This window comes from Asanoa sp. NPDC049573 (genome assembly GCF_040676615.1).
GTDB lineage: Bacteria > Actinomycetota > Actinomycetes > Mycobacteriales > Micromonosporaceae > Asanoa.
Map to the genome: position 1 here is coordinate 228,236 of NZ_JBFAPI010000004.1, position 55,815 is coordinate 284,050.

At 72.4% G+C, this 55,815-nt stretch carries 50 protein-coding genes and 1 riboswitch (2 of these 51 only partly in view); of the genes, 23 read left to right on the forward strand and 27 right to left on the reverse strand.

Features of this window, described 5'->3' with window-relative positions:
• Positions 1-1,099 carry the 3' portion of an EAL domain-containing protein gene (locus AB0J74_RS11140; protein WP_363447045.1) on the forward strand. Its footprint begins 152 nt before the window's first position, so only the last 1,099 of its 1,251 coding nucleotides appear in the window; the start codon falls outside the window, past its left edge; its stop codon occupies positions 1,097-1,099.
• Here the strand turns inward: AB0J74_RS11140 and AB0J74_RS11145 are convergent.
• Positions 1,096-2,073, reverse strand: coding sequence for a ribonucleotide-diphosphate reductase subunit beta (locus tag AB0J74_RS11145; RefSeq protein ID WP_363447775.1), 978 nt, complete (start codon positions 2,071-2,073; stop codon positions 1,096-1,098). The genes AB0J74_RS11140 and AB0J74_RS11145 overlap by 4 nt on opposite strands.
• A gap of 17 nt (positions 2,074-2,090) precedes the next feature.
• Positions 2,091-4,457: a ribonucleoside-diphosphate reductase subunit alpha gene (locus tag AB0J74_RS11150; protein WP_363447047.1), complete on the reverse strand. Its 2,367-nt coding sequence runs from the start codon at positions 4,455-4,457 to the stop codon at positions 2,091-2,093.
• Positions 4,458-4,572: 115 nt separating this feature from the next.
• Positions 4,573-4,785, reverse strand: a riboswitch (cobalamin riboswitch).
• A 169-nt stretch (positions 4,786-4,954) separates the two neighbouring features.
• On the opposite strand from AB0J74_RS11150, the gene AB0J74_RS11155 reads away from it, so the two are divergent.
• Positions 4,955-5,953, forward strand: coding sequence for an RNA polymerase subunit sigma-70 (locus AB0J74_RS11155; protein ID WP_363447049.1), 999 nt, complete (start codon positions 4,955-4,957; stop codon positions 5,951-5,953).
• A 39-nt stretch (positions 5,954-5,992) separates the two neighbouring features.
• Here AB0J74_RS11155 and AB0J74_RS11160 read toward each other — a convergent pair whose 3' ends face one another.
• The 5 genes from AB0J74_RS11160 to map all read right to left on the reverse strand — a co-directional run bounded on the left by AB0J74_RS11160 (position 5,993) and on the right by map (position 13,080).
• Positions 5,993-6,556 carry a dihydrofolate reductase family protein gene (locus AB0J74_RS11160; RefSeq protein ID WP_363447050.1) on the reverse strand — a complete coding sequence of 188 codons (564 nt, stop codon included), beginning with the start codon at positions 6,554-6,556 and terminating at the stop codon, positions 5,993-5,995.
• Positions 6,557-6,689: 133 nt separating this feature from the next.
• The gene (gene meaB / locus AB0J74_RS11165) at positions 6,690-7,694 is read right to left on the reverse strand and encodes a methylmalonyl Co-A mutase-associated GTPase MeaB (protein WP_363447052.1); all 1,005 of its coding nucleotides are present in this window, start codon (positions 7,692-7,694) and stop codon (positions 6,690-6,692) included.
• A 152-nt stretch (positions 7,695-7,846) separates the two neighbouring features.
• The gene (gene scpA / locus AB0J74_RS11170; RefSeq protein ID WP_363447054.1) at positions 7,847-10,057 is read right to left on the reverse strand and encodes a methylmalonyl-CoA mutase; all 2,211 of its coding nucleotides are present in this window, start codon (positions 10,055-10,057) and stop codon (positions 7,847-7,849) included.
• A complete protein-coding gene (locus tag AB0J74_RS11175) occupies positions 10,054-12,117 on the reverse strand; it encodes a methylmalonyl-CoA mutase family protein (RefSeq protein WP_363447056.1) in 2,064 nt (687 codons plus the stop codon). Before AB0J74_RS11175 ends, scpA begins: the two co-directional genes overlap by 4 nt.
• 147 nt (positions 12,118-12,264) lie before the next feature.
• Positions 12,265-13,080 carry a type I methionyl aminopeptidase gene (map, locus tag AB0J74_RS11180; RefSeq protein ID WP_363447058.1) on the reverse strand — a complete coding sequence of 272 codons (816 nt, stop codon included), beginning with the start codon at positions 13,078-13,080 and terminating at the stop codon, positions 12,265-12,267.
• A gap of 64 nt (positions 13,081-13,144) precedes the next feature.
• Here map and AB0J74_RS11185 point away from each other — a divergent pair, with 64 nt between their 5' ends.
• Positions 13,145-13,411, forward strand: a complete 267-nt coding sequence (locus AB0J74_RS11185) for a helix-turn-helix transcriptional regulator (RefSeq protein ID WP_363447060.1) — start codon at positions 13,145-13,147, stop codon at positions 13,409-13,411.
• Here the strand turns inward: AB0J74_RS11185 and AB0J74_RS11190 are convergent.
• The 8 genes from AB0J74_RS11190 to AB0J74_RS11225 are packed head-to-tail and all read right to left on the reverse strand — an operon-like array spanning position 13,408 to position 22,657.
• A complete protein-coding gene (locus tag AB0J74_RS11190; RefSeq protein WP_363447062.1) occupies positions 13,408-15,381 on the reverse strand; it encodes a beta-galactosidase in 1,974 nt (657 codons plus the stop codon). The genes AB0J74_RS11185 and AB0J74_RS11190 overlap by 4 nt on opposite strands.
• Entirely contained in the window at positions 15,378-16,193 is an 816-nt protein-coding gene (locus tag AB0J74_RS11195; protein ID WP_363447064.1) for a carbohydrate ABC transporter permease, read from the reverse strand. The genes AB0J74_RS11190 and AB0J74_RS11195 overlap by 4 nt, the downstream gene beginning before the upstream one ends.
• Positions 16,190-17,128 (reverse strand): sugar ABC transporter permease, encoded by a 939-nt coding sequence (locus AB0J74_RS11200; protein WP_363447066.1) that lies wholly within the window; start codon positions 17,126-17,128, stop codon positions 16,190-16,192. The genes AB0J74_RS11195 and AB0J74_RS11200 overlap by 4 nt, the downstream gene beginning before the upstream one ends.
• 7 nt (positions 17,129-17,135) lie before the next feature.
• Positions 17,136-18,488, reverse strand: coding sequence for a sugar ABC transporter substrate-binding protein (locus AB0J74_RS11205; RefSeq protein WP_363447068.1), 1,353 nt, complete (start codon positions 18,486-18,488; stop codon positions 17,136-17,138).
• 32 nt (positions 18,489-18,520) lie between these two features.
• Positions 18,521-19,609, reverse strand: coding sequence for a Gfo/Idh/MocA family oxidoreductase (locus AB0J74_RS11210; protein ID WP_363447070.1), 1,089 nt, complete (start codon positions 19,607-19,609; stop codon positions 18,521-18,523).
• Positions 19,606-20,613, reverse strand: coding sequence for a Gfo/Idh/MocA family oxidoreductase (locus AB0J74_RS11215; RefSeq protein ID WP_363447072.1), 1,008 nt, complete (start codon positions 20,611-20,613; stop codon positions 19,606-19,608). Before AB0J74_RS11215 ends, AB0J74_RS11210 begins: the two co-directional genes overlap by 4 nt.
• The gene (locus AB0J74_RS11220; protein ID WP_363447074.1) at positions 20,610-21,593 is read right to left on the reverse strand and encodes a Gfo/Idh/MocA family oxidoreductase; all 984 of its coding nucleotides are present in this window, start codon (positions 21,591-21,593) and stop codon (positions 20,610-20,612) included. The genes AB0J74_RS11215 and AB0J74_RS11220 overlap by 4 nt, the downstream gene beginning before the upstream one ends.
• Positions 21,590-22,657 (reverse strand): Gfo/Idh/MocA family oxidoreductase, encoded by a 1,068-nt coding sequence (locus AB0J74_RS11225; protein ID WP_363447076.1) that lies wholly within the window; start codon positions 22,655-22,657, stop codon positions 21,590-21,592. The genes AB0J74_RS11220 and AB0J74_RS11225 overlap by 4 nt, the downstream gene beginning before the upstream one ends.
• Positions 22,658-22,830: 173 nt before the next feature.
• On the opposite strand from AB0J74_RS11225, the gene AB0J74_RS11230 reads away from it, so the two are divergent.
• A complete protein-coding gene (locus tag AB0J74_RS11230; protein ID WP_363447078.1) occupies positions 22,831-23,859 on the forward strand; it encodes a LacI family DNA-binding transcriptional regulator in 1,029 nt (342 codons plus the stop codon).
• Between the two features lie 343 nt (positions 23,860-24,202).
• Entirely contained in the window at positions 24,203-25,228 is a 1,026-nt protein-coding gene (locus tag AB0J74_RS11235) for a HEAT repeat domain-containing protein (protein WP_363447080.1), read from the forward strand.
• Between the two features lie 304 nt (positions 25,229-25,532).
• Here the strand turns inward: AB0J74_RS11235 and AB0J74_RS11240 are convergent, their stop codons facing one another.
• On the reverse strand, positions 25,533-26,393 hold the full coding sequence (locus tag AB0J74_RS11240) for an arylamine N-acetyltransferase (protein ID WP_363447082.1): 861 nt from the start codon (positions 26,391-26,393) through the stop codon (positions 25,533-25,535).
• Positions 26,394-26,518: 125 nt separating this feature from the next.
• On the opposite strand from AB0J74_RS11240, the gene AB0J74_RS11245 reads away from it, so the two are divergent.
• On the forward strand, positions 26,519-28,003 hold the full coding sequence (locus tag AB0J74_RS11245) for an MFS transporter (protein ID WP_363447085.1): 1,485 nt from the start codon (positions 26,519-26,521) through the stop codon (positions 28,001-28,003).
• On the opposite strand, the gene AB0J74_RS11250 is transcribed toward AB0J74_RS11245, so the two are convergent.
• On the reverse strand, positions 27,898-29,004 hold the full coding sequence (locus AB0J74_RS11250) for a pyridoxal phosphate-dependent aminotransferase (protein ID WP_363447087.1): 1,107 nt from the start codon (positions 29,002-29,004) through the stop codon (positions 27,898-27,900). The genes AB0J74_RS11245 and AB0J74_RS11250 overlap by 106 nt on opposite strands.
• A gap of 224 nt (positions 29,005-29,228) precedes the next feature.
• Here AB0J74_RS11250 and AB0J74_RS11255 point away from each other — a divergent pair, with 224 nt between their 5' ends.
• A complete protein-coding gene (locus AB0J74_RS11255; RefSeq protein ID WP_363447778.1) occupies positions 29,229-30,659 on the forward strand; it encodes an OFA family MFS transporter in 1,431 nt (476 codons plus the stop codon).
• Between the two features lie 143 nt (positions 30,660-30,802).
• Here the strand turns inward: AB0J74_RS11255 and AB0J74_RS11260 are convergent, their stop codons facing one another.
• Together AB0J74_RS11260 and AB0J74_RS11265 are read right to left on the reverse strand one after the other, a co-directional pair.
• Complete coding sequence (locus tag AB0J74_RS11260) at positions 30,803-31,777, reverse strand: hypothetical protein (RefSeq protein ID WP_363447089.1); 975 nt, start codon at positions 31,775-31,777, stop codon at positions 30,803-30,805.
• Between the two features lie 66 nt (positions 31,778-31,843).
• Positions 31,844-32,494, reverse strand: a complete 651-nt coding sequence (locus AB0J74_RS11265) for an O-methyltransferase (protein ID WP_363447091.1) — start codon at positions 32,492-32,494, stop codon at positions 31,844-31,846.
• A 46-nt stretch (positions 32,495-32,540) separates the two neighbouring features.
• Here AB0J74_RS11265 and AB0J74_RS11270 point away from each other — a divergent pair, with 46 nt between their 5' ends.
• Complete coding sequence (locus tag AB0J74_RS11270; protein WP_363447093.1) at positions 32,541-33,383, forward strand: SMP-30/gluconolactonase/LRE family protein; 843 nt, start codon at positions 32,541-32,543, stop codon at positions 33,381-33,383.
• A complete protein-coding gene (locus AB0J74_RS11275) occupies positions 33,380-36,160 on the forward strand; it encodes a glycoside hydrolase family 2 TIM barrel-domain containing protein (RefSeq protein ID WP_363447095.1) in 2,781 nt (926 codons plus the stop codon). The genes AB0J74_RS11270 and AB0J74_RS11275 overlap by 4 nt, the downstream gene beginning before the upstream one ends.
• Here the strand turns inward: AB0J74_RS11275 and AB0J74_RS11280 are convergent.
• Positions 36,157-36,885, reverse strand: a complete 729-nt coding sequence (locus tag AB0J74_RS11280; RefSeq protein ID WP_363447097.1) for an SDR family oxidoreductase — start codon at positions 36,883-36,885, stop codon at positions 36,157-36,159. The two genes, AB0J74_RS11275 and AB0J74_RS11280, sit on opposite strands and share 4 nt — an antisense overlap.
• Positions 36,886-36,990: 105 nt before the next feature.
• Here AB0J74_RS11280 and AB0J74_RS11285 point away from each other — a divergent pair, with 105 nt between their 5' ends.
• Positions 36,991-37,173, forward strand: a complete 183-nt coding sequence (locus tag AB0J74_RS11285; RefSeq protein ID WP_363447099.1) for a hypothetical protein — start codon at positions 36,991-36,993, stop codon at positions 37,171-37,173.
• On the opposite strand, the gene AB0J74_RS11290 is transcribed toward AB0J74_RS11285, so the two are convergent.
• Entirely contained in the window at positions 37,170-38,297 is a 1,128-nt protein-coding gene (locus AB0J74_RS11290; RefSeq protein WP_363447102.1) for an alpha/beta hydrolase, read from the reverse strand. The two genes, AB0J74_RS11285 and AB0J74_RS11290, sit on opposite strands and share 4 nt — an antisense overlap.
• A 34-nt stretch (positions 38,298-38,331) precedes the next feature.
• Positions 38,332-39,228 (reverse strand): sigma-70 family RNA polymerase sigma factor, encoded by an 897-nt coding sequence (locus AB0J74_RS11295; protein WP_363447104.1) that lies wholly within the window; start codon positions 39,226-39,228, stop codon positions 38,332-38,334.
• A 27-nt stretch (positions 39,229-39,255) separates the two neighbouring features.
• Here AB0J74_RS11295 and AB0J74_RS11300 point away from each other — a divergent pair, with 27 nt between their 5' ends.
• The 8 genes from AB0J74_RS11300 to AB0J74_RS11335 are packed head-to-tail and all read left to right on the forward strand — an operon-like array spanning position 39,256 to position 48,104.
• Positions 39,256-39,678 carry an SRPBCC family protein gene (locus AB0J74_RS11300; RefSeq protein ID WP_363447107.1) on the forward strand — a complete coding sequence of 141 codons (423 nt, stop codon included), beginning with the start codon at positions 39,256-39,258 and terminating at the stop codon, positions 39,676-39,678.
• 58 nt (positions 39,679-39,736) lie between these two features.
• Positions 39,737-40,864 (forward strand): hypothetical protein, encoded by a 1,128-nt coding sequence (locus AB0J74_RS11305; protein WP_363447110.1) that lies wholly within the window; start codon positions 39,737-39,739, stop codon positions 40,862-40,864.
• Positions 40,864-41,964 carry a glycosyltransferase gene (locus AB0J74_RS11310; RefSeq protein ID WP_363447112.1) on the forward strand — a complete coding sequence of 367 codons (1,101 nt, stop codon included), beginning with the start codon at positions 40,864-40,866 and terminating at the stop codon, positions 41,962-41,964. Before AB0J74_RS11305 ends, AB0J74_RS11310 begins: the two co-directional genes overlap by 1 nt.
• A gap of 6 nt (positions 41,965-41,970) precedes the next feature.
• Positions 41,971-42,993 carry a glycosyltransferase gene (locus tag AB0J74_RS11315; RefSeq protein ID WP_363447114.1) on the forward strand — a complete coding sequence of 341 codons (1,023 nt, stop codon included), beginning with the start codon at positions 41,971-41,973 and terminating at the stop codon, positions 42,991-42,993.
• On the forward strand, positions 42,993-44,126 hold the full coding sequence (locus AB0J74_RS11320) for a glycosyltransferase family 4 protein (RefSeq protein WP_363447116.1): 1,134 nt from the start codon (positions 42,993-42,995) through the stop codon (positions 44,124-44,126). Before AB0J74_RS11315 ends, AB0J74_RS11320 begins: the two co-directional genes overlap by 1 nt.
• A complete protein-coding gene (locus AB0J74_RS11325) occupies positions 44,123-45,385 on the forward strand; it encodes a hypothetical protein (RefSeq protein ID WP_363447118.1) in 1,263 nt (420 codons plus the stop codon). Before AB0J74_RS11320 ends, AB0J74_RS11325 begins: the two co-directional genes overlap by 4 nt.
• Positions 45,382-46,587 (forward strand): hypothetical protein, encoded by a 1,206-nt coding sequence (locus AB0J74_RS11330; protein ID WP_363447120.1) that lies wholly within the window; start codon positions 45,382-45,384, stop codon positions 46,585-46,587. Before AB0J74_RS11325 ends, AB0J74_RS11330 begins: the two co-directional genes overlap by 4 nt.
• Positions 46,584-48,104 (forward strand): glycosyl hydrolase family 28-related protein, encoded by a 1,521-nt coding sequence (locus tag AB0J74_RS11335; RefSeq protein WP_363447122.1) that lies wholly within the window; start codon positions 46,584-46,586, stop codon positions 48,102-48,104. Before AB0J74_RS11330 ends, AB0J74_RS11335 begins: the two co-directional genes overlap by 4 nt.
• On the opposite strand, the gene AB0J74_RS11340 is transcribed toward AB0J74_RS11335, so the two are convergent.
• Positions 48,101-49,204 carry an LCP family protein gene (locus AB0J74_RS11340; RefSeq protein WP_363447780.1) on the reverse strand — a complete coding sequence of 368 codons (1,104 nt, stop codon included), beginning with the start codon at positions 49,202-49,204 and terminating at the stop codon, positions 48,101-48,103. The genes AB0J74_RS11335 and AB0J74_RS11340 overlap by 4 nt on opposite strands.
• A gap of 120 nt (positions 49,205-49,324) precedes the next feature.
• Between AB0J74_RS11340 and AB0J74_RS11345 the strand changes: the two genes are divergently transcribed.
• Positions 49,325-50,806 carry a sugar transferase gene (locus AB0J74_RS11345; protein WP_363447123.1) on the forward strand — a complete coding sequence of 494 codons (1,482 nt, stop codon included), beginning with the start codon at positions 49,325-49,327 and terminating at the stop codon, positions 50,804-50,806.
• Between the two features lie 23 nt (positions 50,807-50,829).
• Here the strand turns inward: AB0J74_RS11345 and AB0J74_RS11350 are convergent, their stop codons facing one another.
• The gene (locus AB0J74_RS11350; protein ID WP_363447126.1) at positions 50,830-51,063 is read right to left on the reverse strand and encodes a hypothetical protein; all 234 of its coding nucleotides are present in this window, start codon (positions 51,061-51,063) and stop codon (positions 50,830-50,832) included.
• 191 nt (positions 51,064-51,254) lie between these two features.
• On the opposite strand from AB0J74_RS11350, the gene AB0J74_RS11355 reads away from it, so the two are divergent.
• The gene (locus AB0J74_RS11355) at positions 51,255-52,091 is read left to right on the forward strand and encodes an alpha/beta hydrolase (RefSeq protein WP_363447128.1); all 837 of its coding nucleotides are present in this window, start codon (positions 51,255-51,257) and stop codon (positions 52,089-52,091) included.
• Here the strand turns inward: AB0J74_RS11355 and AB0J74_RS11360 are convergent.
• Positions 52,088-52,927 carry an aldo/keto reductase gene (locus AB0J74_RS11360; RefSeq protein WP_363447130.1) on the reverse strand — a complete coding sequence of 280 codons (840 nt, stop codon included), beginning with the start codon at positions 52,925-52,927 and terminating at the stop codon, positions 52,088-52,090. The genes AB0J74_RS11355 and AB0J74_RS11360 overlap by 4 nt on opposite strands.
• 59 nt (positions 52,928-52,986) lie before the next feature.
• On the opposite strand from AB0J74_RS11360, the gene AB0J74_RS11365 reads away from it, so the two are divergent.
• On the forward strand, positions 52,987-53,361 hold the full coding sequence (locus AB0J74_RS11365; protein WP_363447132.1) for a VOC family protein: 375 nt from the start codon (positions 52,987-52,989) through the stop codon (positions 53,359-53,361).
• On the opposite strand, the gene AB0J74_RS11370 is transcribed toward AB0J74_RS11365, so the two are convergent.
• The gene (locus AB0J74_RS11370) at positions 53,362-54,042 is read right to left on the reverse strand and encodes a TetR/AcrR family transcriptional regulator (protein WP_363447133.1); all 681 of its coding nucleotides are present in this window, start codon (positions 54,040-54,042) and stop codon (positions 53,362-53,364) included.
• Between the two features lie 55 nt (positions 54,043-54,097).
• On the opposite strand from AB0J74_RS11370, the gene AB0J74_RS11375 reads away from it, so the two are divergent.
• Together AB0J74_RS11375 and AB0J74_RS11380 are read left to right on the forward strand one after the other, a co-directional pair.
• Positions 54,098-55,108 (forward strand): aldo/keto reductase, encoded by a 1,011-nt coding sequence (locus AB0J74_RS11375; RefSeq protein ID WP_363447136.1) that lies wholly within the window; start codon positions 54,098-54,100, stop codon positions 55,106-55,108.
• Between the two features lie 15 nt (positions 55,109-55,123).
• Positions 55,124-55,594, forward strand: a complete 471-nt coding sequence (locus AB0J74_RS11380) for a PPOX class F420-dependent oxidoreductase (RefSeq protein ID WP_363447138.1) — start codon at positions 55,124-55,126, stop codon at positions 55,592-55,594.
• On the opposite strand, the gene AB0J74_RS11385 is transcribed toward AB0J74_RS11380, so the two are convergent.
• A protein-coding gene (locus tag AB0J74_RS11385; RefSeq protein WP_363447140.1) for an RNA polymerase subunit sigma-70 crosses the window boundary here: on the reverse strand, positions 55,591-55,815 show its 3' portion. 726 nt of this gene lie beyond the right edge of the window; 225 of the gene's 951 nt are visible here — the last part of the coding sequence; the start codon falls outside the window, past its right edge; the stop codon is at positions 55,591-55,593. The genes AB0J74_RS11380 and AB0J74_RS11385 overlap by 4 nt on opposite strands.

Here is a 55,815-nt window from a genome sequence, read left to right on the forward strand (position 1 = left end):
GCGCACCCCGGCCGCGCTGTTCGAGGCCGCCGCCGAGGCGGGTCGGTCGATCGAACTCGACCAGCTGTGCGCGACGCTGGCGACCCGGGCGTTCCGCGCGGCGTCGATGCCCGAGCTCGCGCTGTTCGTCAACTTCAACCCCGACACGCTCAGCACCGAAACAGACGGGGTCGCGCCGGCGTACGCGGATCTGATGGCCGACAGCAACGTGGTCGTGGAGATCACCGAGAAGGCCGTCACCCGCCGGCCCGCCGGGCTGCTCGACGCCGTGGGCGACGCGCGGCGCAAGACGGCCCGGATCGCGCTCGACGACATCGGCATCGACCCGGCCAGCCTGGCCGCGATGCCGCTGATCAACCCTGACGTGATCAAGCTGGACCGGACCATCACCCAGAGCGCCTCGACCGACTCGCACGTGGTCAACGCCGTCCTCGACGACGCCCGGCGGCGCGGTGCGCAGATCGTCGCGGAAGGGGTCGAGCGGCCCGAACACATCGACGTCGCGCGGTCGCTCGGGGCGACCTTCGCGCAGGGCTGGCTCTTCGGCCGGCCCGGGCCCTTGCCGACCGACATCCGCCCCTCCGACCAGCCGCTCGCGCGGGTGGGCCCGCGGCCGGTCGCCCGGGCCACGCCCTACGACGTGCTCGCCCGGGTCGAGCCGGTCGACCCGACAACGGCGAGCCAACTGCGCGCGATGTCGGCCAGCGTCGAAGAGGAGGCCGCCCGCGCCAACGGGCCCGCGATCCTCGTCGTCAACATCGGCGACCTGCGCCATCTGGCGCCGGACAGCCCGATCACCTACGCCTTCCTGACCAGCCGCGGCATCGAGGTGTTCCTGATCGGCCACGGCGTGCCGTTCACACCGGGTGGCCGGGTGCGCGGCATCCCGATCGCCGCCGACGACCCGCTGCGCGAGGAGCGGACCACCCTGCTGGTCGGCAGCCACTACGGCAGCGGCGTCTTCGCCCGGCAGCGCCGGCACACGGCCGGCACCGACATCACGTTCGACGCCGGCACCAGCCACGAGTGGGACCGCGTCGTCGAGGCCACGCTCCCACTCGTCAGCAGGGTCAAGAACGAACCGATCGACGACGACTAGAAGTCGTCGTCGAACGTGACGGTGCCGGTGACGCCGACCTGGTAGGCCGACACCCTGCGCTCGAAGAAGTTCGACAGCTCCTGCACGTCCTGCAACGCCATGAAGTCGAACGGGTTCTTCGCGCCGTAGAGCTCGGGCAGGCCGAGTTGGGCCAGCCTGCGGTCGGCGACGTGCTCCAGATAGGTGCGCATGTCGGCGACCGACAGGCCGGGCACTCCCCCGCCCAGCAGGTCTTCGGCGAACTGCGCCTCGCAGTCGACCGCCTCGGCCAGCATTCGCCGCACGGACGCGGCCATCTCGTCGTCGAAGAGGTCCGGCTCCTCGGCACGCACGACGTCGACCACGTCGAACGCGAACGCCATGTGCATCGACTCGTCGCGGAACACCCAGTTGGTTCCCGACGCCAGACCGTGCAGCAACCCGCGGGAGCGCAGGAAGTACACGTACGCGAAAGCGCCGTAGAAGAACAGCCCTTCGATGCAGGCCGCGAAGCAGATCAGGTTGAGCAGGAACGCCCGGCGGTCGTCGCGGGTCTTGAGCTCGCGTAGCGCGAAGACCGAGTCGATCCACTGGAAACAGAACTCCGCCTTGCGCCGGATCGACGGAATGTTCTCCACCGCGGCGAACGCCTCGAACCGCTCCTGCTCGTCGGGCACGTACGTGTCCAGCAGGTTGAGATAGAACTGCACGTGTACGGCCTCTTCGAAGAGCTGCCGCGACAGGTAGAGCCGCCCCTCCGGGGAGTTGACGTGCTGGTAGAGGTTGAGCACCAGGTTGTTGGCGACGATCGTGTCGCCGGTCGCGAAGAAGGCCACCAGGCGCGAGACCAGGTGCCGTTCGGCCGGCGACAGCTTGGCCAGGTCGGCCAGGTCGGTGTGCAGGTCGACCTCTTCGACCGTCCACGTGTTCTTGATGGCGTCCCGGAACCGGTCGAAGAACGCCGGATAGCGCATGGGTCGAAGGGTCAGGTCCATACCGGGGTCGAGCAGAGTCACTGGCACGCCTCGCAGCTCTCGGGGTTTTCGAGCGAGCAGGCCAGGGCCTCGGCGTCGGCGACGACAGCCACCGGGGCGATGGCGACCGTCGCCTGCTGGATCCGGGTCGCGGGGCGCGACCTCAGGTAATAGGTGGTCTTCAGCCCGGCTTTCCAGGCGTGGAGATACATCGAGGAGAGCTTGCCGATGGTCGGCGCGCTCAGGAACAGGTTGAGCGACTGCGACTGGTCGATGTAGGGCGCCCGGGCGGCGGCCACGTCGATCAGCGCCCGTTGCGGCAACTCCCACGCGGTGCGGAACAACTCCCGGACGTCGGCGGGCAGTTCCGCGATGTCCTGCACCGAACCCTCGGCCCGCTTGATCCGCTCGCGGATCGGTGCGGTCCACAGGCCCAGCGCCTTCAGCTCACGTACCAGATAGGTGTTGATCTGCATGAACTCGCCGGACATGGTCTCACGCTTGAACAGGTTGGAGACCTGCGGCTCGATGCACTCGTAGCAGCCGGCGATCGACGCGATGGTGGCCGTCGGCGCGATCGCGACCAGCAACGAGTTGCGCAGTCCGGACGCGGCGATGCGCGAGCGCAGCGCGGCCCACCGACCGGTCTGGGTGGGCGTCGCGCCCCACAGGTCCGGGTGCAGCACGCCCTGCGCGGCGCGGGTCTCGGCGAATGCGGGGTGCGCGCCGAACTCCTCGGCCAGCCCGGCGGAGGTCTCCAGCGCGGTCAGCAGGATCTCCTCCTGGATCCGGGTGGACAGCTCCTTGGCCGCCTCGGAGTCGAACGGCAGCCGCCGCGCGAAGAACACGTCCTGCAGGCCCATCAGCCCGAGCCCGACCGGCCGCCAGCGCGGGTTCGACGCCGCCGCCTGCGCCGACGGGTAGTAGTTGATGTCGATCACCCGGTCGAGGAAGACGACCGCGGTGCGGACCGTGTCGCGCAGCCGCTCCCAGTCGACCCCGTCGGGGCCGAGGTGCGCGCCGACGTTGATCGAGCCGAGGTTGCAGACCGCCGTCTCCTCGTCGGAGTTGACCTCGAGGATCTCGGTGCACAGGTTGGAGAGGTGGATGCTGTTGCCGGGCGCGCCGGTCTGGTTGGAGAGCTGGTTCGACCGGTCCTTGAAGGTGATCCAGCCGTTGCCGGTCTGGGCCAGCGTGCGCATCATCCGGCCGTACAGGTCGCGGGCCTTGACCGTCTTGACGGCCTTCTTCTCCGCGGCCCGGTAGGCGTCGTCGAACGCCTCGCCGAACAGGTCGGGCAGTTCCGGCGCGTCGGAGGGGTCGATCAGCGACCAGTCCTCGTCGGCCTCGACCCGGCGCATGAACTCGTCGGGGATCCAGTTGGCCAGGTTGAGGTTGTGCGTACGCCGGGAGTCTTCGCCCGTGTTGTCGCGCAGTTCGAGGAACTCCTCGACGTCGGGGTGCCACGGTTCGAGGTAGACGCAGGCGGCGCCCTTGCGCCGGCCGCCCTGGTTGACCGCGGCTACGCCGGCGTCGAGCGTCTTCAGGAACGGCACGATCCCGTTGGATGTGCCGTTGGTGCCCCGGATCAGCGCGCCCCGGCCGCGGACCCGTGACCAGGAGATGCCGATGCCGCCGGAAAACTTGGAGAGCTTCGCCACCTGGTGGTAGCGCTCGTAGATCGAGTCCAGCTCGTCGCGAGGCGAGTCGACCAGGAAGCACGACGACATCTGGGTGTGCCGGGTGCCGGAGTTGAACAGCGTCGGCGAGCTGGGCAGGTAGGCCAGGCTCGACATCAGGCGGTAGAAGCCGATCGCCTCGGCCGGCGTGGTCGACAGGCCACACGCGACGCGCAGCAGCCAGTATTGCGGCGTCTCGACCACGAGCCGGGTCCGGGGGTGGCGCAGCAGGTAACGGTCGGCGACCGTACGCAGGCCGAAGTATTCGAAGCGCTGGTCACCGGCCGGGTCGACGGCGTCGTCCAGCTTGCGCGCGTTACGCGCCACGAACTGCGCGGTCTCGTCGCCGATCAGACCCTGGTCGTACGCGTACCGGATCGATTGGCTGAAGCTCGCGACCCCCTGCCCGCGCACCTCTTTGTCCACATAGGCCGCCAGCAGCCGGGCCGCCAGTCGCGAATACTGCGGCTCCTCGCCGATCAGCTCAGCGGCGGTCTGGATCGACAGCTTGTCGAGCTCGGCGGTGGTGGCACCGTCGTAGAGCCCGCTGATCGTCTTGGTCGCCACCCGCATCGGGTCGACCTCGTCAAGGTCGCCGACCCACCGCTCGACCGCCCTCACGATCTTGTTGACGTCGACCGCTTCCAGGTCGCCGTTGCGCTTGCGCACCTGCATCACGTGCCGGCGCTGCTCCGGCACCGCCGTCTTCTCCTGCGTGACCGTCATGGGTCCCCCTCCTACCGCCTCGATGGCCGCCGGACGCGCAGGAAGACGCCGCCGGCCCGCAGGGGGTCGGCTCGTGGCGTCGACCGTCCCACGCGGCCGCAGGCCGCCGCACGCCGGGGGCGTGCGGCGCGCTGGCAGGTCTTCGGACTCGCGGGCGTCACCGGCGTCATTGCCGGCGTCTCCTACTGACCGTCGCTTCCCAGGCCCGGGCCCAGTGCTTCGTTGACGGCGGTCGTTCCCACTCACCGCTGCGGGGCAGTCCCGGTTTCACACCGGGTTCCCTGTTGCCTCGACCCTCGCGGGCCGAACCAGCTGCGAGAGACACCATATATGGGTGCCACCCCGAAACAGCAACACCAGATGCTGTGTCGGCGTGTCGCGGTGGATCACGTCACGTCAGGTGCGCCGCTGGCGCGGGTCGGCCCGCACCGATCAGAATCCTTCCCCTTCGTCGTCGGTTGTGATGACCGACCGACCCGGTGGAAGGATGGACGACCATGACCGACGCTGAACCGCTGGGCGCTGACGAGGCCACGATCGTCGCGGTGGTTCGCTCAGGCGATCCGGCGCGGTTCGCTCTCATCACCGAGCGCCACCGCCGTGAGCTGCAGGTGCATTGCTACCGGATGCTCGCGAATTATGAGGACGCCCGGGACCTGACGCAGGAGACGTTCCTGCGAGCGTGGAACAAGCGCGAGTCGTTCAAGGGCCACGCGGCGCTACGGACCTGGCTCTACCGGATCGCGACGAACGCCTGCCTCGACTTCCTGGAGAAGCGCAACGACCGCACACCCGTGCTGGCCGACGTCGGCTCCGAGGTGCTCTACCTGCAGCCGTACCCCGACCGGATGCTCCCCGAGGACCCGCAGGAATCGGCGGTGGCGCGAGAAACGATCGAGCTGGCGTTCATCGTCGCCGTGCAGCACCTGCCGCCGCGGCAGCGGGCCGTGTTCATCCTGCGCGACGTCGTCGGCTGGCCGGCGGCGCGGGCCGCCGACGCCCTCGAGCTGACCGTCGCATCGGTGACCAGCGCACTGCAGCGGGCCCGGGTGACGATGCGCCAGCAGCTGCCTGACCGCCGCCTCGACTGGCGCAGACCCGCCACCCACGAGCTGTCGAACGACGAGCGCGGCGTGGTGAAGTCGTATATCGACGCCCACGAGCGCAACGACCTCGACGGGCTGATCTCCCTGCTCCGCGACGACCTGCGCTTCGTGATGCTGCCCGACGCGGGCACCTCGGTCGTCACGGCCAAGGACGCGGTGGACGGCTGGGTCTCCGCCGGGCTCTTCCAGCCCGGCTACGACGACTGGCGCTGTGTCACCACGATGGTCAACCGCATGTCCGCCGCCGCGCTTTACCTGCGCACCCCCGACGACGGGGCGTACCGCTTGTTCACCATGGCGGTCCTGCACGTCGTCGACGGGAAGATCGCCGAGCTCACCGGATTCGACGCGGCCGACAAACCATGGCTGGGCCTGCCCCCGACGCTGTGATCGCGACCGGGCCGCACGCGCCGAGCAGATGGCCCGTGCTCATCGCCTCGTCTCGTATCGGGTCAGCAGGACGCCGCCGGGAAATGTCCGCGTCTCCACGAGGTTCAGTTTCACCCAGCTGTCCAGCGCGGTGAAGAACGGTGTGCCGCCGCCCACCAGCACCGGAGCGGTGACCAGCACGTACTCGTCGATCAACCCGGCACGCATGGCCGCCCCGGCCAGTGTCGCGCCGCCGATGTCCATCGGGCCGGCGTCCTCTGTCTTGAGTCGGGTGATCTCGGCGACCGCGTCGCCGGTGGCCAGGCGCGAGTTCCAATCGACCGTGCTGATCGTCGAGGAGAACACGACCTTTGGCATGTCCCGCCAGCGGCCGGCGAACTCGATCTCCGCCTGTGTGGCGCCGGGTCGCTGGTCGGCGGTCGGCCAGTCGGAGCTCATCGTCTCCCACAGCTTGCGCCCGTACAGCGCCAGGCCCGTCGTCGCCACCCGGTCGGACCAGAACTGGAACAGCTCGCCGCTCGGCGACGAATCGGGTCCGTCACCCCCACTCCAGCCGAGGTCGTCGCCGGGCGCGGCGATGTAGCCGTCCAACGTCACATTCATGGCAAAGGTCAGTTTCCGCACCGTGGCAGCCTCTCGTGGATCGGACTTTGTAGGTACAGACGGGCCCGGCGCGAAAAGCTAATCGGTGCACGACCGGCGCCGCCGCGGATCCAGGCCGTGCCGGGTTCGCGCCCTACCCGATGGAAGGGTCCGGCTTGCCGAAGACGCCCAGGATCTGGTCGGCCGCCGCGGCCGGCGTCAGCCCGCCGGCGCGGACCTGATCCTCCAGGCCTGGCGCGAGCGCGGCGACGTCGGCGTGGTGGCGCAACTGGTCGAGCAGCCGCGCTCGGATCGTCGCCCACATCCAGGCCACCTGCTGCGCGCCGCGCCGCCGGTAGAGGTCGCCGGAAGCGGCCAGCCATTCGTGGTGCCGGACGACGTGGTCCCACAGGGCGGCGATCCCGTCGCCGTCGAGGCCGCTGCAGGTGAGCACCGGCGGCTGCCAGGCATCCTCCGGCGCGCGCAGCAACCGCAGGGCGGACGACAGCTCACGCGCGGCCTTCTCGGCCTCTGTCGCGTGTGGACCGTCGGCCTTGTTCACCGCGATGACGTCGGCGAGCTCGAGCACACCCTTCTTGATGCCCTGGAGCTGGTCGCCGGTGCGGGCCAGCGTGAGCAACAGGAACGTGTCGACCATCTCGGCGACGGTGACCTCGGACTGGCCGACGCCGACCGTCTCGACGACGACCACGTCGTAGCCGGCCGCCTCGACCACCACGATCGCCTCGCGGGTAGCGTTGGCGACGCCGCCGAGCGTGCCGGCGGTCGGCGACGGACGCACGAACGCGGCCGGGTCGACGGCGAGCCGGGCCATCCGGGTCTTGTCACCGAGGATGCTGCCGCCACTGCGGGTCGACGACGGGTCGACGGCGAGCACCGCGACCCGGTGGCCAGCGGCTGTCAGTTGGCTGCCGAGGGCGTCGATGAAGGTGGACTTGCCGACGCCGGGCACGCCGCTGACGCCGACCCGCCGGGCGCCGCCGGCGTCCGGCGCCAGCAGGGTCAGCAGTTCCTGCGCCCGGGCGCGATGGTCGGGCCGGGTCGACTCGACCAGCGTGATCGCCCGCGCCACCGCCGCGGTGGCGCCGGCCCGCACCCCGGCCGCCAGTTTGTCGACCTCGACCGCCGGGCGGGTCATCCTGCCGCCTCGGACCACGACCACCGACAGACCCGGCCGCGCCCGCTCACGCCGTGGCCTCGTTCGCCCACGAGCGACCGTGGACCTGGCCGTGCCCGCTCACGCTGCCGCCTCGCTCGCCCACGAGCGACCGTGGACCTGGCCGTGCCCGCTCACGCGGCCTGCGGGTGGCCGAGGCGGGCGGACATGTCGGCGAGCAACTCGATCGCGGCGTCGGCGAGCACCGTGCCGGGCGCGTAGATCGCCGCCGCGCCGGCCTCGCGTAGGGCCGCGTAGTCCTGCGGCGGTACCACGCCACCCACAATGATCATGATGTCGGGGCGGTCCAGGGCGGCGAGTTCGTCGCGCAGCGCCGGCACCAGGGTCAGGTGGCCGGCGGCCAGCGAGTTGACGCCGACCACGTGCACGTCGGCCTCGACGGCCTGGCGGGCCACCTCGGCCGGCGTAGAGAACAGCGGGCCCACGTCGACGTCGAAGCCGAGGTCGGCGAACGCCGTCGCGACCACCTTCTGGCCGCGGTCGTGGCCGTCCTGGCCCATCTTGGCGACCAGGATGCGGGGCTGGCGGCCTTCGGCCTCGGCGAACGCCGCCGCGGCCGCGCGGGCCTTCTCGATGTTGGACACCTGGCCGGCCTCCTGCCGGTAGACGCCGGAGATGGTGCGGATCCGCGCGGTGTGCCGCCCGTACACCGTTTCCAGCGCGTCGGAGATCTCACCGACGGTCGCCTTCGCCCGGGCGGCGTCGATGGCCAGCGCGAGCAGGTTCTGCCCGAGGCCGTCCTCGCGGGTGCCGTCGGCGGCCGCGGCCGCGCCGCGGGTCAGCGCCGCCAGCGCGGCCCGGCACGCGTCGTCGTCGCGTTCGGCCCGCAGCCGGCGCAGCTTCTCGATCTGGCTGGCCCGCACCGCCCGGTTGTCGACCTTGAGGACCTCGATCGGCTCGTCCGTGTCGACCCGGTACTTGTTGACGCCGATCACCGGCTGCCGGCCGGAGTCGATCCGGGCCTGGGTGCGGGCCGCGGCCTCCTCGACACGCAGCTTCGGGATGCCCTCGTCGATCGCGCGGGCCATCCCGCCCGCCGCTTCGACCTCACGGATGTGCTCCCAGGCGCGGGCGGCCAGGTCGTGGGTCAACCGCTCGACGTAGTAGCTGCCGCCCCACGGGTCGATCGCCCGGGTCGTGCCCGACTCCTGCTGCAACAGCAACTGGGTGTTGCGGGCGATCCGCGCGGAGAAGTCGGTCGGCAGGGCCAGGGCCTCGTCGAGCGCGTTGGTGTGCAGCGACTGGGTGTGGCCCTGGGTGGCGGCCATCGCCTCGACACAGGTGCGCATCACGTTGTTGAACACGTCCTGCGCGGTCAACGACCAACCGGACGTCTGGCAGTGCGTACGCAGGCTCAGCGATTTGGGGTTGCCGGGGTTGAACTCCTTGACCAGCTTGGCCCACAGCAGCCGCCCGGCGCGCAGCTTGGCCACCTCCATGAAGAAGTTCATGCCGATGGCCCAGAAGAACGACAGGCGCGGGGCGAACGCGTCGACGTCGAGGCCCGCGTCGCGCCCGGCGCGCAGGTATTCGACGCCGTCGGCCAACGTGTAGGCCAGTTCCAGGTCGGCCGTCGCACCGGCCTCCTGGATGTGGTAGCCGGAGATCGAGATGGAGTTGAACCGCGGCATCCGCTGCGAGGTGTAGGCGAAGATGTCGGAGATGATCCGCATCGAGGGCGCCGGCGGGTAGATGTAGGTGTTGCGGACCATGAACTCTTTGAGGATGTCGTTCTGGATGGTCCCGGACAGCTGCTCCGGCGCGACGCCCTGCTCCTCGGCCGCCACGACATAGAGCGCCAGGACCGGCAGCACGGCGCCGTTCATCGTCATCGACACGCTCATCTTGTCGAGCGGGATGCCGTCGAAGAGTTGCCGCATGTCGTAGATGGAGTCGATCGCGACGCCGGCCATGCCCACGTCACCGGCGACGCGCGGGTGGTCGGAGTCGTAGCCGCGGTGGGTCGGCAGGTCGAAGGCGACCGACAGTCCTTTTTGGCCGGCCGCGAGGTTGCGGCGGTAGAACGCGTTCGACTCCTCGGCCGTGGAGAAACCCGCGTACTGCCGGATCGTCCAGGGCTGAGTGACATACATGGTCGGATAAGGGCCGCGCAGGTACGGCGCGACGCCCGGCATGGTGTCGAGGAAGTCGAGGCCCGCCAGGTCGTCGGCGGTGTAGAGGGTCTTGACGGGGATGGTCTCGGGCGTGGCCCAGACCAGGTCGCCCGGGTCGTGCCCGGTCTCCTGCTTGAAGGCGGCCGGCCACTCGGCCGGGTCGCCCTGCTGGCCACCGTCGAGGGGCAGCGTGGAGAAGTCGGGGATCACTGGGACACCTCGTCCAGGTCTTTCAGAACGGATCGGAGCACGGCGGCCGCGTCGCATCCGGCGTAGAGGTAGCCGTCGACGCCGGGGATGTCGGCGGGCTTGCCGGCCAGCCAGACCGTGGTGACGCCGGCCTCCCGCAGCGCTTGGGCGAGTTCGACGGCCGATTCGGCGTACGCCTTGTCCGTGCCGCAGATGCACGCCACTCGGGCGCCGCTCGCCGCGAAGTCGTCGCTCGCGCGGACGGTGGCGATCCCGCCGGCGGCGAAGAGGTTGGCCGCGAAGCCGGCCCGGGCGCTGTGCTGCGCGACCGGCCCGATCGTGGCCAGCAGCACCCGGGCGCCGTCCGCCCGGTCGCGCAGTTCCTCGAACGGCTCGGCGTAGTGGTGGGTGGGCAGCCCGCCGGCCGGTTCCCGCGGCCATGGCGGGCGGGTCGGCAGCCGCTCGTCGAGGTTGGGGAACTCGCTGACACCGGTGATGGGATCGCGCCGGTGTGCGAGGTTGGCGGCCCGCCGCTGCCAGGTCGCGTCGATCCTGGTCGCGATGACGCCCGTGTCGAGCGCGGCGGTGATGCCGCCGGCCCGCTCGATCTCGGTGAACCACTCCCAGGCCCGCTCGGCGAGGGCGTCGGTGAGCGACTCCACATACCAGGAGCCGCCGGCCGGGTCGACGACCCGACCCAGGCTGGCCTCTTCGAGCAGCAGGGACTGGGTGTTGCGGGCCATCCGGCGGGCGAACCGGTCGGGCCGGCCGAGCCGGTGGTCGAACGGGAGCACGGTGATGGCCTGCGCGCCACCGACGCCCGCGGCGAACCCGGCCAGCGTGGTGCGGAGCAGGTTGACCCAGGGGTCGCGCGCGGTCATCATCGCCGCCGAGGTGACCGCGTGCTGGCGCTGGGCGCCGGCTTCGGGCAGGCCGCAGGCCTCGGCGACCCGGGCCCAGAGGCGGCGGGCCGCCCGCAGCTTGGCGATGCCGAGAAACTGGTCGGCGTTGACGGCGTAGCGGAACTCGAGCTGGCCGAACGCGGCCGCGAGGTCGAGGCCGGCGTCGGTGAACGCGCGCAGATAGGCCACGCCGGTCGCGACCGCGCAGCCGAGCTCCTCGGCGTCGCTGCCGCCGGCGTCGTGGTAGACGGTCGCGTCGACGGTGACCGCCCGGATCCCCGGGGTCTCCGCGGCGCAGCGGATCGCCCAGCGCACCGCCGTCGCCAGGTCGGCCGCGCCGCCGGGACGGAACCCCGCGGCCAAGCCGGCGCCACCGCCCGTGCCCGCGCCTGCCGCCAGGCCGGCGTCGCTGCCTGCCGGCGGGCTGGCGTCGTTGCCTGCCGCTGGACGGGCGTCGTTGCCTGCCGCCAGGCCGGCGTCGCTGCCTGCCGCTGGACGGGCGTCGTTGCCTGCCGCCAGGCCGGCCTCGCTGCCGGCCGCTGGACCGGCGTCGCTGCCTGTCACCAGGCCGGCGCCACCACCTCCCGTGCGGGCGCGACCTCCCGTGCGGGCGCGTTGGCCGATCGGGTCGGCGCCGAGCCCGCCGGAGAGCTGGTCGGCCGCGACGCCGCGCGCTTCGGCGAGCCGCAGCAAGGCCTCGGCGGCCGCGTCGAGCCCGTCTCCGGCGTCGAGCACCACGGCCGCGAGGTCGAGATGGACGCCGCGGAGGGCGACGGCGAGCGCGTCCGGGTCGGCGACCTTCAGCCAGAGCGAGGTGGCGCCGTTCTCCAGGTCGTCGAGCACCGCGGCGTTGGTGGCTTCCGGATCGTCCGGGTCGTCGTGCCGCTGGCGGATGTCCCAGCCGCCGGTGACCGGGCCGGCCGCGCTGGCACCCCGGGTGAACGGGGCCAGGCCGGGCGCGCCGATCGCGGCCGGGCGGGCCGGCCGGGTGTGCAGCGGTGCCACCTCGATGCCGTCGTAGGTGGTGGCGGCCAGGAGATGGTCGACCTCGTCGACGGGGGTGTCGTCGCCGGCCAGGCCGAGCTTGCGCGCGACACCCAGGGCGAGCGCCTGCCACTGCGCGTGCGTGGCGGCCGGGAAGTCGGCCGCGAGCGGCAACTCGTCGGTGGGGGACGTCATGATCGGTTGAACGCTGCCGGCATGGCTGAAGAAACGCCCTCCTGGTCGGTGCGGCTCACCTTTACAACCTGCACTCGGGACCGGCACGTTTCAAGTCGAGCGGATGTGGATTTTGTCGCTCGCGGCGGCGCGGGGTTGCGAAGGTTGTTACAGCTGGGTGCCCCGCTGGGCCGAGTCGGCCGAGGTGCCGCCGGGCACTGGGCGGCGGGTCAGGACCTGCGGGCCTGACTCGGTGACGGCGACGGTGTGCTCGGAGTGGGCCGTGCGGGAGCCGTCGGCGGAGCGGATCGTCCAGCCGTCCTTGTCATAGGTGATCTTGTCGGTGGTCGCGCAGAGCCACGGCTCGATCGCGATCGTGAGCCCGGGTTCGAGCCGCATGCCGCGGCCGGCGCGGCCGTCGTTGGAGACGTGCGGGGCCTCGTGCATGGTGCGGCCGATGCCGTGGCCGCCGAACTCGTGGTTGACGGCGTAGCCGTAGGAGTGGGCGACCGCCCCGATCGCCGCGGAGACGTCGCCGAGGCGGGCGCCGGGCTGGGTGGCGGCGATGCCGGCCGCGAGGGCGACCTCGGTGGCCTCGATCAGCTTCTGGTCGGCCGGGTCGGGTGTGCCGACGATGACCGAGAGCGCCGAGTCGGCGGCCCAACCGTCGATGGCCGCCGCCATGTCGATGCTGAGCAGGTCGCCGTCGCGCAGCACGTAGTCGTGGGGCAGGCCGTGCAGCACCGCGTCGTTGACCGACAGGCACAGCACGTTGCGGAACGGGCCGCGGCCGAAGGCGGGAGCGTAGTCCCAGTAGCAGGACTCGGCGCCGCGCTCCTTGATCCGGCGGCGGGCGTGGTGTTCGAGGTCCATCAGGTTGAGGCCGACCGCGGCGATCCCGCCCAACTCGGCGAGCAGTTCGCCGACGAACTGGCCGGTCACCGCCATCCGGGCGATCTCCTCGGCGGACTTGAGCTCGATCACGACAGCCTCCGTTTTTCGTGCGCGGTATTTTTATACCACGCCCGATCGAGGCTATCCTGCAGGCATGGTTCGCCAACCGCTCACCGCCGACCAGATCGCAGCGGGCCAGCGCCTCGGAGCCGCCCTGCGGGTCGCCCGGGCCGGTCGAAGCCTCGTCGAGGTGGCCCTGGCGGCCGGCATCTCCCCCGAGACGCTCCGCAAGATCGAGGCGGGCCGCCTGCCGGCACCGGCGTTCGGCACCGTGGTCTGCCTGAGCCAGGCCCTCGACGTGCCGCTGGGCGACCTGGCCGACGTCTGGCTGGCTGCGAGGCCCGTCAGCCAGGCCTCCTAGAACACCGCTCCCGAGCGGGCCGGCACAGTCACGCTCGCGCCGCCGCCCACCACCGCCTTCTGATCTTCCTCGGTCCAGTTGACGGCCACCACGACCCGCCCGCCGTCGGGCTTGATCAACACCCGGTGGAGCAGCCCGGGGCCGGATAGCTCCCAGGTCAGGGCCCGGTCGTGGTCGGGTGCGAGCAGGCCGACCACCGCCTCCCGGGTGGCGGCGTCACGAGCCGAGAAATAGCCGAGCGACGGGTACGTGGCCACCAGCACCGCGCCACCCCTGCGCACGATGCCCGGCGTGCCGTCGGAGAAGCTCGCGACCACCTCGCCGCCGGCTACCGTCAGCGTCTCCCGTTGCCACCCGCCCGTCAGCCCGCCCACCGGGGCCGACGTGACGATGTCGGCGTCGACCTGGCGCGCACCGAACAGCGCGGCCAGGCCCGCCCCTGGCACCGAAGGACGGCGCCGGCCCAGGTCGTCGTACTCGCCCGGCGCCGCCTCCGCCACCAGCCTCCCCCCACGACGGACGAAAGCACCGAGCGCGGACCCCAGCGACCGCCCGGCAACGGACGGCATCGGCCAGTAGAGCGACCTCACGTGCGCCGGCACCCCGTCGGCCGCGACCTGATCCGCGTGCAGGATCTCGACCGGCAGGTCCGCGTCGAGCAGCAACCGGTAGGCGCCCAGGACGGCGTCACGGTAGACGGACATCGACCGGTCCGTTGCAAAACTTTGCAAAGCTGTGGCTCGCGAGACCAGGAGCGCTACCGAGCCAGGCTCGGCGACGGCGCCGCCCAGGTCGAGGGAGTGCACTGCGGCCGCGAAATCGGATGCCGCCGCCACCCGCGGCGTCACGCTGCCGTCCGGCGCGCACAGCCCATAACCGGGCGACTCCGGCCCCAGCAGTTCCGGCCGCCACTGCCAGAACACCACCCCGGACGCGCCCGCCGCCAGCGCGTTCCACATCCACAGCGCGACCGTCGACGGCGCGGGATGCGGCGTGCTCCGCCGCCCGTCCCGCCGGCCCCGCCCGCCCTGCAACTCCGCCTGCCAGAACGGTTTCCCGCCGGCGGCACCGCGAGCGGTGTCCAGGTTGAACAGGTGCTCGACGTGGTCGTCACCCATCAGCCAGGTCGGGAAGCTCGACGTTCCGAACAGGTCCACGGGGGACGTCAGGGTGAACTCGTCGAGCGTGTGCGTCGCCAACTGCCCGGTGAACCCGCTCAGTGCGACATGCGTCATCACCGGGTGCGTGGGATCGGCCGCTCGCACCACCGCACACCGCCGCTCCAGCCAGCCGGCCAGGGTGCGGAACCAGTGCGACCGCCAGTCGAGCATGTCGGGCACCGCCTCGAAGAGGCGGGGCGGCTCGACCTGGTCCCACGACGAGAACCGCCGCGACCAGGCCTCGTTGAGCGCGTCGAGAGACCCGTAAGCAGACCGGAGCCCCGAGACGAACCCCGCCACCGAGGCGTCGCAATAACAGTAGAGCCGATCCGGGAAGTAGGACGCCGGCTCGAGGTGCGGCTCGTTCCACACGTCCCACACCCGCAGAGCGGGATGCGCCCGGTAGCGGGAGACCACGGCCGTGAGGAAGGAAGCGGCCGCCTCCCACACCGCGGGGTTGTCGAAACAGAGCCCCGGCCAGCCGCCGCCGGGGGTGTTCATCGCGGCGGTCAACCGTACCGGCTGCTGCTCGTGGTCGTGATAGTGCGCCGCCGGATGCCGCGCCGCCAGCCAGTAGGGCGCGTTCTCCAGGATCGTGTTGACAACCACGCCGAGGCCGTGCCGGTGCGCCAGGTCGAAGAGCCGGTCCAGGTCGGCGAAGTCGATCGCGTCGGGCGTCGGCTGCATCCACGACCAGCAGGCCCAGAGCTTGACGGTGTCGAAACCGGCCGCCCGCATCCGCCCCAGGTCGCGGTCCCAGTCGTCGCGGGGCGGGTTCGGGGGCCGGTAGTACTGCGCGCCGACGATCATCCCTTCACCGCCCCGAAGGTGAGGCCGCGCACCAGGAACCGTTGTGCGGCCAGGCCCAGGAGGAAGACCGGGACCAGCGCGAGCACGGCAGCGGCCGAACTGCCGCCCCAGTCGACGGATACGGTGCCGATGAAGCTGGCCACCCCGATCGGCACGGTCTGGGTCTCGCGCCCGGACAGGACGAGGGCGAAGAGGAACTCGTTCCACGAGAAGAGCAGGCAGAGCACGGCGGTCGCGGCCAGGCCCGGTGCGGTCAGCGGCAGGGCGACCCGCCAGAACGCGCCGAACCGGCCGGATCCGTCGACGAGCGCGGCTTCCTCCAGGTCCGGCGGGAGTTCCTCGAAGAACGACCGCATCATCCAGATGACGATCGGCAGGTTGAACGTGGTGTGCGCGGCGATCAGGGCGAAGTAGGTGCCGAGCAGCTCGGTCCGCTGGAAGATCACGTACATCGGCACGACGAGGGCGACCGCGGGGACCATCCGGGTGAACAGGATGCCGCCGGCCCACAGCTCGCGGCCGCGGACCGGCAGGCGGGCCAACGCGTACGCGGCCGGCACCCCGACCGCCAGCGACAGCGCCGTGCTGCCCAGCGCCACCAGCGTGCTGTTCACCAGGAAGGTCTGGAAATGCAGGTCGCCGAGCACCTTGGCGTAGTTGTCGAAGGTGGGTGTGAAGGCCAGCTTCAGCGACGGCGTGAAGATGTCGGCCGGCACCTTGACCGAGTTGACGACCACGGCCGCGATCGGCACCAGCACGACGAGCAGGAAGGCCACGACGATCGCGTAGCTCGCGACGGTCCACCGTTTCACAGCGCCTCCCGCCGGCGCAGCAACCGGATGTAGAACGCCGAGATCACCAGCACCGTGAGCAGGATGAAAACGCTCAGCGCCATCGCGTACCCCATGTCGAAGTAGGAGAAGCCCGTGCGGTAGGTGTAGAGGCCGATGGTCTCGGTGGACAGCCCCGGGCCGCCCTTGGTGAGCACGAAGACCGTGTCGAAGATCCGGTAGGTGTCCATCGTGCGGAACAGCAGGATCAGCAGGATCTGCGGCACGATCGCGGGAAGCACGATGCTGCGCAGGATCCGCAGGTGGCCGGCGCCGTCGACGCGGGCGGCCTCGAACTGTTCCTCGTTGATCGACAACATGCCGGCATGCATGACCAGCACCACGAACGGGGTCCACTGCCAGACGTCGACGGCGATCAGCGACGGCAGCGCCAGCCCGGACGAGCCGAACCAGCCGATCCCGTTGGGCAGCCCGACCGCACCGCTGAGCTGGGTGACCAGGCCGAACTGGGGATCGAGCAGATAGCGCCAGAGCAGCGCGGTGACGACCGGCGCGATGATCATCGGAAGCAGGATGAGCGCGTTGGCCAGCCGCCGGCCCCGGGTCATCTCGAACAGCGCCGCCGCGACCACGAAACCGAGGACCAACTCGACGCTGATCGCGCCGACCACGTAGACCACGGTGTTGACCAGCGCCCGGCCGACCGTCGCGTCGTGCAGGATCCGCGTGTAGTTGTCGAACCCGACGAACGGCTTCGGCAGGTTGAGGTCGGTCAGCTTCCAGGAGAAGAGCGAGAGCACCAGCGAGTACGCCAGCGGCAGGATGATCAGCACGGCGAGCACCACGAGCGATGGCGTGAGCATGCCGTAGCCGAGCCGGCGGCCGTGGCGCCCGCGGCGCCGGGGCCCGGCCCGGACCGGCGAGTCCACCGGTCCGGGCCGCGTCAGGGTGTCCACCCGTCGATCACCCGCCGAGTGCCGTCGAAACGGCCTGATACATGGCGTCGGCGGCCTGTTCGGGCGTCTTGTTGCCCTGGATCGCCTCCTGCACCGCGAGTTCGATCTGGTCCTGGGCCTTCGGCCAGGCGGCCACGCTCGGCTGCGGGTTGGAGGTCGTCAGGGCCTTGTTCATCGCGTCGAGGAACGGCAGCTTCGCGGCCACGTCGGCGTTGGTGTAGAAGTCCTTGGTCGCGCCGCCGGTGGCCGCCGCGATCGCGACCTTCGCCTGCTGCTCGCCGCTGGTGTACCACTGCAGGAAGGAGTACGCGGCGTCCTGGTTCTCGGACTTCGCCGCGATGCACCAGTTCCAGTAGATGAGCTCCCCGGCCGGCTTGTCGGCGGTGAAGGCCAGTGGTGCGTAGCCCCACTTGCCCGCTGTCGACGACTTGGCCGGGTCTTCCAGGGCCTGCAGCGACGGCGTGGTGCTGATGATCATCGCGGCCTTGCCCTGCGCCGCCGCGGTCGAGGCCTCGTCGACGTGGAAGTTGAGCACGCCGCTGGGCGCGTTCTTCGCCGCCTGCACGTAGAACCGGACGGCGTTGGCGGCGGCGCTCTTGTCGAGAGTGGTCTTGCCGTCGGCGCCGAACCACCAGTTGCCCTGCGCGGTGAGCAGCGAGCCCAGCACGTCGGCGACCGCTCCCCCGCGCTTGCCGGGCAGGGCGATGCCGGCCATGCCGTCCTTGCCGTTGAGCGCGGCCGCGTCGGCGGCGACCTCGTCGAGGGTGGTAGGCGGCTTCAGGTTGTTCTTCTCGAAGACATCCTTGCGGTACGCGAGCACGGTCGTCGAGACGAAGTCAGGCAGGCAGTACTGCTTGCCGTCGTATTTGCCCTGTGCCAGCACGTTGGGCAGGTAGGAGTCGGCCGAGAAGCCGCTCGGGTTGCGCTTCGGGTCGGCCAGCTTGTCGTCGATCGGTGCCAGATAGCCGGCCTTGGCGAACTCGCCGAACCAACTCGGGTGCACGTAGAGGATGTCGTAGCCACCGGCGCCGGCGAGCGCCAGCGCCTGCTTGTCGTGAAGGTTCTCGTAGGGGACGGCGTCGATGTCGAGCGAGCCGCCGGTGTCCTTCGCCCAGGCGGCCGCCGCGTCCTTCTGGCCGCTGGTCCAGGGGTCGCCGGCCCAGCGGGACAGCACGAGCTTGCCGTCGGGGAAGCGACCCATCGGGCCGTCGGCGCTGGCCGGAGCGGCGTTCGGGTCGCCGTCACCGGAGCCGCCGGACCCGCCGGAGCCACCGCTGCCGCAGGCGGCGACCGTCGACGCGACGACCAGGGCGATCGCGAATCCGGACCAGCGCCGGACCTGTCGCTGTGGTCTTGCCATATCCGAATCTCCTTCCGGGGCCAAGCTAGCGGTTATTGATCAAGCGTTGCTACTGGTCCGCCGCCCTTGGCGGCCGACTCGTAGCCGGCGGCGATGACCCGCAGGCAGGCCAGGCCGTCGTCGAGGGTGGGTCCGAAGGGGCGCAGGCCGGCCGCCGCGCGGTGCAGGTAGGAGGCGACCTCGCGCTTGTAGTGGTGGGTGTGCGGAGGCCATGAGCCGTAGTCGTGGGGCTCGGTGGCGTCCGCCTCGATGTGCGGTGTCGTCCAGCCCCGGTAGAGCGGATCGTCGCCCGACCGGTAGACCTCGACCCGCGGGAACGGGTCGGTCGCCCGCATCACGAGCGTGCCTTGCGTCCCGTAGATCTCCAGGTTGTTGCGCATCCCGATGTCGGCGGACAGGCTCCAGACGGTGCCGATCTCGCCGAGCCCGCCGTCGGCGTAGCGCAGCAGCGCCACGGCGATGTCCTCGCCGTCGAGGCCGGGCTTGTTCCGGTTGGCGGTGAACGCCGACACCTCGGTGATCTCGCCGACCAGCCAGCGCAGCAGGTCGATGCCGTGCGAGCCCTCGTCGATCCAGGCGCCGCCGCCGCCGAGAACCGGGTCGCTCATCCAGGCCGTCATGTCCGGCGGGCAGCCGATCTCGGCGATGCCGGCCAGGCCGATGAGGCCGCGGGTCAGCAGCACCCGGCCGAGCACGCCGGAGTCGACGATCTTCTTTGCCCGGTCGGCCTCCTTGGAGAAGCGGCTGACGAACGCGGCGGTGCCGTCCACGCCATGTGCTCTGACCGCTTCGGCCATCGCGGTCGCGTCGGCGACCGTCGTGGCGATCGGCTTCTCGCAGAACACGTGCTTGCCGGCCTCGGCCGCGGCGACCACCTGCTCGACGTGGCGGCCGTTCTCGGAGTGCACCATCACGATGTCGACGTCGTCGCGGGTGACCAGGTCGCGCCAGTCTTCGACGAAGGTGTCGACGCCGTGTCGCGCAGCCGCCGCGCGGCCCCGGTCGGCGTCGTCGTCGCTGATCGCGACGACCCGGGCGCCGGGAATCTCACTGATCGCTCTGGCCCGGAACTCGGCATGCACGTGTGCCCAGCTGACCATGCCGATCCGCAGGTCGGTCATCGTGTCGTCTCCTTGATCTCTTCCCGGCGGCCGCTGGCCACGGATCGGTATGCGGCGTCGACCACCGCGAGCACGTCACGGCCCACGTGGCCGTCGCTGAGCGACGGCGCTCCGGTGCGGAGGCAGTCGAGGAAATGCCCGAGCATCGCGAGGTGTCCGTCGGCGACCAGACCGGCGATGGGCAGCGGGTACGACCAGCCGGCGCTCTGGTTGACGACCTGGAGTGGCTGGCGGTGCAGGTTGTCGACCAGGATCCGGCCCTCGGTGCCGAAGACCTCGAAGCGGGAGTCCATCGCGCCGGTCAGGCTCCAGCTGTCTTCGCACTGGCCGATGACGCCGTTGGCGAACCTGAGCGTCAGGACGGCGGTGTCCTCGGCAGTGGTCCGCTTCTGGTGCACGAACGTGCCGGCCTCGGCGTACACGGTGGACACGGTGCTGCGGGCGAAGAAGCGGCAGAACTCGAGGCTGTGTACGGCCATGTCCCGGATGGCGCCGCCGCCGGATCGTTCGGGGTCGAAGAACCAGGGCGAGTGCGGCTGGCCGATGCCCTCGCAGGCCTTGACACGGAAAACTTCGCCGATGTCGCCGGCGTCCACCGCCTTTCGAGCCGCCTGCAGGGCCGGGATGAACGGGACGTTCTCGGCGTAGAACAGGCGGGTGCCGGCGGCCTCGACGGCGGCGAGCATCCGGTCGGCCTCGTCGAGGGAGCGGGCCAGTGGCTTGATGCAGAGGGCGTGCGTGCCGTGCGCCGCGGCGATCTCGACCGCCGGGAGGTGCACGTCCGGCGGTGCCACGATGTCGAGGACGTCGGCTTCGGCGGCCGCTTCGGCGATGCCGGTCAACGCTTTGGCCTCGTAGGGCTCGGCGGCCCGCCGCGCCGACTCCTGGCTCGTGGCGACCACGCTGGTGATCTTCACGCCGGGGAGCTGGGCGAGGGCGGGCAGGTGCATCTCGCGGGCCCAGAAGCCGGCGCCGACGACGGCCACGCCGATCTCTCTGGTCATGGCTTGACCACCGCGCCCTCGTCGAGCGAGCGCTGGGCGGCCAGCACCAGGGCGAGGGCGTCGCGGGCCTGGCGGGGCGTGGCCGCCTGGGTGCCGTCGACCCGGCCGGCGATGCGGTCGACGAAATACTGCTGCTCGCCCTGGTAGCCGTAGTCCCAGAGCAGGTCGGGGTAGCCCCAGCCCTTGGTCTTGTCGAACGTGCGCATCGCCTGGGCCTGCACCAGGTCGACGGCCGCTTCGCCGCCGCTGCCGTACGCCTCGATGGTGAAGTTGCCGTGTCCCGCCGTCCAGGTGACGTACATGCTGGTCACCACGCCGGTGTCGTGGGTGACGGTGACGGTCGCGTTGTCGGGGCTGCGATGGCGCTTGGCGCCGTCGAGCACGTAGGCGCCGCCGGCCGTGTAGACCGATGTCGCCGGACCGAAGAGCCACTGCACGAGGTCGCCGAAGTGCACCAGGGTGTCGAGGATGACGCCGCCGCCCTGGGCCGGGTCGTAGAACCAGTCGTTGGTCGGCTCCCAGCCGAAGACCGCGGCCCGGGCGGCGATCGGTTCGCCCAACTCGCCGTTCCTGATCCGCCGGTGGAGGGCCGGCAGGGGCGGGGTGAAGCGCAGCATGAAGCCGTGTTGCAGGATCCGGTCGCTGTTCGCCGCCGCCTCGACCACCCGGTCCGCGTCGGCGAGGGTCAGGCTGATCGGTTTCTGGCAGAAGACGTGCTTGCCGGCGGACAGGGCGGCGATGGTCTGGTCGGCGTGCACCGCGTTCGGGCTCGCCAGCAGGACCGCGTCGATCGTGTCGTCGTCGAGGATGGCGTTGAGGTCTTCTGCGATGGTGAGCCCGTAGTCGTTGGCGAACGCCGCTGCGGCGGTGTTGATCGGGTCGGTGCAGGTGGTCAGGCGGGCGCCCGAGACATGCTTGTAGGCCTCGGCGTGCACGCGGGCGATCCGGCCGGTGCCGACGACGGCGATGGTGACGGTCATGCCGTCTCCAGCGGGAACGTGACGCGGGTGCCGGTCTCGGCGGCCCGGTAGGCGCCGATGATCATTTCCAGAGCCTTCAGGCCGTCGTAGGCCGTGGGGAGGTCCTTTTGTTCGCCTCCGTTGACCCAGTCGCGGAAGGCGAGCAGCAGATCGCGGTAGCAGGCCTCGTAGCGTTCCTCGCCGACCAGGTCGATGTAGCGCCGGCCCCGCCATTGCGGGTCGATGCCCTGGATCTCGGTCTGCGGGCTCTTCTGGTAGTGCAGGGCGATCTCGCCCCGGGTGCCGCTGAGCTCGGCGTGGTCGGGTGAGGCGAGCGGGCCGAAGTAGTCGGCCGCGTGCCAGGTGCTCTCCACGGTGACGATCGCGCCGCTGTCCAATGTGTACGTGGCGATGCCGTAGTCCTCGACGCCGAGCTGTTTGTAGGTCAGGCTGCCGATCTGGCCCGTCACGTTGACGGCGTCGGCCTCGAAGAACCAGCGGAAGAAGTCGGTGAAGTGGACGCCGTGGTCGAGGAAACCGCCACCGCCGCCGCGCACGGGGTCGGCGTACCACCCCTGGTCCGTGGTTTTCGGTGAGTCGGTGATCGCGCCGACCGGGAAGCGGATCGAGTAGAAGCCGGAGACGAGGTCACCGACCGCGCCCTGGCGCACCGCGTCGAGGGCCTGGCGGTAGACGGGCAGGTAGCGCAGCAGGTAGGCCATCATGACGGGGACCCGCTCGGCCGCGTCGACGATGCGGCGCGCGTCGGCCATCGTGGTGGCGATCGGCTTGTCGAGCAGCACCGGCTTGCCGGCTCTTGCGGCGAGTTCGACATGGTCGGCGTGTGCCGACGTGTAGGACGTGACGATCACCGCGTCGACGTCGTCGCGGCTGATCAGATCCGCGTAGTCGGCGGTCCAGACGCCGTCGGTGTAGTCGGCGGCGAACTCCTTGGCCAGATCGGCCCGCTCGTCGGCCACGCCGACCAGGCGCAGCCCCGGCAGCCCGCGGCGCAGATAGTCGGCGAACGGATAGGCGTGGTAGTGGTTGTGCAGGCCGACGATGCCGATGCCCAGGTCAGACACAGACTTTCTCCCTCATCACCGGGGTACGCAACCGGTTTACGCAACCGGTTGCGTAATCTTGGGCCCGAGGGTTCGATGGGCACAAGAGGTTGCGAGAAGATTTCTCGAAGCGGCCTGGTAGCGTTGCGCCGCAACCGCGCAACCGGTTGCGTAGATCTTGGAGGTCGACCGGCGTGACCGCCGCGAAGAACGACAGACTCACCATCCGCGACATCGCCGCCCTGGCCGGCGTCTCCGCCGGCACGGTCTCGAGGGCGATGAACGGGCAGCCCGGCGTGGGCACCGCGACCCGCGACCGCATCTCGGCGATCATCGCCGAGCACGGCTTCCGGGTGGACCCGACCGCGCGCCAGCTGTCCACGGGCCGCAGCCGCACGCTGGGCGTGCTGTTCCCGCTGCACGCGTCCGAGGTCGTGCTGCACCCGGTCTATCCCGCGTTGCTGGGTGCGTTGGGTGACGCGGCCGAGCGGGCGGGCTATGACCTGCTGCTGTTGACCATGTCGGGCCAGAAGTCGGCGCACGTGCTCGACACGGTGAGCCGCCGCCGTGTGGACGGCGTGGTCCTCCCGGCCGCCGGCGCCCGGGATCCCATCATCAAGCAGCTGGTGGGCCTGGGCGCACCGACGGTCCTGATCGGCCACCGCAGCAAGCTGCCAGGCGTGGGTTGGGTCGACTGCACCCACGACGCCGCGGCGACGGAGCTGACCGACCTGATGATCGCCGGCGGCCGGCGCTCGCTGGTCCTGATGAACGGCCCCGTCCACGTGTCGGCGTGCAAGCTGCGCTCGACGGGCTTCTGGTCGGCGGTCAAGGCCGCGGGTGTGACGGGTGCCCGCGAGGTCTCGGTGCCCTTCGACACGGCCGCGGCGGTGACGACGGCCCTCGACCTGCTCCGCGGCCCCAACCGCCCCGACGCGATCGTCTGCGCGTCGGACACGATCGCGGCGGGGGTGTTGGAGGCCGCCCGCACCGTGGGCCTGTCGGTCCCGGACGACGTGGCGATCAGCGGGTTCGACGACCGGTCGCTGGCGGCACACACCCAGCCGGCGCTGACGACGGTACGCATGCCGTTGCAGGAAACGGGCCACGCGGCGGCACACATGCTCTTCGCCATGCTCGGCGACGAGCCCTTGACCACCCGCCGCATCGTCCTACCCACCGAAGTCATCATCCGCGACTCGACACCACGCGCCGCCCATTAGCCCGCACGATCGCGACCCGCCGACCGCCCGACCGGGGCAAGGGGTTGTCCGGGGTGGCGCGCCACGCGGACCGGCCATGCGCGTCCTCGATCTGCGCCGCGACCCCGCCCCCGGGCTGCCGGTCGACCACGTTCGGGGCGGGCAGGTCGGCCTTAGGTTCGACGGCGTGTCCTGTCGATCATCGTGAGCCGAGCCGGAGTCGCAACGGGTGGCTCGGGATTGCCGGGAAACCGGTGTCGATCCCGAGACGCGCGCCAGGCGGCATCCGGGCCCGTCGCAGGCCGCGACGACCCACATCGAGAGCCTGCGGTCGTTGGGGCTGTCCCTGCGTGACGTCGGGCGCGTGCTGGATGACCCCGGCTTCGCGCCGGCGGCACTCGTCGCGGACCTGGCCCGGCAGACCCGCGACCGCATCGCGGCCGAGATGGAGCTGCTCACCCGGCTCCAGCGGATCGGTGCCGCCGAGCCCGCCGACTGGGAAGACGTCCTCCAGGTCGTCGCACTGCTGCAGGGCCTGGGTTCGGAGAGCGCCGGGCGGCGCCAGCGCGCGGCCCTGTCCGCCGTCGACGAGGTTCCGCTGCCGGTGGCGGCTCTGGCCGAGGCCGTGCTGAGCGAGAGCGACCCCAACGTGGCCGGCGCCCTCCGCTGGGCGCTGGCGCGGACGGGCGACGGCGGGTTGGCCTTGTTGGCTCAGGGCCTCGGTTCACCCGTCGCCGAGGTGCACGAACGTGCCGTCCGGTCCATCGCCGAGGTTCCCACCGATGCGGCGACCGCGCTGCTGCACGACGCACTCGGCAGCGCCGACATCGTGGTCCGCAGGTATGCCGCCCTGGCGCTCGGCACCCGCCGCGGAACCGACGCGATCCCGACCCTGCTCGACATGATCGTCGAGGGGGCGAACGACGCCGACGCGGCCGACGCACTGAGCGCACCGGCAGCCCGGCAGGCCGCAGGCTCGCTAGCCAACACCGGCAGCCCGGCAGGCCGCAGGCTCGCTAGCCGACACCGGCAGCCCGGCGGGCCGCGCGCCCCAAGCGGACACCCCCAGGCGGCACGCCCCAAGCGACGCTGGCAGTCCCGTGGTCGCACGCCCTTAGCCGACACTCCCGGCCGGCCGCAACCCGACACCCTCCGCGGACGGCACGCCCCAAGCCGACAACCGCCGCGGGCCGCGCGCCCAACGACGGCGCCGCCAGCCACTGTGGTCCCCTGTCGTCCGCGGCTGAATGACTCACCAATGCGGCGCGCGACCACTGCGGCCGATGCCGCCAGCCGAAATCCCCCACCGCACCGGGCCGACACCCGCTTGCCGCCGCGAACCGCGCCACCTCTCCCGACCGACACCTCCCGCCGCGGGACGGGTCCGTAGGCGGGGGTCTGACACCACCGGCCGAGGCGGACCGCGCACCAGTTGCGGCTGAAGACGACCAATCGACGCTGCCGCGTCACCGCCCACGGTTGATGTGACCGACCGACGCGGCGCCCCGCGCCGAGTTGCGGCCGGCGCCGCCGACCAAGCCCAACTGCCCACCGCACAGGGCCGACGCACAGGGGCCACCCCGGACCACGCACCCGCTCGCGAAACCTCGCGGCCGAGCTCGCCCGCCCGGCGAACCCGCCCCAGCCAGGGCGGCGCGCCGCCGGCGCGTCGGTCGACGCATGGAGAGCGGGCGTTATGGGCGGCCGGCGGCGAGCCAGGCTTCGTGGGTGGTGCGGACGCGGGCCCAGAGCGCGGCGCGTTCGGGCGGGGTGACGTCGTCGACGCCGATGTTGAAGAGGCCGGTCAGCATGCCCCACCATTCTTCCTGGTCGGTCACCTCGCGGGAGGCCGCGCCGGTCGAGGTGACGGTGGTCAGGTTGAGGCCGCGGAGGATGTCGGCTCCCGCGGTGTGGCGGCGTTGGGCGGTCAGCGTGCGCACGAAGGGCGATGTCGGTGACGTCGCGAGTTCCTTGTGCATCGCCTGGAAGTCGGCGGGGGTGGCCAGGGCCGCGGCGAAATCCATGCCCCGGAAGCCGCCGAACGGGGCGTGGGTCAGGCGCCAGCCGCCGGGGACCGCCGACGAGTGGTCGAGGGTGAACTCGTAGGGGCCCTGGGTGAACGGGCCCGGCGTCAAGGGGACCGGCTCGTGCAGGCCGTCGCCCAGGCCGACGTCGGTGAACCAGACGCCCTCCGGACACTGCGGGGTGGGCAGGCCGTGCACCGTCAGGACCAGGTGGTTGCCGTTGGCGCCGACCGGGGCCTCGGCGGCGCGGCCCTGGACGCCGCCCAGGTGCCAGCGCACGTCGTAGCCGAGTGCGGCCAGCAGCGCGGACAGGGCGCCGTTGAGGTGGTAGCAGTAGCCGCCGCGGCCCAACCGGGCGATGCGGTCGGCGGACTCCTCGGGGTCGATCGTCGTGGTGCGGCCGAGGTGGATGTCGAAGGTGGTGTAGGCGATGCGTTCGGCGTGGGCGCGGTGCAGCGCGGCCAGGGCCGGTGCGCTGGGTGGCTCCCGGCGGAGACCGAGGCGGCGCAGGTAAGCGGTGACGTCGACCATGCGGGAGAACGTACAACCGGGGTCTGACGGTTTTTCGGGTCCGCGACGGGTATGCGGCACGGGTGCCGGGGCGGATGCTGATCGCCCGACTGTCGGCCGCGCTCGGTGGGCCGGTTCGTGCGCGCATGATCATTCTGTTGGCGATGGTGCTCGCGTTGAACTCCGCCGACAGCGGGACGATCGGCGCCGTCGGCGCGCCGCTCGAGGCCGATCTGGGCATCTCGCATGCCCAGCTCGGGCTGTTCGCGACGGTGTCCTCGGGGGTCGGCGCCGTGGCCGCGCCTGTCGCGGGGGTGCTGGCCGACCGGACCGTCAGGGTTCGGCTGCTGGTGGTCACGATCGCCGTCTGGGGCGTGTCGATGGTGGTCGGCGGGCTGGCGCCGAACTACACCGCGTTGTTGCTGTCGCGGATCGCGCTCGGTGCCGCCGTCGCCGCCGCCGGACCGATCGTCGCCTCGCTGATCGGTGATCTGTTCCAGCCCGGAGAACGGGCCAAGATCTTTGGATGGGTGCTGACCGGCGAGCTGGTCGGTGCGGGGCTGGCGCTGCTGATCGGCGGTGACATCGCCGCGTGGCTGACCTGGCGGGCGCCGTTCCTGGGCCTGGGGGTGATCAGCCTCGGGCTCGCGGCCGCGATCTGGAAGCTGATGCCCGAGCCCCGCCGCGGCGGCGCGAGCCGGCTGGCCCCGGCCGCCGGCCTGCGCCCGGCCGGCACCCGCGACGCCGGTGACCGGCCCGGCGACGCCTCGGACCCCACCCGGGAGCGGATCCTGCACGAGGGCGTCCCACCGGAATCCGACCGGATCCTGCGCCGTGACCCGGACCGGATGAGCTTCTGGCAGGCGGCGCGCTTCGTGCTGGGCATCCGCACCGTACGCACCCTGATCATCGCGACCGCGGTCGGCTACTTCTTCTTCGCCGGCCTGCGCACCTTCGCCCTGATCTTCGCCCTGGACCGGTTCGGACTCTCGCAGGGTCTGGTCAGCCTGGTCGTCATCCCGATCGGCATCGGCGCGGTCGCCGGCACGGTGTTCGGCGGGCGACTCACCGACCGCGAGGTGCGCCGCGGGCACACCCGGGCCCGGATCACGGTGCCGGCGGTCGCCTACAGCGCCGCCGCCCTGCTCTTCCTGCCCGGACTGGTCGCCGCCGACATCTGGATCTCGGTGGCCTTCTTCACGCTCGGCGCGCTCTTCCTCGCCGGCGCCAACCCGCCGCTCGGCGCGGCCCGCCTCGACATCGTCCCGGCCGCCCTGTGGGGGCGCGCGGAGAGCGTCCGCACCGTCCTGCAACTCGCGGCCGAGGCGGCCGGGCCGATCGCGTTCGGCTTCACGGCCGACGAGCTCGGCGGCGCCGGTGGCCGCGGCGCGGGGCTGCGCGAGGCGTTCCTCATCATGCTCGTGCCGCTGTTGCTCAACGGCCTGCTCCTGCTGCGCGCCCGGCACACCTACCGCACCGACGTGGCCACCGCGGCGGCCGGCCGGAAGGGCGGTCAGCGAACCGATCAGCGGCCCAGCGTGAGCGCCGACCCGAGCCGGTCCAACCCCGCCGCGAACAGGTCCGGCGGCAGGTGGCCGAACCCGACGCGGAACACCCGGTCCGACTCGTAGAACCACGAACCCGGCGCCACCCGGGTGTCCAGCGACGACAGCGTCGAATAGAACCGGGAGGTGGACACGGACGGGTCCAGCCGGAGGCAGCAGAGCGCGCCGGCGTCCGGTGGCAGCAGCGAGACCAGCGGCTGGGTCGCGACCCAGGACTCCAGTGTGGACAGCCCGGCCCGCAACACCGCCTGGCGCTCGCCGAGCACCCGGGCACGCTGCTGGAGCACCAGAACGGCCAGCGCCTCGTCCACCCCCGAGCCGCTGATCAGCGTGTTGAACTTGGCCCGCCGCAACCGCTCGTAAAGGTCCGCCGAGGTCGCCGTCAGCCAACCGACCCGCAGCCCGGCCGCGCCGTAGGCCTTCGACAGCGACGAGCAGGTCACCACCCGAGGCCCGAGTGCCGCGGCCGACGGCGGCACCGCGCCGTCGTAGGCGGCGTCGCGATAGGTCTCGTCGACGAGCACCACCGCGTCCGGCGCGGCGCTGGCCAGCCCGGCGACCAGGTCTGCCAGGTCGGCGGCGGCCATCCGTACCCCGGACGGGTTCTGCGGTGACGCGAGCGAGACCAGCCGGGTCCGCGGGCGCACCGCGGCCAGGACGGCGTCGACGTCGAGCCGGTAGCCGGCGTCGAACGACAGCGGCACGGGGGTCACCTCGGCCCGCAGCGATTCGAGCACCGCGCGGGCGGGCGGGAAGCACGGCGTCGCCACCACCGCGTGGTCGCCGGCCTCCACGGTGACCAGCGCCAGCAGGAACATCGCCCCGATGCCGCCGGCGGTGAGCAGCACCTGGTCGGGGTCGACGGCCAGATCCTTGGCGACCAGGGTACGCAGCTCCGCGTCACCGGGCGTGGTGCCGTACCCGATCGGCAGGTTGTCGAGGCGCTCCCGCACGGCCGGCGTCAGCAGCTCGCCCAGGAGCAGCGGCGGGCTCGTGCTCTCGGCCAGGTCGTAGCGGCAGGGAACATCGACGAGGTCGGCCATCGACGCCGGCGGGAAGCGGTCCATCCTCCGATCCTGCGCACGCGCGCCCCCACGGCGGCAGAGCCAATCGCGGCATGGTGGCCCGACCGGTCGCCGACCCGGCACGACCGCCCACCGCGCCGGCACAACCAGTCGCTTCGAAATGCGATCCATTCATGATCGTCTTACCATCGAAACGATTCAGGCCGGGTCCGGGCCGCGACGAGCGGCCGGATACGGCCTAACGCGGCAGGAGGCGTTTCATGGCCCTGTTATCCGCTCTCGATCGTGAGCACACCGTCGCGCCGCCGGGCTTCAGCAGGTGGCTGATACCGCCCGCGGCGCTCTCCGTCCATCTCTGCATCGGGCAGGCGTACGCGACCAGCGTCTACAAGAACTCGTTCGTCGCGCACTTCGGCGCCAGCCAGACCGCGATCGGCATCATCTTCAGCATCGCGATCGTCATGCTCGGGCTGTCGGCGGCGGTCGCCGGCACCTGGGTGGAAAACAACGGACCGCGCAAGGCGATGTTCGTCTCGGCCTCGTTCTGGGCGGCCGGCTTCCTGGTCAGCGCGCTCGGCATCGCGACCGGGCAACTCTGGCTGGTCTACCTCGGCTACGGGGTGATCGGCGGGATCGGGCTCGGCATCGGCTACATCTCCCCCGTGTCGACGCTGATCAAGTGGTTCCCGGACCGGCCGGGCCTGGCGACCGGGCTGGCCATCATGGGCTTCGGCGGCGGTGCGCTGATCGCCGGCCCGGCGTCGCGGCAACTGCTGTCGCTCTACGACAGCGGCTACGACCCCAACGTCGCGAGTTCGGTCGCGTCCGGCGGCGCGCTGGTCGCGCTGTTCCTGACCCTCGGCATCGGCTACTTCGTGATCATGATGTTCGGGGTGGTCAACGTGCGGGTGCCGGCCGAGGGCTGGCGGCCGGCCGGCTTCGACCCGGCCGCCGTGGCCGCCAAGCCGCTGGTCACCACCGCGAGCGTGTCGGCGGCCAACGCCATCAGGACCCGCGCGTTCTGGCTGCTCTGGATCGTGCTGTTCTGCAACGTGACCGCCGGCATCGGCATCCTCGAGCAGGCCAGCCCGATGATCCAGGACTTCTTCCGGGAGGGTACGACCTCGACGGTCGCCGTCTCGGCGGCGGCGGGCTTCGTCGGTCTGCTCTCGCTGTTCAACATGGCCGGCCGGTTCGCCTGGTCGGCCACGTCGGACCTGATCGGCCGCAAGCCGATCTACATGGTCTACCTCGGCGTCGGCATGGTGCTCTACACCCTGCTGGCCTCGGTCGGGCACGCCGCGACCGGCCTGTTCGTGCTCCTGGCCGGCGTGATCATCTCGTTCTACGGCGGCGGCTTCGCGACCGTGCCGGCCTACCTGCGCGACCTGTTCGGCACCTACCAGGTCGGTGCGATCCACGGCCGGCTGCTGACCGCCTGGTCGGCGGCCGGCGTCGCCGGCCCGCTGATCATCAACGGGTTCCTCGACGCCCAGGGCAAGCCCGGCTCGCTGACGGCCGAAGACTACCGGCCGGCACTGTTCACCATGGTCGGCGTGCTGGCCGTCGGTTTCATCGCCAACCTGCTGATCCGGCCGGTGCCGGAGCGCTACCACGAGCCGGGCGGCGCGGACGTCCCGGCGCAGCCCAGGCCGGCCGACCAGGTCGAGCCGGCAGTGAAGGAGGCGACCGCATGAGCGAGCGAAGCGGGCCCGGCAAGCACAGTCGCCGGTGCTCCTGCCCCTCCGACCGAAGGGAGGAAAGGGCATGAGCGCGCGACTCGCGTTGTCCTGGGCCCTGATCGCGGTCCTGCTCGGCTACGGGGTGGTGGAGACCGCGATCACCGCGGCGAAGCTGTTCCAGTGACCGGCGGCGTCGGCCTGGGCAGGTAGCGGCCGCGGGCGACCGCGACCAGCGTGCGCAGGCCGATGCCCCCGATCAGCAGCGTGATCAGGCCGATCACCAGCCAGCTCAGCGCGAAATGCGGGCTGGGCCGGCCCACGTTGATCCAGACCAGGGTGACGGTGGCGGCGGTGGCGAAGGCGAAACCGAACGACCAGAACCCGGGACCGAACTTCAACCGGAGGTACGCCGGCAGGAAGCGGAACTGGGCCGTGAAGATCAGCACGCCGTAGCCGGCGATGAACGCGGCGACCGTGTCGATCCGGCCGCCGTTGAGGGCGAAGTAGGCGATGCTGGCCACCGGCGCCGGCGCCACCTCGATGGCCAGCGTAGGGATCAGCGGCGGCGGCAGCAGCGGGCTGATGAACAGCCGGTTCATGATGATCGAGCCCATCACGAACCAACAGATCACGCCCAGGCCGAACATGAACTCGCCGAGGCGCCGCTGTCCCACGCTGGTCGCGGCGGCCGACGCGATCAGTCCACCCGCGACGGTGGGCAGGAAGTACCCCGGGTGGATCTTCGGCGCGTCCACCGGTGCGTAGATCCACTGCCCGGTGATCCACCCTCCGTAGAGGAGGGTGAGCACCAGGAACACGTCGACCACCACGACCGCGGCGTCGTGTGCCCGGGGCTCCAGCGCCTGGTAGGCGCAGAGCATCGGGACGATCAGCGCCAGCGCGATGAACGGTTGGCCGACGTTGTCGACCAGGTCGCCGCGTACGTCGCGGGGGCGGCTGAAGTAGAGCGCGCAGGAGAGCAGCCAGACCAGGGCGGCCAGGATGAACAGCGCGTCCGTGACCCCCGCCGGGGAGATGCCGTAGGACTGCGCCGTCCTCCAGACTCCCGCCAGGCCGGCCAACGCGAACGGCATACCGAAGATGTTTGGTGGCACTTTGACCCGATTTGCCACGCATCGAACGTTACCGGGCGGGCGATCCCCCGCGCGCCCGCATCTGGCATCCTCGATGCTCGCCGATCAGCGCTTGCGGATGAGGGTGACCCCGTCGCGCACCGGCAGCATGGCCACGCTGACCCGCGGGTCGCCCACGACCAAGTCGTTGACCTTCCGGATCGCGAGGTCGGCCGTCCCCGTCGCGGTCGGGTCCACCACCCGTCCGCCGCGCAGCACGTTGTCGAGCACGATCAGGCCGCCCGGCCGCACCCGGGTGACCAACTCGGCGTAGTAGGCGGGGTAGCCGTCCTTGTCGGCGTCGATGAACGCGAAGTCGACGGTCTCCTCGGCGGGCAGCGCGCGCAGCGTCTCGATGGCGGGCGCGATCCGCAGGTCGATGCGGTCGGCGACGCCGGCCCGGTCCCAGTAGCGGCGGGCGATCGAGGTCCATTCCTCGCTCACGTCGCAGCACACCAGCGTGCCCGACGGCGCCAGGCCGCGCGCGATGCAGATCGACGAGTAGCCGGTGAACACACCGACCTCGACCGCGGCGGTCGCGCCGACCAACTGGACCAGCATGGTCAGCAACTCGCCCTCGTCGTGCGAGATCTGCATCCCGGCCGCGTCCGGGAAGGCGCGGGCGGTCTCGATCGCGAGCTCCCGCAGCACGTTGTCGGCGGGGGACGAGTGGGCGAGCAGATAGTCGCTGATCGCTGGGCTGACGATATCCGGCATGATCCCTAGCCTAGGGCCTGGCCTCGGATGACAGGATGAAGTCGCTATGAAGATCAACGTAGAACAGGTCACCGACCGGCTCGCCGGGCACGGTGAGGGTCCGGCGTGGGACGCCGCGACCGGGCGGCTGCACTGGGTCGACATGCTGGCCGGTGACATGCTCTCGCTCGATCCGGCCGGCGGCGCGGTCACCCGTACCCCCGTCTCGTCCGTGGTCTGTGCTGTCCGGCCCCGCCGCGGCGGCGGCCTCGTGCTCGCGGTGGAGCGGGGCTTCGCGTTGCTCGACCCGGGCGCCACGGCACCGCGGCTCCTGCCGGAGCTGTGGCCGGCCGGACCGGTGCGGATGAACGACGGCGGCTGCGATCCGCTCGGCCGGTTCTACTGTGGGTCGATGGCGACCGACGAGAGCCCGGGCGCGGGCAAGCTCTACCGCCTCGACACCGACCTGAGCGTGACCGTCGTGCTGGACAGCGTGACCATCTCCAACGGGCTGGCCTGGTCGCGCGACGGCGGCACCGCCTACTACGTCGATTCGGCGACGCAGCGGATCGACCTGTTCGACGGCGACCTCACCGGCCGCCGCCCGTTCGTCACCGTGCCCACGGAGGCGGGAACGCCCGACGGGCTCTGCCTCGACGCGGAAGGGGGCGTCTGGGTGGCGCTCTGGGACGGCGGCGCGGTGCACCGCTACGGGCCCGACGGCAGCCTCGACGCGGTGGTCCCGGTGCCGGTGGCGCGGCCGACCGCGTGCGCGTTCGGCGGGCCCGACCTCGCCGACCTCTACATCACCACCTCGCGGCCGTCGGCCGACGACCCGACGCCGAGCGGCGCCCTGTTCCGCGCCCGCCCCGGCGTGACCGGCTTCGCCGACTACCGGTTCGCCGGATGACCGACTACCTGACCGACTTCGGCCGGCCCCGGGGCACGGTGCCGCCGCGGGCCGCGCTGCACAGCGACGCACCGTCGATCGACCTGTCCGGCGCCTGGCGGTTCCGGCTCAACCCGACCGCGACGGCCGGCGACGACTTCTGGGCCGCCGGCTACGACGACGCGGGGTGGGACACGCTGCCGGTGCCGTCGAGCTGGCCGATGCACGGCTACGGGCAGCCCGCGTACACCAATGTCACCTATCCCTTCCCGATCGACCCGCCGCACGTGCCCGCGGAGAACCCCACCGGCGACCACCGGCGGCTGTTCGACGTGCCCGCCGGCTGGGCCGGGCAGCGGGTGCTGCTCCGCTTCGAGGGTGTCGACTCGTGCGGGCGGGTGTTCGTCAACGGCGCCGAGGTCGGCGTCACCCAGGGCAGCCGGCTGACCCACGAGTTCGACGTCACCGAGCACCTGCGCCCCGGCGCGGCCAACGTGCTGGCCGTCCGGGTGCACCAGTGGTCGGCCGGCAGCTACCTGGAAGACCAGGACATGTGGTGGCTGCCGGGAATCTTCCGCGCGGTCACCCTGCGGGTGCGGCCGGCCGGCGGGATCGACGACGTGTTCGCGCACGCCTCCTTCGACCACCTGACCGGGCGCGGGACGCTGCGGGTCGACGCGCCGGCCGGCGCGCTGCTCTCGGTGCCCGCGCTCGGGCTGCACGACGTCGCCGTCAACACCGAACACGCCCTCGACGCGGTCGCACCGTGGACACCGGAAACACCCACGTTGTACGCCGCGTCGGTCGCGACGGCGAGCGAGACGGTCTCGCTGAAGGTCGGCTTCCGCACCGTGGCCGTGGTCGACGGCCTGCTCACCGGCAACGGCCGCAGGATCTTCTTCCGCGGCGTCAACCGGCACGAGTTCCACCCCGACCTGGGCCGGGTCGTGCCGCCCGACGTCGTGCGGGCCGAGCTCGAGCTGATGAAGGCGCACCACGTCAACGCGATCCGCACCAGTCACTACCCGCCCGACGCGGCGCTGCTCGACCTCTGCGACGAGCTGGGCTTCTGGGTGATCGTGGAGAACGACTACGAGACACACGGCTTCGAGCAGATCGGCTGGCGCGGCAACCCGACCGACGACCCGCGCTGGACCGACGCGCTGGTCGACCGGATGCGGCGCACGGTCGAGCGCGACAAGAACCATCCCTGCGTGGTGATGTGGTCGCTGGGCAACGAGGCCGGCGTCGGGCGCAACCTGGAGCCGATGGCCGAGGTCGCCCGGGCGATCGACCCCGCGCGGCCGCTGCACTACGAGGGCGACCCGTCGAGCACGCACACCGACGTCTACAGCCGGATGTATCGGCCGCCCGCCGAGGTGGCCGGGATCGGCGCCGCGCCGACCGGGCTGCCGTTCGTGCTCTGCGAGTACGCGCACGCGATGGGCAACGGGCCGGGGCTGTTGACGACCTACCGGGAGCTGTTCGAGACCTACCCCCGCTGCCAGGGCGGCTTCGTCTGGGAATGGCTCGACCACGGCATCCGGCGCGGCGACCACTTCGCCTACGGCGGCGACTTCGGCGAGCCGGTGCACGACGGCAACTTCGTCATCGACGGCCTGGTGTTCCCGGACCGCACGCCCTCGCCGGGGCTGACCGAGCTGGGCGCGGTGTTCGCGCCGGTCCGGCTCTTCGCTGGGGCCGGCGGCGGCCTGACCGTCCGCAACGGCTACGACCACCGCGACCTGACCGGCGTCACGCTGGACTGGACGGTGGCCGTCGACGGTCACACAGTCGAGAGTGGGCAGGTCGACGCGCCCGCGCTCGGCCCCGGGGAGTCGTACCCGGTTGACCTGCCGGCCGCGGCCGCCACCGCGCGGCCCGGCGAGGCCTGGCTCACCGTGACGGCCCGGCTGGCCGGCGCGACCGTCGGTGCCGGGCAGCTGCGGCTGCACGAGGCCCGGCCGCGCCCGCGCCGCTCCGGCCGCCGGTTCACCGGCGACACCCTCGGCCCGGCCCGGTTCCGCGCCGGCGACCTGGTCGCGCTCGGCGGTCTGGCCCTGCGCGGCCCACGGCTGGACCTGTGGCGGGCCCCGATCGACAACGACGTCCGCGGCGCCGACCCGGTCGCCGACCGCTGGCGGGCCGCGGGCCTGCACCGGCTCACCCACCGGGTGGTCGACCTCGCCGCCTCCGCCGACGCCTACGTGGTGACCAGCCGGGTCGCACCCGCCGGCACCGACCGCGGTTTCCTGGCGACCTACACCTGGACCGCCGACGACGATGCGGCCACGCTGGCCCTGCACGTCGAGCCGGAAGGCGAGTGGGACGTGCCGCTCCCCCGGGCCGGCGTGTCGCTGACCGTTCCCGGCCGCCTCGGCGCGGTGGAGTGGTTCGGCGGCGGGCCGGGCGAGGCCTACGTGGACTCGTCGGCCGCCGCGCTGGTCGGCCGTTACCGGTCCACGGTCGACGAGATGCAGACGCCGTACGTGCGGCCGCAGGAGAACGGCAACCGGACCGGGGTGCGCGAGGCCCGGCTGACCGACCCGACCGGCGCCGGCCTGGAGATCCTCGGCCACCCGACGTTCGAGCTGACCGCCCGGCGGTGGAGCACGGCCGCGCTCACCGCGGCGACGCACACCGGCGACCTGGTGCCGGGCCGCGACATCCACGTCCACCTCGACCACGGGCACCACGGCCTGGGCACCGCCGCCTGTGGCCCGCCGCCGGCACCGGAGGCCTGGCTGCGCGCGGCGCCGTTCGACCTGGTCCTGACGCTGCGCGCGGTGCTGCCCTAGACCAGGACCGCCCCACCGTCGACGAGCAGGACGGTGCCGGTGGCCATCGGCTGCTCCATCGCGTACACGTAGGCCAGGGCGACGTCCTCGGGCTCGCCGGGCCGGCCGACCGGCAGCGACCCGGCCAGCTCGTCGAACATCGCGCGCTGCTCGGCCTCGCTCATGCCCGCCGCCCACATCGGGGTGCGGGTGACGCCGGGCGCGATCGCGTTGACCCGCACCGGGGCCAGTTCCAGCGCGAGCTGCCGGGTCAGCGCCTCGATGGCGCCGCAGATGCTGGCGCCCAGGGCCCACCCCGGCGCCGAGCGCTGGGAGGCGTTGCCGCCGGTCAGCACCACGCTGCCGGCCTCGCTCAGGGTGCCGGCCGCCCGCACGGCCCGCACCACGGCGAGCGCGCCGAACAGCCGGGTCGCGTAGAAACGCTGGGCCACGTCGGTGGTCAGGTCGGCCAGCATGGTCAGCGCCAGCGGCTCACCGGCCGTGTAGACGAGGTGGTCGACCGGGCCGGCCCGCTCGGCCAGCCCCGCCACCGAGGTGGCGTCGGCCAGGTCGACGGTGGCGCCCTCGGCGCCGCCCGGGAGCGCGCGCAGGGCGCGTTCGACGCGGTCCCGGCTCCGCGACGCCACGACCGGCGTGCCGCCCCGCTCCGCGACCGCCTGGGCGACCGCGAGGCCGAGCCCGGACGTGCCGCCGACCAGCAGCACCCGCTGCCCGTGCAGTGCCATGGGTCCAGCGTGGCGGGTGCCGGCCGGTCGTGTGGTCGGATCCGCCGAATGGGCAGTCCGACGACGGCCGGGCGGCGGCAGAATGGGTGGCACAGGGAGGTCGCGATGGCCGACGAGGGCGAGCACGTGGTGTTCAGCGACGAGGAGGCCGCCTTCCTGCGGCACGTCCGCTTCGGCGAGCTGCCGCCCCGGGTCCGCCCGGAGGAGTTCGTCGAGCTGCAGGAGACCGACCCGCGGCCCGACCGCCCCGACAACCACCTCGACGACAGCGAGTGGCGCCGCCCTTAGGCGTGGCGTGCCAGGAAGGCGGCCACCTCGGCCCGGTAGCCGTCGGGGTCGACGTTCCACGAGGCCACGTGGCCTCCGCCGCGGGTGGCCACCAGGGTGACCAGCTCCGGCCGGGCCGCGGCGAGGGCGTGGGCCCGGTCGGTGCGCACCAGCAGGTCGTCTTCGTCGACGAAGAGCAGGGTCGGCACGGTCAGCTCGCCCGGGTGCTGGTCGAGGCGGGAGAGGGAGAGCCCGCCGCGCCATTCGGTGAAGCGCTTCGCCGACCAGGTCACCGGCGCCGGGAGGTGGCGCAGCTCGGCCTGGTAGTCGATCACCGCGTGCCAGGACAGCACCGGGCTGTCGAGCACCACGCCGCGGATCAGCGCCGCGTCGGCGACCGGCAGCCGGCGTAGGGCGGTCAGGGTGGCACCGCCGCCCATCGACCAGCCGAACACGACGATGCCGGTCGCGCCGTTCTCCTTGGCGTAGCGGATCGCCGCCGCCAGGTCGCGCCACTCGGTGTCGCCGAGGTGGTAGTAGCCGTCCGGGCTGGCCGGCGCGTCCGGGTCGTTGCGGTAGCCGATCACCAGCGTGGTCAGCCCGGCGCCGACCACACCGGGCAGCACCCGCAGCGCCTCGTGCCGGCTCGCGCCGCGCCCGTGCATCGCGATCGCCCACGAACCCGGCCGGCCGCCGGCGGGCGGCGGCACCAACCATGCCGGCAGGTCGCCCAGTTCACCCGGCACCGGCACGGTCGCGAAGTGGAGGCCGAACGCGGCCTTCGGGTCGGTGCTGTAGACGTTGTAGTCGACCGTGACGGCCAAGCCCGGCTTCAGCTCGCCCTGCTCGCGCTCGACGATCTGCCGCACGACGGTGTCGCCGTCGACCTCGGCCCGCGCCGACAGCCGCACCGCGCCGTCGGGCCAGACCAGCCCGACCTGGATCGGCTTGGCGGTGTCGAGATCGCGGCTGAGCGTCACCCGGTCGCCGTCGACGCCGAGCACCCGCACCGGCAGGTCGCGGGTCCGTTCGACGCCGAGCAACTCACCGGCGAAGTAGTAGCCGGCACCGACGGTGCCGAACGCGCCGGTCACCGCGGCCGCCAGCGCGCCACCGACCAGCCGCCGCCGGGTCACCGCCGCCATCACCACACCGGCAACATCATCACAAAACCGAAGATCATGCGACGGTACGGTGACCCACGTCCCACCGGTCCGGCCGCGCGTACACGAAGATCTCGGTGATCCGTCCCGCGGCGACCGTGAACGCGAGCACCGTCACCGGCCGCCCGCCGGCGAACACGGCAAGGCCGGCCGCGCCGTCGACCCAGGCGGGGCGGGCGCCCGCCGCGTGCGCCGCGTAGGCCGCGGCCTGGCCCGCGACCGCGTCGGCACCCTGGAACGCGGCCGGCACGTCGGCCCGCAGTCGCACGTCGGGGTCGAGCAACGCCACCAGCGCGGCCAGATCGCCGCCCCGCGCCGCGGCGAGGAACGCGTCGACCACGGCCCGCTGCCGCACCCGGTCGGTGTCGGCGTGCGCGGTCGCGCCGCGCACCCGGCGCCGGGCCCGGCTGGCCAGTTGCCGGGCGGCCACCGGCGTGCGGCCGACCACCGGCCCGACCTCCTCGAACGGCACGCCGAACAGGTCGTGCAGCACGAACGCGACCCGCTCGGCCGGCGCCAGGGTGTCGAGCACGACCAGCAGCGCCACACCGATCGCCTCCTCCCGGACGGCGGTCTCCTCCGGCCCCGGGGCGTCGGCCGTGAGCACCAGCGGGTCCGGCAGCGGCGCGTCGGCCGACAGCGTCGGCCGCCGCCGGCGGGCCCGCAGCACGTCGAGGCAGACCCGGGCGACCACGGTGGTCAGCCAGGCCCGCAGGTCACGCACCTCGCCGCCGGTGCGCAGCCGCAGCCAGGCCTCCTGCACCGCGTCGTCCGCCTCGGCCAGCGAGCCGAGCATCCGGTAGGCCACCGCGCGCAGGTGCGGGCGCAGCTCCTCGAAACGGGCCGGGTCGAGTTCGTCGATCTCGTCACCTCCGGTCGGTCGTGGTCGTCCTGCCTCACGACGACCGGTCATCCACCGATGTGACAACGGAGGCCTCTCATGATTACCAGGATCGAGATTTCCCGTCCCCCGGAGGCGGTGTTCGCCTACGTCGCGGACCCAGCCCGCTTCCCGCGGTGGCAGCCCGACATCGTCTCGGTCGAGACGCACCCCGACGGCCGGTTCACCACCGTCCGCCGGATCGGCGGCGTCAACCGCGCGATGACGCAGGAGGTGGCCCTGCTCGACCCGCCGCGCCGCTGGTCGGTGCGGGGTGTCGACGGACCCGTCCGGCCCAATGTGGACCTGCTGGTCGAGCCGCTCGACGGCGGTGCCCGGTCGCGGCTGACGTTCACGTTCGACTACGACGGCAGCGCGATGGGGCGGGCGCTGCTGCCGATGGTGCGCCGCATGACGGCGGTGCGGGCGCCGCGGAGCGTCGCCCGTCTCAAAGAGTTGCTGGAGGCCAGCTCAGCCGGGTGATCCGAGCGCCGTTCATGTGGGTTAATCGGCATCGTGGTGCGCTGATACCCTGCCGCTCGTGAGTGATGACGCGTCCCGGGGCGGCCAGGAGACACGGCCGGACGTTGGCGAGCCCGAAGCCGCCGCGCCTCCGCATCCGTCCTGGCCGCCGGCACCACCCGCACCGACCCCGGCACCGCAGTCGGGCCCGCCCCACACCGAGCCGCAGTCCGGCCCGCCCTACACGGAGCCGCAGTCGGGGCCGCCCTACGCGACGCCGCAGTCCGGCCCGCCCTATGCCACGCCGCAGTCCGGCCCGCCCTACGCCACGCCGCAGTCGGGCCCGCCCTACGCCACGCCACAGGCGGCCGGCTATCCGCCGAGCGGCTACGCCGCCGAGCCCGAGGGCTACCCCCAACAGTGGCCGCCCGACCAGGGCGGCCCGGTCTCGGCGCCGCCGGAGCAGCAGTGGCCGGTCGAGCAGGCCGACGACCCGCGCTGGGCGGCCGAGCCCGAGTTCGACGACCCGCGCTCCGGACCCTCGCGGATCGAGTGGTCGCAGCCGGCGGCCAAGCGCGGCAAGCTGGTGCCCGGCCTGGTCGCCGGCATCGTCGTCGGTGTGCTCGCTTCCGGTGCCGGCGGTTACTTCATCGGCCGGAGCGGCTCCGGCGGGGCCGGCCCGTCGACACCGTCGACGGCCGCGCCGTCCGGTTCCCTGGCGCCCTACGAGGCGAGCCTGGTCGCCATCAACAAGGCCAAGTTCAGCGGCGAGGCGTCGGCGCTGGCCGAGCCGTGGCTGTCGGCGATGGGCGGCTGCACCGGCAACACCGACACCGGTGGGCCGGCGCTCTCGCAGGGAGAGCTGACCCATGTGCTGTGCCGCAACGGCGGCGTGTTCATCCACTTCGCCTCCTACCCGGAGCCGGCGAAGAAGGAGGTGGCCCGCAACTACCGGCAGCAACTCGCGCTGGACGGCCCCGAACTCGCGCCCGGCCTCATGCAGCCCCAGCGGCGCGAGGGCGGCGTCACCAAGGCGCCCGGCCTCTACGTCGAATACGCGTTCAAGGGCAGCGACGGCCGCACGCTCTGCGGCATCTGGTGGGACCGCGACGGCTCGGCCGCCGCCGTCTACATGGAAGCGCTCTGCGAGGAAACCCTGGGCGGCGACTGGGAGCCGCTGCGCGACCTGTGGAGCCGGCACAGCTGATGCGACCCGGTCTTCTCGCCGGGCGCAGCGTCGCGGTGGTCCACGAGTGGTTCAGCGCGCACGGCGGCTCCGAAGACGTGTTCCTCGCGATCGCCGGGCTGGTGCCGCACGCCACCCGCTACGTGCTGTGGGCCGAGCCGGACGCCCCCCTCGACGGCCTCGACCTGCGCCAGTCGTGGCTGGCCCGCACCCCGCTGCGCCGCTCCAAGGCGCTCGCGCTGCCGGTCATGCCGCTGGCCTGGCGCACCCTGGGCCGCCCGGCGCCCGACGTGGTCATCTCGTCGAGCCACGCCTTCGCGCACACGGTGAAACTCGGCACGCCCGCCACCACCCGGCACCTGAGCTACGTGCACTCCCCCGCCCGCTACCTGTGGAGCCCGGCGTTCGACGGCCGCGGCGCCAACCCGGTGCTCGCGCTGCCGCGCCGGCTGCTCCGCGGCGTCGACGTGAGGGCCAGCCGGCACGTGCACGCCTACGCGGCCAACTCGGTCGAGGTCCGGGACCGCATCCGGCGCTACTGGGGTCGCGACGCCGCCGTCGTGCACCCACCGGTCGACACCGACTTCTTCTCGACACCGGCGCCCGACGGCCCGGCCGGCGACCGCGACTACCTGCTCGGCGTCGGGCGGTGGATCCCCTACAAGAACTTCGACCTGATCATCGAGATCGCGTCGCGGGCGAAGCTGCCACTGGTCATCGCCGGCGGCGGGCCGCAGGAAGCCGCGCTGCGCCGGGCCGCGCAGGCCTCGAACGCCCCGATCACCTTCGAGCACCGGCCCAGCCGCGACCGGCTCCGCGCGCTCTACCAGGGCGCCCGCGCGCTGCTGTTTCCCGCGCACGAAGACTTCGGCATCGTTCCGGTCGAGGCCCAGGCCGCCGGCACACCGGTGGTCGGGCTGCGCCGCGGCGGCCTGTGCGAGACCGTGGTCGACGGCGAGACCGGCTTCCTGGTCGACTCGCTCGACCCCGGCGACTACCTGGCGGCCATCGCGCGGCTGCCCGAGATCGACCGCGACCGGGTCCGCGCCCACGCCACCACGTTCTCCACCGACCGGTTCCGTGACCGGATGACCGGGTGGGTGGCCGATGCGACCCGGTGACGTCCGATGACGACGGTGTTCGACTGCAGCGGCGTCGGCCCGGGCGGCATCACCCGGGTGCTGACCGAGGTCGTCCGGCACTGGCCGGCCGGCCGCCGGCTCAGCCTGGTCGCCGTGCCGGAAGACTGGCAGCCGCCGGCCGGCACGAGCGCCGACCTGACCGTCCGCAGCCGCCAGGGCGGGGGCCGCGAGCGCACGATCGCCGCGGCCACCGCCGCGCTACGGGGTGAGACCGCCGGCCCGGCCTCGGTGCTCTCGCTCAGCCCCAGCCTCGCGGTCGTCGGCAGCCGCCACCCGGTCACCACCATCGTCCACGACCTCGCCTTCCGGCTGTGGCCGGCCGGCCTGGGCCGGTCGCAACTGCACTACCGACGGGTCAGCTACGCGACCGCGATCAGCCGCTCCGCCCGGCTGGTGTGTGTCAGCGCCCGCACCCGACACGACCTGGCCGGCCTCTACGACGTGCCGGCCGCGCGCACCACGGTCTGGCACCCCGGCAGCGACCTGCGGGCCGGGCCGGGCACGGTGCCGCCCGGTCTCGCCGGGCTGCGCTATCTGCTGATCGCCGGCCACGCGCCGCACAAGGGCGTCGAGATCGCGATCGAAGCCATGACGGGCCTTCCGGCGTACGCCCTCGCGGTGCTCACCGGCGGTCAGCCCGTGCCGCGGTTCGCGGCGGCGGCGCAGCGGTCACCGGCCGCCGACCGGATCGTGTTCCTCGACCGCCTCACCGACGACGACTACGCCGCGGCGCTGGCCGGCGCGGCCGCGTTCCTGATGCCCAGCCACTTCGAGGGCTTCGGCCTCCCGGCCGTGGAGGCGCTGCGGCTGGGCACGCCGGCCGTGATCTCCCCCGACCCGGCGCTGCACGAGGCCACCGGCGCGGCCGCGGCCCGGATGACCACCTGGTCCGCCGAAGCCCTGGTCGAGGCCGTGACCGCGGCGACCGCCGCGCCCCGCCCGGAGCCGCGGGCGGGGCGGTCGTGGTGCGAAGCGACCGCCGAACTCGCCACATTGGTCGGGGCCTGATGCGGATCGCCATGGTGCACTCGTCGTTCGCCGTCCGCGGCGGCGCCGAGAGCTACGTCCGCGACCTGACGACCGCGCTGCGGGCGCGCGGCCACGACGTGGGTGTGTTCACCCGCGACACCCCGGGCGGCGAGCGGACCGACCACCGGGTACGCGAACGGCTGTCCACCCGGTTCGCCGCGCGCCTGCCCCGGCTGGTCCGCAAGGTGCTCGTGCACCTCGGCGACCTGGTCGACCCGACCGGAATGGGCCCGCGTGACCTGCGCGGGTTCGCGCCCGACGTGGTGCACGTGCACAACTGGCAGGAGCTCGGCGTGCTCCCGGTCGCCCGGCTCGCGGCCGCCTACCCGACCTGCCACTCGGTGCACGACCACGCGATCTGCGACCCCAACAACGGCCGCGCCAACCTGGGCCGCTCCCGCCCGCTCGATGCCCTGCTGGGCCTGCGTACCCGCTGGATCGTCGGGCGGCTGCGCCGGGTCCGGCTGCTGTTCGCCGCCGAACGCACCCTGGCCGAGGTGCGGCGCCGCGCACCGGCGAGCGAGCGGGTGCGCGGCGAGATCCTGCCATTGGCCGTGCCGGTCGCCTGGCACAGGCTCGACTGGCCGGCTCCGCGGCCCGACGTGTTCCTGTTCCTGGGCGCGCTGACCCCGCACAAGGGAATCGACCTGCTGCTCGACGCCTGGCCGGCGACCACCGGGGCGACCCTGCTGGTGGCCGGCGACGGCCCGCTGCGGGCCGAGGTCGAGCGGAAGGCGGCCACCACGCCGTCGGTGCGCTACCTCGGCTACGTCGACGGCGAGTCGAAACGCGCGGCCCTGGCCGCCGCCGGCTGGCTGGTGTTTCCCAGCCAGGGTGCGGAGACCTACGGCCTGGTCTGCGCGGAGGCGCTGATGGCCGGACGCCCGCTGATCGCCAGCGCGGTCGCCGAGCCGCCGATAGCCTCCGGCACGTCGATGCTGGTCTTCGACGACCCCTCCGACCTGCCCGGCCTGCTCGTGCGGGCCGCCGGCATGCCCGCCGCCGAGCACGCCGTGCTGGCCGCGTCGGCCGCGGCCGACGGCCGCCGGCTCGACTGGGACGACCACGTCGACGGGGTCGTGCGCGCCTACGCCGCGGCGGGTGCGGCATGACCGTGACCACGCCGAGCACCCTGCGCGACCGCGTGCCCACGATCCTGATGGCCTTCGCGCTGGTGGTCTACGCGGCCCCGCTCGGGCTGTGGATGCTCGGCATCGAGCACCTCGCCGGCCTGGCCGCCGGCGGCCGCGACTTCGTGCTGAGCCTGGCCGCCGTGGCCGCCGTCTACGGCCTGGCGGTATGGCTCACGCTGCGCCGCGGCGGGCACCTGCCGATGCGCTGGGTCGCCGTGGCCGGCGGCGTCGCCGCGGCCGCCGCGGTCTGGGGCGTCATCGGCCTGGTCGACCACGGTCTGGTGCAGACCCTGGTCGGCCTGCGGCTGACCCTGCTGCCGCTGGCGTTCCTGGCCGTGATCGCGCTGCTGCCGGCCACCGAGGTGCACCGGCTGATCACCGTGGTCGCCTGGCTCGTCGTCGCGAACGCGGTGGCGGCGGTCGGCGAGCTGATCGTCGGCCCGGCCCGCCTGGTGCGGTGGGGCTTCGAGGAGGACCGGGCGATCCGCTACATCGACGGGACCTTCCGGGCGCCTGGCCTCACCGAGTTCAACGCCGAGTTGGGCATGTTCGCCGGCGCCTACCTGCTGGGCTACCTGGCGCTCTGGTTGACCGCGGGCGCCCGGCCCCGCGAGCGCGCCTGGCACGCGGGCGCGGTCGCCGCCGCGGTCTGCCTGGCCCTGAGCACCAGCCGGTCCGGCGCCGCGCTGGTGGTCGCCGGGGTCGCCGGTGCGGTGCTGCTCGACCGCGGCCGCGGCAAGGCCCGCCGCCGGCTCTCCCTCGTGCTGGCCGGGGTCCTGGTGGTCGCGGTCGCGGGCGGCTTCGTGGTGCTCGGCGCGGCCGGTTCGAGCAGCGTCTTCGAGCGCTTCGACGTGTGGACCGACCGGCTGCGCGGTGTGCCGGTCATCGGCTCCGGCATCGGCAGCGCCGGCGCCGCGACCTACTCCCGGGTCGCCGACACCCCGCCGCTGTTCGTCGACAACTACTTCATCAGCGTCGGCCTGCAGTTCGGCCCCGTCGTGATGGCGGCGCTGATCGCCTCGGTCGGCTTCGCACTGGTCGTGCTCACCCGCCGGTCGGCCACGAAACCGTCGTCGGTCCCGCTGATCGCGGTGCTCACCGGGCTGGCCTGCGCCTCGCTGTTCATCGAGTCGTGGGAGTACGCGGCCGCGATGGCCACGCTGGCCCTGTTCGTCGGGCACGCGCTACGCCTCGACCAGCGCCGGCCGCGGAACCTGTGGCAGGAGGCCGGCCGGTGAGGGCCCTGCTGCGGGCGGCCCGGCAGCTGCAGGCCTCGCAACTGTCGGTGCAGGCGCTGACCCGGCTCGCCAACGTCGTCGTCTTCCTGCTGGCGTCCTGGGCCGACACGGGCAACCTGGCCCTGGTCGCCTTCCAGGGCGCGCTGTTCGCCGTCCCGTACACCCTGCTCGAGGCCCTGGTCGGCCGCCCGCTCTCGGCGGGCGTGGTGCCGGCGTCGTGGAGCGTGGAGGCCTGGGCGACCCGGGCGGCCGCGACGGTCACCCTGCCGGTCGCGGGGGTCGGCTACCTGTCGGTGTCGGTCGCGCTGCCCGGCTCGTCGGTCGTCGACCGGCTGCTGGTCGTCGCGCCGGTGCTGCTCCAGTTGCCGCTCGAGGCGCTGTTCTGGGCCATGGCCCGCACCCGCTCGCGTACCCGGACCAACCTGGTGCCGCAACTGACGGCGGCCGGCACGCTGGCGACCGGCGCGGCGTTCGCGGCGACCGGCCTGCCGCTGATGGCCGCCGCGCTGCCCGCGCAGGTGCTGGTGCTCGGCTGGGCATTGGCCAGCCGCACGCCGGTGGCCACCGGTCAGGTCCGGCCCGGCCCGCTGGCCAGCGTGAGGGTGGGCTCCGTCTACTGTGCCGCGGCCGGGATCGACCTCGCCTACACGGTCGCCCTGCCGGCCGTCGCCGGCGCGCTGGCCGGCCAGACCGCGATCGTGGCGCTGCGTGCCATGGACCTGGCGTTCGGCCCGTTCCACGTCGCGCTGTCGGCGACCACCCGGGAAGACATCGTGTCCAGCGCCAAGGGCCGCTGGCTGACCGGCACCCGCCTGCTCACCGTGGCGTCGTTGCTGGTCATCACCGCGGTCGTGGTGGGAAGCACGGACGTGCGCCGGCTGCTGGCCGACGACCTCGCGACCCTCGGCGCGACGGCCGTTATCCTCTACTGCGGGTACAAGGCGGCATTGATGGTGTCGACCTGGATCGCCACCCGACACATGATCCGGGCGCGACCCGGCCAATACCTGGTCTCGGCGGTCGGCTCGCGGGTGTTGGCGTTCGGGGCCCTGGCCCTCGCGACGCTCTGGGTGGGCAGCGCCGAGGATCTGTTCCTGCTCCTGTTCGGATGTGAGGTCGCGGTGGCGCTCTGGTACGCCGTACGCATGCGCACGGCCCGTGCCACGGTCGCCGCCGCCGTCCCGGCCGGCGTGGCGCCGTGAAGCCGGCCTGGGACCCGCGCCGCCTCCGGGACTCGCCGCGGGTGGCGGCACTGCGCCGGCTGCCGGGCCTGCGCCGGATCCCCGGCGTCCGCGAGCTGCCGCACCTGCCCGGCCTGGCCGAGCCGCCACCGCCGCCCAACCTCGACGACCTGCGGCTGCCGGGCGACGACGACCCGGTGATCGCCCGCCGCCGCGCGCTGACCCGGATCGGCGCCCTGGTGGCCGGCGCCGGCGTGGCCGGCCTGGGCGCGGGCGCCTACGGCAAGAGCCTGGCGTCCGAGGACCCGACCGCGGTCAACGCGCGCGACCAGGGCGCGGCCGGTGATGGTAGGACCGACGACACCGCGAAGCTGCAGGCCGCGATCGACGCGGCCCGCGACGGCGGTGGCGTCGTCTACCTGCCCCCGGGCGTCTACGTGACCCGCAAGCTCACCCTCTACTCCCGGGTGCACCTGCGCGGCGCCGGCGGCGACGCGACCGTGCTGCGGCTGGCGCCGGGCGCCAACTCGGCCATCCTCGAGTCGGAGCGGTTCGACGAGGAGACGACGGCGCGCTCCGACGGCGGCATCACCCTGTTCAGCGTGCGCGACCTCGCGCTCGACGGCAACAAGCAACACAACGACCAGGCCGGCTTCGGGATCCGGATCTACGGGTACGGGTACCAGATCGCCGACGTGATCGCCTTCAACTGCCGCAACGACGGCATTTTCAGCGACTGGGGCACCGCCGGCGACCTGCCCTCTCCGTCACACCAGATGGAGGCGCGGCTGTCCGGGATCCGGTCGCACGACAACGACGGGCACGGCTTCAACTTCAACGGACCGCACGACTCGATGGTGCTCGACTGCCTGTCGTTCAAGAACGCCGGCACCGGATTCCGGATGGCCGGCGGGTCGCTCGGCACGATCCTGACCAACTGCCATGCCTGGGGCACCGACCAGAACGTCTCGTTCGAACTCGCGGCCAACGGCGTCGGCTGCATGAACTGCTACGCCGACCTGGCCGGCGGCATCGGGGTGCGGATCTCCCGCAACGACTGCCGGTGGCTGGGCGGGCTGGTGCTGGGCCACAACCACGCCGGCCCGGGCACCGAGATCGGCATCCAGTTCGCGCCCGGGTCGCGGCCCGAGGAGCCGGCGGGCTGCGCGATCGACACCAAAATCATGAACTGCGGCACGGCGGCCGTCGACTTCGGGGCCGAGCGCGGCATGTCGTCGGTGCGCGCGCTGCTCGCGCAACCGGGCGCGGTCGACGGCGCCGGCGCGACGGTGGCCGGCACCGGCCTCGGCTGGCTGGGGCGGCCCGCGCCGACCACCTCGGTCGAGATCACCGGCGGGCTCGGCAACACCGGTCAGAACCTGGTCATCCGCCCGTCGTTCGACCTGCGGGTCGAAGGACCGCAGCCGCGACCCGGTGCCGACTCGGTGCGGGTGTTCGCCCGCACCGAAGGCGGCCGCACGCAACTGTGCGTGCGCTTCCCCGACGGCTCGATCAGCGTGCTGGCCAGCGAGGACTAGCCGCCGGCCTGCTGGATGGCGGCCAGGTCGTCCCGGCGTACGCCGTCGAAGAGGGCCCTGGCCTTGGTCTGGTCGGGCAGCACCACGCTCTGGTCGCCGATCGTGCCGGTGCCCTTCGACGGGCTGGTGTAGAAGGCGAGGTTGTCACTGCGCAGGTGGCGCAACTCGGTCGCCATGTCGAAGAGGTTGAGGGTGCCGTCGACGGCGACGGCATCGGCGGTGGCCCGCAGGAACGCGTTGAGGCGGCCCGGGTTGGTCAGGGTGCCGCCGGACGCCGCCTTGTTGAGGATCGCCTTGATGACCTGCTGCTGGTGGCGGATGCGGGCGAAGTCACCGTCGCGGAAGGCGAACCGTTCGCGGGCATAGTCGAGCGCGGCGGCCCCGTCCATCGTCTGTGGTCCTTTGTGGAACTGCCGGATGCTGTCGGCGTTGAGCGAGTGCGTCGAGGTGAAGCTCTCCTCGACGTCGATGTCGACGCCGCCCAGCGCGTCGACGATCTCCTTGAAGCCGGAGAAGTCGACCATCGCTACGTGGTCGATGCGTACCTTGGTGTAGTTCTCCACGGTCTGCACCATCAGCGGGACGCCACCCCAGGCGAACGCCGCGTTGATTTTCGCGTCGACGTTGCCGTGCTTGCCGTCTTTGCTCGCCGGGACGTGCACCCAGGTGTCGCGCGGTATCGAGACCATCTGCGCGCTCGACCGGTCTTTGGTCAGGTGCAGCACGATGATGGTGTCGCTGCGCGAGCCGCCGGCGTTCTCCGGGTCGCGCGAGTCGCTGCCCAGCACCAGGAAGTTGAGCGCGTCCTTGGCGGCCTCGACCTTCGGCGGGCGGGCCGCCTCGGGCACGGCCTCGAACGCCTCGATCCGTTCGACGTCGTTGTCGACGTCGCGCACGTAGAGCGTCGCGGCCAGTGCGCCGCCGCCGCCGAGCAGCACCAGCACGGACAGCACGATGAGGACCGCGCGCCGCCACCTGCGCCTGCGAGCGGGCTTGGGCCCGCCGTCGGCCGGCGCTTCGGGACTGTCGTCGGCGGGCTCCTCGATCACCTCGGTCGAGTCGGGATCGGAGAAGAGTGGGCGGCTGGCCATGGCGCCGATGGTACTGACCGCGAGAACGGTCCATCGTCCCGTGGCCCGGGTGGTGGACTGTCGCGGATGCCCGTAGCATCCTGCGGTTGTCGGGCCTCGTGTGCCCGTTTCACATATCGGGGGATATACATGGTTCAGTCGGGCCCAGCGCCGACGGGCCGCCAGGAAGCCGGCGCCGAGCGTGCCGAGGTGCCGCGCCAGCGCGACCGGGCGGCGGCACCCGACAACGACCGTGCCACCGTGGTCCTGCCCTATGTGGGCACCGCCACGGCGTCACGGACCCGGTCGTTGCGGGTCTGGATGATGTCGCTGCCGGTCGACTTCGGCGCGTTCCTCGTGCCGCTGGCCTACAACCGCGACAGTTGGAAGGGCGTCGTCGCCGGCGCCTTCGTCACGGTCGGCGTCTTCGCGCTCGGCGGGCTCTACCGCGGCCGCCGCCACGTCAGCTTCCTCGACGAACTGCCGACGCTGTGCGGCCGGTTGCTCGCCTCGGCCGCGATCGTCTCGATCGTCGGCGCGCTGCGGCACGACTCGGTCGCCGCGGTCGGCAACCTGCTGCGGACCATCGCGGTGTCGGCGCTGCTGGTCATCGTCGGCCGGCTGCTGACCCGGCACATCACGGTGCTGGCCCGGCGTCGCCGATGGGTCGAACACGGCGCGATCGTGCTCGGCGGCGGCCCGGTCGCGGTCGAACTGGCCCGCCTGCTGCGCCGCTACCCGGAATACGGCCTGCGCTTCGTGGGCTTCGTCGACGTCGCCTCGACCGAACACGTGGCCCGCGACAGCATGCCGCTGATCGGTCACCTCGGTGACCTCGAGACGCTGCTACGACTGATCGAGTGCGACGTGGTGATCATCGCCGACATCGACTGCCCGGACTCGTCGCTGCTGCAGATCGCCCGGCTGCCGGCGATGCTCGACTGCGACCTCTGGATGGTGCCGCGGCTGCGCGAGTTCCAGTCCGGCGGCACGATCCCCGACCACATCGGAGCGATCCCGGTCGTCCGGGTCCGCCGCTCCTCGCTGAGCGGGCCGCGCTGGTGGATCAAGCGGGCGTCGGACATCGTCGCGGCCTCGGTCGCCCTGATCGTGCTGAGCCCGGTCATGTTGCTGTGCGCGCTCGCGGTGTTCGCCGAGGGCGGCCGCGGCATCTTCTTCCGCCAGCAGCGGATCGGCCGCCACGGCGAGCCGTTCGAACTGGTCAAGTTCCGTTCGATGCGGCCCAGCAGCGAGACCGAGGCGCAGACCAACTGGTCCGTGGCCGGCGACCCCCGGGTCGGTCCGGTGGGCCGGTTCCTGCGCCGCACCTCGCTCGACGAGCTGCCGCAACTGTGGAACATCCTGCGCGGCGACATGACCATCGTCGGGCCGCGCCCCGAGCGGCCGTTCTTCGTCGACCAGTTCTCCGCCAACTATCCCGACTACGCGATGCGCCACCGGGTTCCCGTCGGCCTGACCGGCCTGGCCCAGGTCAGCGGCCTGCGCGGCGACACGCCGATCTCCGACCGGGCCCGGTTCGACAACTACTACATCGAGAACTGGTCACTGTGGCTCGACGTGAAGGTGGTCGTGCGCACGGTGGCCGAGGTGTTCCGGGCCCGCGGCCGCTAGTGCCTGTCTCCACGAGACAGGCACTAGTAGCGCCGGCGCCGGAGCACGACCACGGCGGCGCTGGCCAGGATCACGGCGAGGGCGGTCAGCGCGACCGTCGGCACGTGCCGCCACACGTCGCTCTCGGGCCGCACCGCGGCCCGGACGTGCCCGTCGGCCGACGGAGCGAAGAACAGCACGGTGACGGCCACCACCGCGATCGCGATGGCGCCGGCCCGCAGCAACCGGCGGAGGAGCACGGAACGCTGGCCGAACATGGCAATACGCTAACCAGGCGGCGCCGCGCGGCGGTGCCACTTAACGGTCATCTAATCCAGACTTACGAATGTTGTGAGCTACGCCGCAGCTGTTTGACCCGACGGCCAGGTGACCGGTCGGCGTGGGCGGGCGGAGACTCAGCGGGCGGCGGCGCTCTCCGGCCGCCGAACCAAGCAGAGGAGGACACCCCATGTCCGACGCCTCCGACCTCCAGCAGGTCACCGACGCCAACGCCAGCGGCCGCAAGCCCGTCGTGTTCGTCCACGGGCTGTGGCTGCTGCCCAGCAGCTGGGACCGGTGGGCGGCGCTGTTCGCCGAGGCCGGCTACGCGCCGGTGGCGCCCGGCTGGCCCGACGACCCCGACACCGTCGCGGAGGCCAACGCGCACCCGGAGGTGATGGCCGGCAAGAGCGTCGGCCAGGTCGCCGACTACGTCTGCGACCTGATCGGCAAGCTCGAGCAGAAGCCGGCCATCGTCGGCCACTCGTTCGGCGGTCTGCTCGCCCAGATCAGCGCCGGCCGGGGCCTGTCGGCGGCCACCGTCGCGATCGACCCGGCGCCGTTCCGCGGTGTGCTGCCGCTGCCGATCTCAGCGCTGCGGTCGGCGTCACCGGTGCTCAGCAACCCCGCCAACTACCACCGCGCGGTGCCGCTGACCTTCGAGCAGTTCCGTTACTCGTTCGCCAATGCCGTGAGCGAGGAGGAGGCCCGCGAGCTCTACACGGAATACGCCGTGCCGGCGCCGGGCGAGCCGCTGTTCCAGGCCGCGGTGGCCAACTTCAACCCGTGGACCGAGGTAGCCGTCGACACCGAAAACCCCGAGCGCGGTCCGATGCTGATCATCTCCGGTGAGAAGGACCACACGGTCCCGCACGCCATCGCGCACGCGTCCTACGAGCGGCAGGCCCGTAACAAGGCCGCGGTGACCGAGTTCGTCGAGATCAAGGGCCGTGGCCACGCCCTGACCATCGACAGCGGCTGGCGCGAGGTCGCCGACACGGCGCTGGCGTTCGTGCGGCGGTTCTAGAACTCTTCCCAGGTCTTCGGGTCCTGCTTGACGGGTGCGCCGACGTCGAGGGCGGTGATCGCCGCGACGTCGGCGGGCTCGAGGGAGAACGCGAAGATGTCGGCGTTGAGTCGCTGGCGGTCCGGGTTGGACGAGTGCGGCGTCGTGGTGATGCCGCGCTCGATCAGCCAGCGCAGCACCACCTGCGACGGCGCGACGCCGATCCGGTCGGCGATGCCGGTGACGGTCGGGTGTTCCAGGATGCCGCCGTTGCGTTCGAGCGGCCGCCACGCCTGCACCACCGTGCCGTCGCGGGACACCGCGTCGACCACGTCGACCTGGGCGTGCGTCGGCGAGACCTGGATCTGGTCGACCGCCGGCTGGACACCGGTCGCCGCGACGATGGCCGCGATGTGGTCCTCCAGGAAGTTGGACACGCCGACCGAGCGGATCAGGCCCTCCTGCTGGAGCGCCACCATCTCCACGTACGACTCGACGTAGCGGCCGAGCCGCGGCAGCGGCCAGTGGATCAGATAAAGGTCGACGTAGTCGAGGCCGAGCCGCTCCAGCGAGGCGGAGAACCCCTCGCGCACGTAGGGCTTGCCCTGGAAACGGCCGGCCAGCTTGGTGGTGACGAAGAACTCCTCGCGCGGCAGGCCGCTCTCCCGGATCGCGGCGCCGACCGCGTCCTCGTTGCCGTAGTTGCTCGCGGTGTCGATCAGCCGATAGCCCATCTCGATCGCGGCGAGGATCGAGTCCGTCGACCGGCGCCCCTGCACCGGCCAGGTGCCCAGGCCCAGCCAGGGCATCTCGTGGCCGTCGTTGAGCGTACGGGTGGGAATAGAGATCTTGGCCATGCCCGCCAGCCTAGGCCGCGATAGCGTCAGGGTGTCGACCGGGACGAAGGGGATGGCCCATGGGACAGCCTGTCGTGCATTTCGAGATCGTCGGACGGGATCCCGCCGGCCTGCGGGACTACTACGGCAACCTGTTCGGCTGGCAGTTCGACACCGGCAACCCGGTGGTCGAGGAGGTCTCGGAGCCCGACGACTACGGCTTCGTGCAGCCGGCGGGTGACGGGATCCCCGGCGGGGTCGGCGGCGGTCCGGGCTATTCGCCCCGGACGGTGTTCTACGTGTTCGTGCCCGACGTCGAAGAGGCGCTGGCCTCGGCCGAGCGGCTCGGCGGCACCAGGCGGATGGGCCCGAGCCGGCGGCCCGACGGCGGCCTTGTCGTCGGCCACTTCACCGATCCAGAGGGCAATCTGGTCGGGGTGGCCGGGCCGGCCTGATCAGCCGGCGATCCGGTCGAGCCACTCGCCGAGCAGCACCCGTTCGGCGGCGCTGAACCGGTCGGTGACGGCGGGGAGCGCGGCCTTGAGCGCGACCGCGCGCGGGCCGACCCCGTCGGTCGTCGGCGATTCCAGGATCGCGGCCAGCACCGCGTCGCGCAGGTGGTGCGAGAGCGCGGCGTGCTGGTCGAGCGTGCCGTCAGCCTGCGCGGCGATCAGCGCGAGGGCGGCGCCGACGCTGGCCGCGTACACCATCGGGGTGGCGGTTTCGACCGGAACCCGCAGCCGGCCGGCGGCGGCGACCCGGCGCAGGATCTCGGTGAGCAGGTCGTGCCCCTCGCCGCTGACCGCGGACGGCTGGCCGGGCCGGGAGTCGGCGTAGATCAGCTTGTAGAGGGCCGGGTTGGCCAGGCCGAACTCGACGTGCAGGTCCCAGCCGGCGACCAGGTCGGCCACCGGGTCGGCATACTTCGCGCCGGCGCGCTTCTGCCCGAGGTAGGTCGCCCAGGCCTCGTCGGCAACCGCCGCGAACAGGCCGGCCATGTCGCCGAACTGGCGGTAGATGGTCTGGGCCTGGACGCCGGCGGCGGCGCTGACCGCGCGCGTCGACACGGCCTCGCGACCGCCGCTGGCCAGCAGGTCGGCCGCCGCGACGAGGATGCGCTCCCGGGGTGTTGTCATCACCACATGTTAGCACCGATAACGTTGCTGCGTGAGCAGTGCTAACGTTGCCGGCATGACGACAATCGGCACACGCAAGCTGGGCACGACCGGACCGGTAGTCGGCGCGCTCGGACTGGGCGCCATGGGCATGTCTGACATGTACGGCCCGGCCGACGAGACCGAGAGCATCGCGACGATTCACGCCGCGCTGGACGCCGGCATGAACCTGATCGACACGGCGGACTTCTACGGCTCCGGCCACAACGAGATGCTGATCTCCCGCGCGCTGCGCGGCCGGCGCCGCGAAGACGTGGTGATCAGCGTCAAGTTCGGCAGCCGGAAGAACCCGGACGGCTCGTTCCAGCCGGTCCCCTACGACGTGTCGGCGTCGGCCGTGCGCGACCGGCTGGCCCAGTCGCTGCGCCGTCTCGACACCGACTACATCGACATCTACCGGCCGTCGCGCATCAACCCGGACATCCCGATCGAGGAGACCGTCGGCGCGCTGCGGGACATGCAGGAGGCCGGCTACATCCGCCACATCGGACTGTCCGAAGTGGGCGCCTCGACCATCCGCCGCGCCGCCGCCGTGGCCCCGATCAGTGACCTGCAGATCGAATACTCGCTGCTGTCCCGCGGCCCGGAGCAGGAGATCATCCCGACGCTGCGCGAGCTCGGCATCGGCCTGACCGCCTACGGCGTGCTGTCCCGGGGTCTGCTCAGCGGCCACTGGTCACTCAACCACGAGGTCGGCGCCCGCGACTTCCGCGCCGCGCTGCCCCGGTTCAGCGGCGAGAACCTGGCCGCCAACCTGCGGCTGGTCGAGGAGCTCGGCCGGGTCGCGGCGGACCTGGGTGCGACCACCAGCCAGGTCGCGATCGCCTGGGTCGCGGCGCAGGGCGCCGACATCGTGCCGCTGGTCGGTGCCCGCCGCCGGGACCGGCTCGAGGAGTCGCTCGGTGCGGGCGGCCTGACCCTCTCCCCCGACGTGCTGGCCCGGATCGAGGCCGCGGTGCCGGCCGGCGCCGCCGCCGGCGGCCGCTACATGGACCAGCAGTTGCACCTGCTGGACAGCGAGCGTTAGGGGTAGCCTGGCCGGGTGCCCAAGATCGCAACCGCCGACCGGGTCGACCGCGAGGCGCTCATCGAGTTCGTCCGCACCCGGCACCGGCTCACCCTGGTGACCTTCCGCCGCGACGGCCGCCCGCAACTGTCCCCGGTGTCGGGCGGCGTCGACGGCGAAGGCCGGATCGTGGTCTCCACCTATCCGGACCGCGCCAAGGCGGTCAACCTGCGCCGCAACCCGGCGGCCAGCGTGCTGGTCCACTCCGACGACTGGAACGACCCCTACGTCCAGGTCGACGGCACCGCCGAGGTGCTCGACATGCCGTCGGCGCAGACCGAGGACGCGCTGGTCGAATACTTCCGCAGCATCGCCGGCGAGCACCCGGACTGGGCCGAATACCGCGAGGCGATGCGCCGGCAGGGCAAGTCGCTGATCCGCGTCACGATCGACTCGTGGGGTCCGATCGCGACCGGCGGATTCCCGGCCGACCGCGCTCCGGCCTAGATCGACCTCGGCAGGCCGAACCGGGCCAGCACGCCGTTCTCGAACCGGGTCAGCGCGCAGATCCGGTCGCCGTCGAGGGTCAGCACGTAGAGGCCGGTCCCGTGGCCGACCCCGTCGGGCCCGCGCACGTAGGCACCGAACGCCGGCTGCCCGTTGGCGCGGGTCGGCACGAGGTCGAAGCGGCGGCCGGCGCCGAAGATCGCCCGGCAGAACCGGGCCAC

Coding starts and splice junctions, on each gene's coding strand:
- AB0J74_RS11145 (WP_363447775.1), bottom strand. CDS start 2,073: ATGGACCTGACCCTTCGACCCATGCGCTATCCGGCGTTCTTCGACCGG.
- AB0J74_RS11150 (WP_363447047.1), bottom strand. CDS start 4,457: ATGACGGTCACGCAGGAGAAGACGGCGGTGCCGGAGCAGCGCCGGCAC.
- AB0J74_RS11155 (WP_363447049.1), top strand. CDS start 4,955: ATGACCGACGCTGAACCGCTGGGCGCTGACGAGGCCACGATCGTCGCG.
- AB0J74_RS11160 (WP_363447050.1), bottom strand. CDS start 6,556: ATGAATGTGACGTTGGACGGCTACATCGCCGCGCCCGGCGACGACCTC.
- meaB (WP_363447052.1), bottom strand. CDS start 7,694: ATGACCCGCCCGGCGGTCGAGGTCGACAAACTGGCGGCCGGGGTGCGG.
- AB0J74_RS11175 (WP_363447056.1), bottom strand. CDS start 12,117: ATGACGTCCCCCACCGACGAGTTGCCGCTCGCGGCCGACTTCCCGGCC.
- AB0J74_RS11185 (WP_363447060.1), top strand. CDS start 13,145: ATGGTTCGCCAACCGCTCACCGCCGACCAGATCGCAGCGGGCCAGCGC.
- AB0J74_RS11190 (WP_363447062.1), bottom strand. CDS start 15,381: ATGATCGTCGGCGCGCAGTACTACCGGCCCCCGAACCCGCCCCGCGAC.
- AB0J74_RS11205 (WP_363447068.1), bottom strand. CDS start 18,488: ATGGCAAGACCACAGCGACAGGTCCGGCGCTGGTCCGGATTCGCGATC.
- AB0J74_RS11210 (WP_363447070.1), bottom strand. CDS start 19,609: ATGACCGACCTGCGGATCGGCATGGTCAGCTGGGCACACGTGCATGCC.
- AB0J74_RS11215 (WP_363447072.1), bottom strand. CDS start 20,613: ATGACCAGAGAGATCGGCGTGGCCGTCGTCGGCGCCGGCTTCTGGGCC.
- AB0J74_RS11220 (WP_363447074.1), bottom strand. CDS start 21,593: ATGACCGTCACCATCGCCGTCGTCGGCACCGGCCGGATCGCCCGCGTG.
- AB0J74_RS11240 (WP_363447082.1), bottom strand. CDS start 26,393: ATGGTCGACGTCACCGCTTACCTGCGCCGCCTCGGTCTCCGCCGGGAG.
- AB0J74_RS11245 (WP_363447085.1), top strand. CDS start 26,519: ATGATCATTCTGTTGGCGATGGTGCTCGCGTTGAACTCCGCCGACAGC.
- AB0J74_RS11250 (WP_363447087.1), bottom strand. CDS start 29,004: ATGGACCGCTTCCCGCCGGCGTCGATGGCCGACCTCGTCGATGTTCCC.
- AB0J74_RS11265 (WP_363447091.1), bottom strand. CDS start 32,494: ATGCCGGATATCGTCAGCCCAGCGATCAGCGACTATCTGCTCGCCCAC.
- AB0J74_RS11270 (WP_363447093.1), top strand. CDS start 32,541: ATGAAGATCAACGTAGAACAGGTCACCGACCGGCTCGCCGGGCACGGT.
- AB0J74_RS11275 (WP_363447095.1), top strand. CDS start 33,380: ATGACCGACTACCTGACCGACTTCGGCCGGCCCCGGGGCACGGTGCCG.
- AB0J74_RS11280 (WP_363447097.1), bottom strand. CDS start 36,885: ATGGCACTGCACGGGCAGCGGGTGCTGCTGGTCGGCGGCACGTCCGGG.
- AB0J74_RS11285 (WP_363447099.1), top strand. CDS start 36,991: ATGGCCGACGAGGGCGAGCACGTGGTGTTCAGCGACGAGGAGGCCGCC.
- AB0J74_RS11290 (WP_363447102.1), bottom strand. CDS start 38,297: ATGGCGGCGGTGACCCGGCGGCGGCTGGTCGGTGGCGCGCTGGCGGCC.
- AB0J74_RS11295 (WP_363447104.1), bottom strand. CDS start 39,228: ATGACCGGTCGTCGTGAGGCAGGACGACCACGACCGACCGGAGGTGAC.
- AB0J74_RS11300 (WP_363447107.1), top strand. CDS start 39,256: ATGATTACCAGGATCGAGATTTCCCGTCCCCCGGAGGCGGTGTTCGCC.
- AB0J74_RS11310 (WP_363447112.1), top strand. CDS start 40,864: ATGCGACCCGGTCTTCTCGCCGGGCGCAGCGTCGCGGTGGTCCACGAG.
- AB0J74_RS11315 (WP_363447114.1), top strand. CDS start 41,971: ATGACGACGGTGTTCGACTGCAGCGGCGTCGGCCCGGGCGGCATCACC.
- AB0J74_RS11320 (WP_363447116.1), top strand. CDS start 42,993: ATGCGGATCGCCATGGTGCACTCGTCGTTCGCCGTCCGCGGCGGCGCC.
- AB0J74_RS11325 (WP_363447118.1), top strand. CDS start 44,123: ATGACCGTGACCACGCCGAGCACCCTGCGCGACCGCGTGCCCACGATC.
- AB0J74_RS11345 (WP_363447123.1), top strand. CDS start 49,325: ATGGTTCAGTCGGGCCCAGCGCCGACGGGCCGCCAGGAAGCCGGCGCC.
- AB0J74_RS11350 (WP_363447126.1), bottom strand. CDS start 51,063: ATGTTCGGCCAGCGTTCCGTGCTCCTCCGCCGGTTGCTGCGGGCCGGC.
- AB0J74_RS11355 (WP_363447128.1), top strand. CDS start 51,255: ATGTCCGACGCCTCCGACCTCCAGCAGGTCACCGACGCCAACGCCAGC.
- AB0J74_RS11360 (WP_363447130.1), bottom strand. CDS start 52,927: ATGGCCAAGATCTCTATTCCCACCCGTACGCTCAACGACGGCCACGAG.
- AB0J74_RS11365 (WP_363447132.1), top strand. CDS start 52,987: ATGGGACAGCCTGTCGTGCATTTCGAGATCGTCGGACGGGATCCCGCC.
- AB0J74_RS11370 (WP_363447133.1), bottom strand. CDS start 54,042: ATGACAACACCCCGGGAGCGCATCCTCGTCGCGGCGGCCGACCTGCTG.
- AB0J74_RS11375 (WP_363447136.1), top strand. CDS start 54,098: ATGACGACAATCGGCACACGCAAGCTGGGCACGACCGGACCGGTAGTC.